The organism is Botryobacter ruber (assembly GCF_003347595.2).
Taxonomy (GTDB): Bacteria; Bacteroidota; Bacteroidia; order Cytophagales; family Hymenobacteraceae; genus Pontibacter; species Pontibacter ruber_A.
On the sequence record NZ_QCZK02000041.1, the window covers coordinates 115343 to 172626 of the forward strand.

Annotated in this window: 54 protein-coding genes (2 of these 54 running past the window's edge); 26 read left to right on the top strand and 28 right to left on the bottom strand. The window is 51.4% G+C overall.

All coding sequences use genetic code 11. The annotated features are described in order from the left end of the window. Nucleotides 1–759, bottom strand: partial view of a metallophosphoesterase gene (locus DCW36_RS13310; RefSeq protein WP_114779029.1) — the 5' portion only. Its footprint begins 498 nt before the window's first position; only the first 759 of its 1257 coding nucleotides appear in the window; its start codon is at nt 757–759; its stop codon lies off the left edge, out of view. A 467-nt stretch (nt 760–1226) separates the two neighbouring features. Between DCW36_RS13310 and DCW36_RS13315 the strand changes: the two genes are divergently transcribed. Continuing rightward, a complete protein-coding gene (locus tag DCW36_RS13315) occupies nt 1227–1649 on the top strand; it encodes a hypothetical protein (protein ID WP_240676174.1) in 423 nt (140 codons plus the stop codon). Between the two features lie 291 nt (nt 1650–1940). After that, the gene (locus DCW36_RS13320) at nt 1941–2249 is read left to right on the top strand and encodes a hypothetical protein (protein WP_114779033.1); all 309 of its coding nucleotides are present in this window, start codon (nt 1941–1943) and stop codon (nt 2247–2249) included. A 63-nt stretch (nt 2250–2312) separates the two neighbouring features. On the opposite strand, the gene DCW36_RS13325 is transcribed toward DCW36_RS13320, so the two are convergent. Both DCW36_RS13325 and DCW36_RS13330 read right to left on the bottom strand, forming a co-directional pair. Further along, on the bottom strand, nt 2313–3131 hold the full coding sequence (locus tag DCW36_RS13325; RefSeq protein WP_114779035.1) for a LuxR C-terminal-related transcriptional regulator: 819 nt from the start codon (nt 3129–3131) through the stop codon (nt 2313–2315). Nucleotides 3132–3141: 10 nt separating this feature from the next. Beyond that, nucleotides 3142–3324 (bottom strand): hypothetical protein, encoded by a 183-nt coding sequence (locus tag DCW36_RS13330; RefSeq protein WP_128396975.1) that lies wholly within the window; start codon nt 3322–3324, stop codon nt 3142–3144. A 702-nt stretch (nt 3325–4026) separates the two neighbouring features. Between DCW36_RS13330 and DCW36_RS13335 the strand changes: the two genes are divergently transcribed. Together DCW36_RS13335 and DCW36_RS13340 are read left to right on the top strand one after the other, a co-directional pair. Next, entirely contained in the window at nt 4027–4272 is a 246-nt protein-coding gene (locus DCW36_RS13335; RefSeq protein ID WP_114779039.1) for a DUF3820 family protein, read from the top strand. 451 nt (nt 4273–4723) lie between these two features. After that, nucleotides 4724–6151 carry a PhoH family protein gene (locus DCW36_RS13340; protein ID WP_114779041.1) on the top strand — a complete coding sequence of 476 codons (1428 nt, stop codon included), beginning with the start codon at nt 4724–4726 and terminating at the stop codon, nt 6149–6151. A 53-nt stretch (nt 6152–6204) separates the two neighbouring features. Here the strand turns inward: DCW36_RS13340 and DCW36_RS13345 are convergent, their stop codons facing one another. Further along, nucleotides 6205–6759 (bottom strand): SRPBCC family protein, encoded by a 555-nt coding sequence (locus DCW36_RS13345; protein WP_114779043.1) that lies wholly within the window; start codon nt 6757–6759, stop codon nt 6205–6207. Between the two features lie 195 nt (nt 6760–6954). On the opposite strand from DCW36_RS13345, the gene DCW36_RS13350 reads away from it, so the two are divergent. Continuing rightward, nucleotides 6955–7404, top strand: coding sequence for a YkvA family protein (locus DCW36_RS13350; protein WP_114779045.1), 450 nt, complete (start codon nt 6955–6957; stop codon nt 7402–7404). Between the two features lie 337 nt (nt 7405–7741). Further along, entirely contained in the window at nt 7742–10030 is a 2289-nt protein-coding gene (locus DCW36_RS13355) for a S46 family peptidase (RefSeq protein ID WP_114779047.1), read from the top strand. 71 nt (nt 10031–10101) lie between these two features. On the opposite strand, the gene DCW36_RS13360 is transcribed toward DCW36_RS13355, so the two are convergent. Beyond that, nucleotides 10102–11472, bottom strand: coding sequence for a glycoside hydrolase family 28 protein (locus DCW36_RS13360; protein ID WP_114779048.1), 1371 nt, complete (start codon nt 11470–11472; stop codon nt 10102–10104). A 33-nt stretch (nt 11473–11505) separates the two neighbouring features. On the opposite strand from DCW36_RS13360, the gene DCW36_RS13365 reads away from it, so the two are divergent. Then, nucleotides 11506–11694 carry a hypothetical protein gene (locus DCW36_RS13365; RefSeq protein ID WP_128396976.1) on the top strand — a complete coding sequence of 63 codons (189 nt, stop codon included), beginning with the start codon at nt 11506–11508 and terminating at the stop codon, nt 11692–11694. Between the two features lie 208 nt (nt 11695–11902). After that, entirely contained in the window at nt 11903–12778 is an 876-nt protein-coding gene (locus DCW36_RS13370) for an OmpA/MotB family protein (protein ID WP_114779050.1), read from the top strand. A gap of 176 nt (nt 12779–12954) precedes the next feature. On the opposite strand, the gene DCW36_RS13375 is transcribed toward DCW36_RS13370, so the two are convergent. Continuing rightward, nucleotides 12955–13467 carry a DUF2062 domain-containing protein gene (locus DCW36_RS13375; protein ID WP_114779052.1) on the bottom strand — a complete coding sequence of 171 codons (513 nt, stop codon included), beginning with the start codon at nt 13465–13467 and terminating at the stop codon, nt 12955–12957. 442 nt (nt 13468–13909) lie between these two features. Between DCW36_RS13375 and DCW36_RS13380 the strand changes: the two genes are divergently transcribed. From DCW36_RS13380 to DCW36_RS13390, 3 genes are all read left to right on the top strand, one after another. Next, the gene (locus DCW36_RS13380) at nt 13910–16858 is read left to right on the top strand and encodes an outer membrane beta-barrel protein (RefSeq protein ID WP_114779054.1); all 2949 of its coding nucleotides are present in this window, start codon (nt 13910–13912) and stop codon (nt 16856–16858) included. A gap of 130 nt (nt 16859–16988) precedes the next feature. Continuing rightward, nucleotides 16989–17816: a thermonuclease family protein gene (locus DCW36_RS13385; protein ID WP_114779056.1), complete on the top strand. Its 828-nt coding sequence runs from the start codon at nt 16989–16991 to the stop codon at nt 17814–17816. A gap of 116 nt (nt 17817–17932) precedes the next feature. Then, a complete protein-coding gene (locus DCW36_RS13390; RefSeq protein WP_125185179.1) occupies nt 17933–18334 on the top strand; it encodes a hypothetical protein in 402 nt (133 codons plus the stop codon). A 28-nt stretch (nt 18335–18362) separates the two neighbouring features. Here the strand turns inward: DCW36_RS13390 and DCW36_RS13395 are convergent, their stop codons facing one another. The 5 genes from DCW36_RS13395 to DCW36_RS22885 all read right to left on the bottom strand — a co-directional run bounded on the left by DCW36_RS13395 (nt 18363) and on the right by DCW36_RS22885 (nt 21843). Next, on the bottom strand, nt 18363–19217 hold the full coding sequence (locus tag DCW36_RS13395) for a universal stress protein (RefSeq protein WP_114779060.1): 855 nt from the start codon (nt 19215–19217) through the stop codon (nt 18363–18365). A gap of 163 nt (nt 19218–19380) precedes the next feature. After that, nucleotides 19381–20442 carry a DUF6687 family protein gene (locus DCW36_RS13400; protein WP_114779062.1) on the bottom strand — a complete coding sequence of 354 codons (1062 nt, stop codon included), beginning with the start codon at nt 20440–20442 and terminating at the stop codon, nt 19381–19383. Between the two features lie 18 nt (nt 20443–20460). Next, nucleotides 20461–20841, bottom strand: coding sequence for a DUF1801 domain-containing protein (locus DCW36_RS13405; RefSeq protein ID WP_114779064.1), 381 nt, complete (start codon nt 20839–20841; stop codon nt 20461–20463). A gap of 171 nt (nt 20842–21012) precedes the next feature. Next, the gene (locus tag DCW36_RS13410; protein WP_114779066.1) at nt 21013–21417 is read right to left on the bottom strand and encodes a type II toxin-antitoxin system VapC family toxin; all 405 of its coding nucleotides are present in this window, start codon (nt 21415–21417) and stop codon (nt 21013–21015) included. A 3-nt stretch (nt 21418–21420) separates the two neighbouring features. After that, the gene (locus tag DCW36_RS22885; protein ID WP_240676175.1) at nt 21421–21843 is read right to left on the bottom strand and encodes a hypothetical protein; all 423 of its coding nucleotides are present in this window, start codon (nt 21841–21843) and stop codon (nt 21421–21423) included. A 220-nt stretch (nt 21844–22063) separates the two neighbouring features. Between DCW36_RS22885 and DCW36_RS13420 the strand changes: the two genes are divergently transcribed. Then, a complete protein-coding gene (locus DCW36_RS13420) occupies nt 22064–23551 on the top strand; it encodes a nicotinate phosphoribosyltransferase (protein ID WP_114779068.1) in 1488 nt (495 codons plus the stop codon). Nucleotides 23552–23630: 79 nt separating this feature from the next. Further along, nucleotides 23631–24356 (top strand): energy transducer TonB, encoded by a 726-nt coding sequence (locus DCW36_RS13425; RefSeq protein ID WP_114779070.1) that lies wholly within the window; start codon nt 23631–23633, stop codon nt 24354–24356. A 38-nt stretch (nt 24357–24394) separates the two neighbouring features. Here the strand turns inward: DCW36_RS13425 and DCW36_RS13430 are convergent, their stop codons facing one another. Together DCW36_RS13430 and DCW36_RS13435 are read right to left on the bottom strand one after the other, a co-directional pair. After that, nucleotides 24395–25303 (bottom strand): pseudouridine-5'-phosphate glycosidase, encoded by a 909-nt coding sequence (locus DCW36_RS13430; RefSeq protein WP_114779072.1) that lies wholly within the window; start codon nt 25301–25303, stop codon nt 24395–24397. Between the two features lie 79 nt (nt 25304–25382). Then, nucleotides 25383–25679 (bottom strand): HNH endonuclease, encoded by a 297-nt coding sequence (locus tag DCW36_RS13435; protein WP_114779074.1) that lies wholly within the window; start codon nt 25677–25679, stop codon nt 25383–25385. A 229-nt stretch (nt 25680–25908) separates the two neighbouring features. On the opposite strand from DCW36_RS13435, the gene DCW36_RS13440 reads away from it, so the two are divergent. Then, entirely contained in the window at nt 25909–27159 is a 1251-nt protein-coding gene (locus DCW36_RS13440; protein ID WP_114779076.1) for an MFS transporter, read from the top strand. 108 nt (nt 27160–27267) lie between these two features. Here DCW36_RS13440 and DCW36_RS13445 read toward each other — a convergent pair whose 3' ends face one another. The 4 genes from DCW36_RS13445 to DCW36_RS13460 are packed head-to-tail and all read right to left on the bottom strand — an operon-like array spanning nt 27268 to nt 29473. Next, the gene (locus tag DCW36_RS13445) at nt 27268–27669 is read right to left on the bottom strand and encodes a response regulator (protein ID WP_114779078.1); all 402 of its coding nucleotides are present in this window, start codon (nt 27667–27669) and stop codon (nt 27268–27270) included. A 28-nt stretch (nt 27670–27697) separates the two neighbouring features. Next, nucleotides 27698–28486, bottom strand: coding sequence for a sensor histidine kinase (locus DCW36_RS13450; protein WP_114779080.1), 789 nt, complete (start codon nt 28484–28486; stop codon nt 27698–27700). Next, entirely contained in the window at nt 28483–29130 is a 648-nt protein-coding gene (locus tag DCW36_RS13455) for a hypothetical protein (protein WP_114779082.1), read from the bottom strand. Before DCW36_RS13455 ends, DCW36_RS13450 begins: the two co-directional genes overlap by 4 nt. A 7-nt stretch (nt 29131–29137) precedes the next feature. Beyond that, complete coding sequence (locus DCW36_RS13460) at nt 29138–29473, bottom strand: hypothetical protein (protein WP_114779084.1); 336 nt, start codon at nt 29471–29473, stop codon at nt 29138–29140. 204 nt (nt 29474–29677) lie between these two features. Between DCW36_RS13460 and trxA the strand changes: the two genes are divergently transcribed. Further along, complete coding sequence (gene trxA, locus DCW36_RS13465; protein ID WP_114779086.1) at nt 29678–29986, top strand: thioredoxin; 309 nt, start codon at nt 29678–29680, stop codon at nt 29984–29986. Between the two features lie 7 nt (nt 29987–29993). Here the strand turns inward: trxA and DCW36_RS13470 are convergent, their stop codons facing one another. Continuing rightward, entirely contained in the window at nt 29994–30608 is a 615-nt protein-coding gene (locus tag DCW36_RS13470) for a membrane-associated protein (RefSeq protein WP_240676176.1), read from the bottom strand. Nucleotides 30609–30865: 257 nt separating this feature from the next. Here DCW36_RS13470 and DCW36_RS13475 point away from each other — a divergent pair, with 257 nt between their 5' ends. Continuing rightward, nucleotides 30866–31288, top strand: coding sequence for a T9SS type A sorting domain-containing protein (locus tag DCW36_RS13475; protein ID WP_114779088.1), 423 nt, complete (start codon nt 30866–30868; stop codon nt 31286–31288). A gap of 62 nt (nt 31289–31350) precedes the next feature. Here DCW36_RS13475 and DCW36_RS13480 read toward each other — a convergent pair whose 3' ends face one another. The 4 genes from DCW36_RS13480 to DCW36_RS13495 all read right to left on the bottom strand — a co-directional run bounded on the left by DCW36_RS13480 (nt 31351) and on the right by DCW36_RS13495 (nt 35788). Next, nucleotides 31351–32394 carry an NAD(P)-dependent alcohol dehydrogenase gene (locus DCW36_RS13480; RefSeq protein ID WP_114779090.1) on the bottom strand — a complete coding sequence of 348 codons (1044 nt, stop codon included), beginning with the start codon at nt 32392–32394 and terminating at the stop codon, nt 31351–31353. A 242-nt stretch (nt 32395–32636) separates the two neighbouring features. Continuing rightward, complete coding sequence (gene cysM, locus DCW36_RS13485) at nt 32637–33518, bottom strand: cysteine synthase CysM (RefSeq protein WP_114779092.1); 882 nt, start codon at nt 33516–33518, stop codon at nt 32637–32639. Between the two features lie 237 nt (nt 33519–33755). Further along, nucleotides 33756–35006, bottom strand: a complete 1251-nt coding sequence (locus tag DCW36_RS13490; RefSeq protein ID WP_114779094.1) for a pyridoxal phosphate-dependent aminotransferase — start codon at nt 35004–35006, stop codon at nt 33756–33758. 326 nt (nt 35007–35332) lie between these two features. After that, on the bottom strand, nt 35333–35788 hold the full coding sequence (locus DCW36_RS13495; RefSeq protein ID WP_114779096.1) for an AAA family ATPase: 456 nt from the start codon (nt 35786–35788) through the stop codon (nt 35333–35335). Nucleotides 35789–35979: 191 nt separating this feature from the next. Between DCW36_RS13495 and DCW36_RS13500 the strand changes: the two genes are divergently transcribed. Next, complete coding sequence (locus tag DCW36_RS13500; protein ID WP_114779098.1) at nt 35980–36867, top strand: DUF3822 family protein; 888 nt, start codon at nt 35980–35982, stop codon at nt 36865–36867. Between the two features lie 4 nt (nt 36868–36871). Then, on the top strand, nt 36872–37351 hold the full coding sequence (coaD, locus tag DCW36_RS13505) for a pantetheine-phosphate adenylyltransferase (protein WP_114779101.1): 480 nt from the start codon (nt 36872–36874) through the stop codon (nt 37349–37351). On the opposite strand, the gene DCW36_RS13510 is transcribed toward coaD, so the two are convergent. Beyond that, nucleotides 37305–37985 carry an NUDIX hydrolase gene (locus DCW36_RS13510; protein WP_114779103.1) on the bottom strand — a complete coding sequence of 227 codons (681 nt, stop codon included), beginning with the start codon at nt 37983–37985 and terminating at the stop codon, nt 37305–37307. The two genes, coaD and DCW36_RS13510, sit on opposite strands and share 47 nt — an antisense overlap. A gap of 104 nt (nt 37986–38089) precedes the next feature. Between DCW36_RS13510 and pyrE the strand changes: the two genes are divergently transcribed. Both pyrE and DCW36_RS13520 read left to right on the top strand, forming a co-directional pair. Continuing rightward, nucleotides 38090–38728: an orotate phosphoribosyltransferase gene (gene pyrE, locus DCW36_RS13515; protein ID WP_114779105.1), complete on the top strand. Its 639-nt coding sequence runs from the start codon at nt 38090–38092 to the stop codon at nt 38726–38728. 302 nt (nt 38729–39030) lie between these two features. Next, the gene (locus DCW36_RS13520) at nt 39031–39528 is read left to right on the top strand and encodes a metallophosphoesterase family protein (protein ID WP_114779107.1); all 498 of its coding nucleotides are present in this window, start codon (nt 39031–39033) and stop codon (nt 39526–39528) included. A gap of 105 nt (nt 39529–39633) precedes the next feature. Here DCW36_RS13520 and DCW36_RS13525 read toward each other — a convergent pair whose 3' ends face one another. Both DCW36_RS13525 and DCW36_RS13530 read right to left on the bottom strand, forming a co-directional pair. Continuing rightward, nucleotides 39634–39825, bottom strand: coding sequence for a hypothetical protein (locus tag DCW36_RS13525; protein WP_114779109.1), 192 nt, complete (start codon nt 39823–39825; stop codon nt 39634–39636). Between the two features lie 106 nt (nt 39826–39931). Then, nucleotides 39932–41527 carry a PQQ-dependent sugar dehydrogenase gene (locus tag DCW36_RS13530; protein WP_164891133.1) on the bottom strand — a complete coding sequence of 532 codons (1596 nt, stop codon included), beginning with the start codon at nt 41525–41527 and terminating at the stop codon, nt 39932–39934. A gap of 667 nt (nt 41528–42194) precedes the next feature. On the opposite strand from DCW36_RS13530, the gene DCW36_RS13535 reads away from it, so the two are divergent. Further along, entirely contained in the window at nt 42195–42491 is a 297-nt protein-coding gene (locus tag DCW36_RS13535; RefSeq protein ID WP_114779113.1) for a GNAT family N-acetyltransferase, read from the top strand. Nucleotides 42492–42690: 199 nt separating this feature from the next. Here DCW36_RS13535 and glgX read toward each other — a convergent pair whose 3' ends face one another. Then, nucleotides 42691–44823 carry a glycogen debranching protein GlgX gene (glgX, locus tag DCW36_RS13540; RefSeq protein ID WP_114779115.1) on the bottom strand — a complete coding sequence of 711 codons (2133 nt, stop codon included), beginning with the start codon at nt 44821–44823 and terminating at the stop codon, nt 42691–42693. Nucleotides 44824–45142: 319 nt separating this feature from the next. Between glgX and dinB the strand changes: the two genes are divergently transcribed. The 3 genes from dinB to DCW36_RS13555 all read left to right on the top strand — a co-directional run bounded on the left by dinB (nt 45143) and on the right by DCW36_RS13555 (nt 47615). Next, nucleotides 45143–46231 carry a DNA polymerase IV gene (gene dinB, locus DCW36_RS13545; protein WP_114779117.1) on the top strand — a complete coding sequence of 363 codons (1089 nt, stop codon included), beginning with the start codon at nt 45143–45145 and terminating at the stop codon, nt 46229–46231. A gap of 144 nt (nt 46232–46375) precedes the next feature. Beyond that, the gene (locus tag DCW36_RS13550; RefSeq protein WP_114779119.1) at nt 46376–46918 is read left to right on the top strand and encodes a CopD family protein; all 543 of its coding nucleotides are present in this window, start codon (nt 46376–46378) and stop codon (nt 46916–46918) included. A 52-nt stretch (nt 46919–46970) separates the two neighbouring features. Then, nucleotides 46971–47615 carry a hypothetical protein gene (locus DCW36_RS13555; RefSeq protein ID WP_114779121.1) on the top strand — a complete coding sequence of 215 codons (645 nt, stop codon included), beginning with the start codon at nt 46971–46973 and terminating at the stop codon, nt 47613–47615. A gap of 16 nt (nt 47616–47631) precedes the next feature. Here the strand turns inward: DCW36_RS13555 and DCW36_RS13560 are convergent, their stop codons facing one another. Further along, nucleotides 47632–48543, bottom strand: a complete 912-nt coding sequence (locus tag DCW36_RS13560; protein WP_114779123.1) for an AEC family transporter — start codon at nt 48541–48543, stop codon at nt 47632–47634. A gap of 216 nt (nt 48544–48759) precedes the next feature. Next, complete coding sequence (locus tag DCW36_RS13565) at nt 48760–49452, bottom strand: 2'-5' RNA ligase family protein (protein ID WP_114779125.1); 693 nt, start codon at nt 49450–49452, stop codon at nt 48760–48762. Between the two features lie 517 nt (nt 49453–49969). On the opposite strand from DCW36_RS13565, the gene DCW36_RS13570 reads away from it, so the two are divergent. Together DCW36_RS13570 and DCW36_RS13575 are read left to right on the top strand one after the other, a co-directional pair. Further along, a complete protein-coding gene (locus tag DCW36_RS13570; RefSeq protein WP_114779127.1) occupies nt 49970–56182 on the top strand; it encodes an Ig-like domain-containing protein in 6213 nt (2070 codons plus the stop codon). A 152-nt stretch (nt 56183–56334) separates the two neighbouring features. Continuing rightward, on the top strand, nt 56335–57284 hold the 5' portion of the coding sequence (locus tag DCW36_RS13575; RefSeq protein WP_114779129.1) for a PorP/SprF family type IX secretion system membrane protein. The gene runs 70 nt beyond the window's last position; 950 of the gene's 1020 nt are visible here — the first part of the coding sequence; the start codon lies at nt 56335–56337; its stop codon lies beyond the right edge, outside the window.

Here is a 57284-nt window from a genome sequence, read left to right on the forward strand (position 1 = left end):
CCACTCGTGGTACATGCCGTAGTCGTGGTTGCCCAAAATCGCGAACTGCCCGTAGGGCGCTTTCAATTGGCTGAAGCTTTCCATAAAGGGCTCGATCTCCGAGGCAAAGTTATTTACCAGGTCGCCGGTAAACACATACAGGTCCGACTGCTGCGCCTGTGCCAGCTCCACACCCCGCTGCACGGCTGCGGCATCGTCGAGGCTGCCGGCATGCACATCCGATACCTGCGTAATGGTAAAGCCATCAAATGCCTTGGGCAGGTCCTCGAAGTACAGCACCTGCCGCCGCACTTTAAACGCATATTTGCCTTTGGTAACACCATATACAAACGCGGAAAACGGAACGGCTGCCAATGCCAGCGCCAGTTGACTCACAACCTTCCGGCGGCCCGGCAGCAGGGGCTTCGGCTTCGGATCGTCTTTCCCTGCATGCCTGAAAAAGCGGAATGCCGCTACAAACATCCGGCTGATGTCTTCGGCCAACAACACCAGGACAAACACCAGCTTGGTGATCAAAAAAGTCAGGAAGGCATTGATAAACCACTGCACCACCGGCGTTGCCCGGTCGGTGGAGAAACGCACATAAATGGAAGCCCCAAATCCGACGATCAACCCGGTAAACAACACCCAGTAGCCCCAGCGTATGGCCAGCCGCAGCTGCCGCGATTCCAGGCCTGCTGTCAGTCTCTTAATGCCCTGGTACACGTACCAGTCCAGGATGAGGGTGATGATCACCAGGATCAGGATAAAGCGCTGCATGGTGCTGAGTTTTCTCGCCGGGTACAGGAGCCTTTCCTGCTTTGCCCGCTGCTGTTTTACAACAGTTGTCGTTACAAGAGTTTTAACGATGTTAAAGGAAATTGGATGTGTGCAGCAGTTATTTAGATATTTTCTACCTGAATGGGTTACCTCCTGGTCTCCAAAAAGCACTCCTATAGGCGTACTCCGGCTTGTTGCTGCGCAGGTGCTGAACTGCAACCTGATTTTCTTCTGCTGGAATAGCTAAGCGAGGAACAGCAGCCGGTTACCACTGTGTTTGCTCTTGCTCGCCCGGCAATTTAGTTTCAGTCTTATAGTTTCTGTTAGTACCTTGCGTCTTACGATAGATTTAAGAGCATATAGATCTAAGAGTATGTTTAAATTTCGTTATTGCAAGCGAAATCTAAACATACTCTAACATTTACCAAAAAAGAAGAAGACGAGACGGTATGATAAACCCGGAGCAAATGCCCCTGTTTAAAAAAGGCCAGGAAATTTTTGAGCTGGTAAAAAATATTGCCGGCCTGATTTCGGAAGAAGACCAGGTGCTGGATTCCTTAAAGTCGATGCTGCTGCAGGATGCCATGCTGCTCACCATAAAAGTGTCCGGCGCCGAGGCAGGCGACCTTTACGACATCCGGATGGAAAATGCCGTCATTATCCGGAAAGCAGCACGCGAAATCCTGACCCACTGCACCTCGCTGGAGATGTTCGGTTTCAGCGAAGTGCAGTACCTCTTCCTTATCCGGGAAGCCATTGAAGAATACCGCCAGCTGTTTGTGGAGTGGGTGAAAGGCTTCGACCCCTGGAACTACGTGACAGACCCCTGGGGACTCTTCAACCCGCCGGGCATCGATGCCGAGGGTCCGGCACCGGATGAAGAATTTTAATCAAACTCCCCTCCTTGAAGCTAATTTTGTAGGGAAACGGGTGCGCTGGTGCGAGCTTGTAGCTCGTACTTTCATTTTCCAAGTTAAAATGCTGCATATTTACTAACCATCATGCTTTTTATCGTGGTAAGTAAGTACGAGCTACAAGCTCACACCAGCAAATTAAACTTTGCTCCAGTACCTTTTCTTTTTCCCTACAAGATTAGCCTTGGACAAGGGGGGAGTTTTGTTCTACTTTTGAACCTGAAAGTATATCAATGGTTTTGGAGAAAGAGAGAGATTTAAGATAAAATGGAAAACATGCAACCGGAAAACTGGAACGAAGATCGCTATAAAGAACTGAACACTTACTTCAGGATAAAAATAGAGCAGCTGCTGCGCACCAACACCGCCCTGCAGGAAAAGATTGCAGAGGCGTGGAACGTGCAGCTAAGTGACCTGGTAGACCACATGGAAAACGAGGACCAGCAGCTCTGGGAGGAGTTCCTGGTGCTCGACAAGCAGAAACTGGAGATAGACATGTGGAACCACCTCCACGGCACCGGCACCCGTTACAGGCCGGGCTTTGGCTTTACCAGCGCCTCCGATACCGAATGGTGAGCGGCTGCCGGTAATTTAATGAGCAGCAGAGGCTGTGGTGGCAGGTGCAGCAAATAAAAACACTTAAATCAGCCCGTTGCAGATGGCAAACTGCACCAGTTCGGTGGTATTCCGGGTATGCGTTTTCTCTATTATTTTTTGCCGGTGGGTGTTCACCGTATGGAAACTGATGAACAACTTATCGGCGATGTATTTGCTGCTGTAGCCTTCCGCCATTAGTTTGACTATTTCCAGCTCGCGTTTGCTTAAAATTGCCCTGGGCGAGCAGTTGCCTTCCTCATCGGAGGATAAGAACAAACAGGAGTTATCCAGCGTCGAAATAACAGAAGCCAGCTGGTGGTCGTTGCGCTTCCAGTGGGAGATATCGGTGCAGACACCCAGCACATGCGTAATGTTGCCGTTTCTGTCCTGTTGCAGCACTGAGTTTTGCTCCAGTATGCGCGCCTGTTTGCCGTTGGCTTTTATGATGCGGTAATCGTAGTTAAACTTGTACTGTCCGCGATTTTCCGGCTCTACGCTGCTGATCAGGTCCCAGATGGTCTTGTTGAGTTTCCAGGTTCGGGCCAGGTCGTCGGGATGAATAATTTCATTGCAGAAATCCAGCCCTTCTTCTGTAAAGCGGCTGGTATCGTACCCCAGCAAAGAATTTGTATTACAGCTGATAAAATCGAAACGCTGTGTGCGCAGGTCCAGGATCCAGGTAACACAGGGAGACTGGTTCAGGACAGTGGCGAACGCGGCACTTGATTTTATCAACTGCTGGTAATCAGCCGGTACAGGTGCATAGTCTATATTTTTCCAGATTTGAACCAGTTCCATGTACGCTTTCGGCAGTTCTGCTTTCGCAGACACTGCTGGTTTTGTTATTGGTGTTTGTTTCATGGGCGTAGAATTAGAGAGCGGTATAGAAGAAGTCCGGGTGCGGCAGGTTGGTACAGGCGCTCCCCTTGCAGGCAAGCAGATCAGCCGTAAAACCTGTTACATACAGCGAAGCAGGAGGAGAAGACCGGTACAGGTTAGCCCCTGGTCGTTGGTTTCCCTCCACTACCCTATACCAGGTCCGTTCCCGGCTCAAGCGCAAGAAAATACGCTGTTGCTCCGGAAGACCTGTTGCGATACCACAAGAAATAATTTGCCTGATTTTTATAATCGTGTTGCTAAAGGTGCTACGAATCTGCCAGACAGGTACTGAGACGAGAAAATGTGCATGTAAAACGGAAAGAGCGGTTCAGCCCGGGAGACGGCAACATGTAGAACCGCGAACGGTAAGTTGGTAAAGTCTTCATAGGTAAAAAAGTAGTATGGAGTGAACAAATACATCAGTAAAGTATAATTAAATACAGCTATCGGAGTTTTTTACCTGGTATTCTAAAATCAGGCAGCCTCCTTCCGGGATAAAGCAACAGAATGAAAAACTGCAATAATAAGCTGAGATATTAATTAAAAAGCTTGAAAGAACACAAGCTGTACAAAATTATTTACTTCATATATAGGTTAAACCTAATAACTACAACTTTAAAAGTCAATACCAAACCTAAGTTTTTTGCACAAATTTTATTATTTAAATTCTTTCCAGAACACGATTTGTTTCTGTCGGCGGCCAGGTTATGGTTTGTGCAAAAATTCAGTTCACGTGAAGCAGAGTTATACTTCCCGTTCATGGCCTTTCCGGTAATTCAAAAACACCTGCCCTGCTTGCAGGAAAAGCAAAAAGACCTGTAATTTTATAGCGGCGAATTTTTAGAAGTTGCCAGACAAAAACCTTAACTGCTGATTCATGTTTTTAAATGCGGAACCAAACCCGGCGCTGCTGCTCGAACTGGTGAAAATGAAGATGCCCTTTGGCAAATATAAAGGTACGCTCCTGTGCGACCTGCCCGTGCACTACCTGGAATGGTTTCAGCGGGAGGGTTTTCCGGAGGGGAAACTGGGCATGCTGCTGGCTACAATTTATGAGATCAAACTGAACGGGTTGGGCCATTTGCTAACGCCACTCAAAAATAAACAAAATTATTCTCGTTGATTTTCAGCATGTTATAAATTTATTTTCCTTTTTTTGAGATGGTCGTAACCTTCACCCCGGTGGCTCCCGTATAAAAGAATGGCTAAAGTTGAAGATTTCGATCTTAATGATAAAAGGAAGGCTCCCGGAAACAGGAGTCTTTCTTCTTTTTATAGCCCCTCCAAAAGCTCTTCTCCCTTTCTTTTGCTTTCGCTGTCAACACATAAAAATTTGCGGATTCGAAAATATTAACGTTTCCTTTTCTCCTCACTAACAATTTCATTGTCAGCCAACTAAAATTTCCCTTTTACTTTTCGGCGGTAAAGCTGCACAAAACGTGGGCAAACCGGCATAGCTGTTACCATCCATAGTTTAAAATTTACGTAATTAGCTTTAGTGCTGCTCCTGCTTTTACTGTTGCTGCAGGCCTGGCATCCCTTTTAAGCTCCGTTCCACCCTTACCCCTATACGTATGCTAAAAGCGTCAAAAGCATCCACCCCGGCTAGTACAGAAACAACCGATCCGAAAACAGTTAAAAAGAAAAAAACGGCAAACAAAAACGCATCGCCGGCAGGCAATTCCAAATCAAAAAAAATATTTGTACTCGATACCTCCGTTATCCTGTACGACCACAGCGCCATCCAGAACTTCATGGAACACGACGTGGCCATCCCGATTACCGTACTCGAAGAGCTCGACAACTTTAAGAAAGGCAACGACATTAAAAACTTCGAGGCCCGGGAGTTTATCCGCTTTATTGATAAGCTGTCGGCGGAGCACATGCTGCAGGAGTGGCTCCCGCTGAACGGGAAAAACAAGGGCATGTTTAAAGTGCTCATGGACGATTCGTCGCACCTGGATGCCACCAAAATCTTTGGCGACAAAAACGACCACCGCATCCTGAACGCCGCCCTGGCGCTGCAGCTCGAACAACCCGATGCTAAAATTGTGCTTGTTACCAAAGACATTAACCTGCGCCTGAAAGCCAGGGCGCTCAACCTGGTATCCGAAGACTATGAAACCGGCAAGATACAGGATGTAGCCGAACTCTACACCGGCAACGACACCCTGGATGATATTCCGGCAGACCTGGTAAATGAGTTGTATGAGAAAGGCTCCTGCGATGTTTACAAACTCTTTACGGAACCGCCAGCCGACAATCACTTTTTCGTGCTGAAGAGTTTCCAGAACTCGGTGCTGTCTTTTTACAACCAGCAGGAAAAACAGCTGGAGCGGATTGATAAACTGACCGCTTTTGGCGTGAAACCCCGCAATGCGGAACAGGCTTTTGCCATGCATGCCCTGCACAACCCGAACATCAAACTGGTAACGATACAGGGAGTGGCCGGCACCGGGAAAACCCTGCTGGCGCTGGCGAGTGCGCTGGAGCAACGTCGCAACTACAAGCAGATTTACCTGGCCCGCCCGGTGGTACCCCTGAGCAACAAAGACATCGGCTACCTGCCCGGTGATATCAAATCGAAGCTGAACCCCTACATGGAGCCGCTCTGGGATAACCTGAAGTACATCCAGAACCAGTTCCCGGAAACAAGCAAGGAGTACCAGAAAATAAAGGAGCTGGTGGAGCTGGAAAAGCTGATGATCACGCCGCTGGCTTACATCCGCGGACGCAGCTTGTCGAATATCTTCTTTATTGTAGACGAGGCCCAGAACCTGACGCCGCACGAGGTAAAAACCATCATCACCCGTGCCGGCGAAAACACCAAGATCATTTTTACAGGCGATATTTACCAGATCGACACCCCCTACCTCGACTCCCAAAGTAACGGGCTGTCGTACCTGATCGATAGAGCCAAGAATCACCCGCTCTACGCGCACATCACCCTGCTGAAGGGAGAGCGGTCGGAGCTGGCCAACCTGGCAAACGAGTTGCTGTAAAGCTTTATTAAAACAACAGGGCCAGAGATGCTAGCGTCTCTGGCCCTGTTGTTTTACCTGGAAGCACTTTTCTTTTGCGTCTGCCCGAGCAGCGCCTGGAGCCCCGACAGCCCCTGTTCTACTTCTTTTCCTGTTTTGTATTTGCGCCAGGCGCGTTTAAGCCGCTGCAGTTTGTTATCATCAAAAGAAGTTGTCTGCCGCCACACCAGGCGAGTGCCTTCCGGCACTTTCTCCAGCAGAATCGTACCTGCCGTGGTATCAGTTTCGCCGGCAGCTGTCTGCTCAAAAGTAAGCACGAACGGCTGGTTGCTCTCGGTAAACACCCGCTGCCCGCTGCCGCACTTGTCGCTGATCCAGCTGTGGCGTGCACCGGCACCAGCCAGCGGGCCGCCATACATATGCACAATATCCGGGTCGTTTCGCTTGCTCCACACGCTCCAGTTTTCCCACTGGGTTGGGTTGTTCAGATAGGTAATAATACGTTCGGGGGAAGCCTGCAGCACCGTACTGTACTCCACAACACAGGTGGCAGGAAGGGTAAAAGAATACGCGCCCAATGCCACGGCTGCCACCAGCAGCAGGATCAGCAACTTAGCTAGCCATTTCATAAAATCAGGTATTAGAGTAAAGTCAGGAGCTTCGGTATTCTGCGGATTAAGTAAAGCAATTTATGCTATCTTTCCGATAGCTTTTACATTATCCGGCTAATTTTTTTTAGTTTCAGCAAGAAGCACCAGAAAATAACAGCCACTGTGTGTTATACCTCGTATTGTAGGTGATGCACACTAAAAATAACCGTAAATATGGTACACGATCTCGTTAATAAAGGACTGAAGCTAACCCAGCACCCCTTATTCAAATCTTTACTTGGCAAAGCAGGCGGAATACTGGCCAAACCGGCAAAAATCGGAATGCTGATTACCACAGCCTATGCAAAATTAGTTGACACGGAAAGTACCCAAAGTGGCTTTGAGCAACTGAAAGAGGTAATGTTCACTTTCATGCGCTTAGTGAAAGCCTATGCTACGGGCAGGTACCGCAACGTGGCCACCAAATCGATGCTGATTGGCGTGGGCGTGCTGCTCTACCTGGTAACGCCCCTGGACGTGATCCCGGACTTTATTCCCGTGATTGGCCTGCTGGACGACATCAGCCTGATGGCCTGGTTTATCGAGGCGTTCCATTCTGAAATCGAAAAGTTTAAAGAGTGGGAAGAAATTGCAGACATGGAGCCTGGGATCGGCACACTCTAACTTAGCAATAGTTAACATAATAAGAAAACTACTGAAACAGGTTACCGGCTTCCCCGAATAGTTAAGCCCGTGGCTTGTTTTGCAGCCGCCACCATTCCCGCCGCTGCTCCTCCGTACATTTGGCAGGAGCAGCGGGAATGGTGGCGGCTGCAGCAAAACTTTTCCGTACATGCAAACGCACCTTTCCTCTCGGGGTATGGCGGTAACACTGCTTGTAGGCCCTGGCAGGAAATTTGTTATGGGATGTAGCCAACTACGGCTCCCTTCTTATCATTGCAGCCTTAACCTGTATTGCGTAATTTTGAGCCATACATCTACATCACAAGCTAACGTACACATGATCCTGAAAAGAATCGTATTATTTTTTGCGGCCGCACTGCTGAGTTCGGGGCTGGCAAACGCCCTGCCCGACGAAGGCATGTGGCTCCCGATGCTCCTCAAACAGCTCAACGAAGCTGACATGCAGCAGAAAGGTCTGAAGCTCTCGGCCGAAGATATTTACAGCATTAACCAGTCCAGCCTGAAAGATGCCATTGTTTCGTTTGGCGGCTTCTGCACCGGCGAAATGATATCGCCCGAAGGCCTGCTGCTCACCAACCACCACTGCGGCTACGGACAGGTGCAGGCGCACAGCACCGTGGAGAACGACTACCTCACGAAGGGCTTCTGGGCCATGAACCGGGAACAGGAGCTGCCCAACCCGGGCCTGACCGCCACCTTTATCGTGCGCATGGAAGACGTAACCAAACAGGTGCTTTCCGGCATCCCGGCCACTGCAACGGAAGCAGCACGCGAAGCAGCCATCCAGAAGAATATCGCCAGAGTGCGTAGCGAAGCGATTGCCGGCACTGATTACAATGCGATCATCCGCCCGTTCTTCTATGGCAACGAGTATTACATGTATGTGACGGAAACTTTCCGCGACGTGCGCCTGGTAGGTGCTCCCCCTTCTGCTATCGGTAAATTTGGCGGCGACACCGACAACTGGATGTGGCCCCGCCACACAGGCGACTTCTCCATTTTCAGGATTTACGCCGGCCCCGGTAACAAACCCGCCGATTACTCCCCGAACAACAAACCTTACAAGCCGAAGCACCACCTGCCTATTTCGCTGAATGGTGTTACGGAAGGAGACTTCACGCTGGTCTTCGGTTTCCCGGGCCGCACCAGCGAGTACCTTACCTCGCATGCGGTGCAGGAGATTTACGAAGTTTCCAACCCCGCCAAAATCAACATCCGCGACACCAAACTGCGCATCCTGGACAAGGACATGAAAGCGTCGGATGCTGTCAGAATTCAATATGCGGCTAAATATGCCAGCATTGCTAATTACTGGAAAAAATGGATCGGCGAGAACCGTGGACTGCAAAAGGCCAACACCATAGCCCGGAAGCAGCAACTGGAGCAGCAGTTCCAGCAATGGGCGGCCACCAACGACAAACGGCAGCAGCAATACGGTAACCTGATGGCGGATTTTGAAAAGAACTACCGCAGCCTGGATGGCATCACGATCTCGCGCGACTATATAACCGAGGCAGCCCTTGGAATTGAACTAATCAAACAGGCGGCAGATTACATGAAGCTGCAGGAGCTGCTGGATAAAAAAGCGTCGGAGTCGCTGATTAACTCCACTGCCGATCAGTTGGCCGATGCTGCGGCTGGGTTCTATAAAAATTACAACGCACCTACCGATAAGAAAGTGTTTGCCGCCCTGATGGCCCTGTATTATAACGACATCGATCCGAAACTGCACCCGGAGGTGTTTAAAACCGTGCAACAGCAGTATAAGGGTGATTTCGAAAAATACGCGGATGCTGTCTATGGCAAGTCCTTCTTTACATCGGAGGCTGGCGTAAAAGAAGCGATGGCAGCCATTAAGGCAGGCAAAACGCAGGTGCTGAAAAACGATCCGGCTTTTCAGCTGGCCAGCGGCATTGTGTCGCACTACCGCGCAAACATTCTGCCCACCTACACCCAGGTAAACGACAACCTCAACCTGCTCTACCGCACCTACATGACCGGCCTGCGGGAAATGCAGCAGGATAAAAAGTTTTACCCGGATGCCAACTCCACACTGCGCGTTGCTTACGGCGAAGTAGAGCCATACGAGCCACTGGACGGCATCAAATATAAATACTACACCACCCTGGAAGGCGTGATGGAAAAAGCGGCCATGGAGGGCATTGAGGATTACGTGATTCCGGCCAGGCTGAAGGAGCTGTACGAGCAGAAAGACTATGGTCCTTACGGTGTAAACGGTGAAATGCCGGTTGCCTTTATCGCTTCCAACCACACCACCGGCGGTAATTCCGGCAGCCCGGTCATTAATGCGCACGGGCAGCTGATCGGCACTAACTTCGACCGTAACTGGGAAGGCACCATGAGCGACATTTCGTACAACCCGGACCAGGTGCGCAACATTGCCATCGATGCCCGCTACATGCTTTTCATTGTCGACAAATTTGCCGGAGCCGGTCACCTGGTGCAGGAAATGACACTGGTAACCGACGATACCTCCGGCCTGGCGCACGTAGACAGCAAACGAAAGTCATCGGAAAAAGAGGCTAAGAAAGAAAAGAAGAAGGAAAAGAAGCGTAAGCGTAAAGAAAAAGAGCCAGCCCTTTAAGGCTACTTCGCTTAAATAAAAAAAATCCCCGCCTGCACAGCACACGGGGACTTTTTTGTATAGGTAAAAGGTTAATTCCTGCTGGCAAAGTTGAGCAGGTTCTGGTGGATGTGGTTCTGGTCCTGAACGGTAGCCGCCGTTACATTATCCAGCACGATGTTTTCAACGGGTAGCTCCTGCTGCCCCAGCACCCTGGAGATAAATTTCACATTGGTTGCTTCCACATTCGTCAGGAAAACATCTTTGATCGGCGTCAGCTTCCGCTCATAGGTCGGCACCAGGTCTTTCCACTGGTACAGCACGTTTGTTTCGATGCCGAGGATGCCCTGGTCTATTTTGCCGGATTTGATGTTGGTTACATAGATATTTTTCACATAGCCGCCCCGGCGCTCGTTGGTCTTGATAAACACCAGGTGGTTGAGTTTGGCGCCGTCTACCACCGTGCAGTTGTCCATAAACAGGTTCTCGATGCCGCCCGAAAGTTCGCTGCCGATGGCCAGCAACTGGTGCCCGTTCTTCACGGTGCAGTTGCGGATCACGATGTTTTTGGAAGGTGTGTTCAGGCGCCAGGCATCCTGGTTGCGGCCCGATTTTACGGCAATGGCATCGTCGCCCTGGTCGAACGTGCAGTTTTCGATGAGCATGTTCTGGCTCATTTCCGGATCCACGCCATCATTGTTGTGGCCATGGGCATACACATTCACGTTCCGGATAACCACATTGATAGACAGGTAAGGGTGGATCACCCAGAAGGGGCTGTTCGAAATGGAAACGCCTTCGAGCAACACGTTTTCGCAGCGGTTAAACTGGATAAACTGGGGACGGAAGTTGTAGTCGTTCTGCACCATCTGGCGCTCCTCCACAGGCTTGTACTGGGCCGCCTGGTGATACAGTTTCTTCAAACCCTCCAGGTGCGCCTTCGGACGTGCATACCAGACTTTCCAGACATCCAGCTTCGCCTTCAGGGTGCCCTCTCCCGTGATGGCTACGTTTTTACACTTGAACGCATACACCAGCGGCGAGTAATTGTAGCACTCCATGCCTTCCCAGGTGGTAAAAACAGCCGGTAAATAATCTTCCGGTTTTTCAGAAAAGAGCAGAACGGCCCCTTTGTTCAGGTGCAGGTTCACGTTGCTTTTCAGGTGAATTTTGCCCGTCAGCCACTCCCCTTCCGGAATAACCACCACGCCGCCTCCGGCTTTGTTCGCTTTGTCGATGGCCTTTGCTATTGCTTTGCTCGTTTTATTTTTATCTCCCTGCACAGCACCAAAATCGGTAATAGGCATTTTTTTGCACTTGCTGAAATCCGGCACTTTAATGGCAGGCATCTCAAAAGGCGCCTCGACATTCAGTTCGTTTACGGATACTTTGCTTTTATCTTTCTTAAAAGAGAATAACAGCAAAGAAAACAGGAGCAGCGGGTACAAAAATGTGGTTTTCATAAATCAGATAAACAGAATATTATAAGTTCATAGATGAAACTATTCCTGCGAACCTCCCAAAGCGGGGGTATGGCCGGAAATTCAGGATCGAAGATAAAGCCTCCTGGCGAAGGAACTATCCTGCTCCAACAGGTTGTGCCGTTTTTTTCTCAGCCTGCCGGAGGAGCGGCTAAGGCAATGGTGGCTGGCGCAGAAGATCATGTTGGTTTGGTGGTTTTGTAATTTTTAATTCTCCCTATATAGCAGAATGGTATTATTCTTGCTTCATTCATTTCCGGTCTATTGGAAAAAATAGCTGCTGACCTGCAGCTTTACAACTGGTGGAAAGCAGGTATATTATTTTTGTCCTGAAAAGCCCCGGCACCTCTGCGTTACAAAAGAGAGAATGTTATATTTGTTGACCTAACGAAAAATATCTTACCTATCTTATATGAAGAAATATGTATTCCGTGCGTCCCTGTACCTGCTCGCAGGCACGCTTACCCTATCTTCTTGCGTAGTATCCAAGAAAAAGTACGAAGACCTGCTGGCGCGTAAAAATGCGCTCGAAGCTGAAAAGGCAACGCTGACCAAACAAAAAACAACGCTGGAACAGGACAAGTCATCGCTGGAGAAAGAGCGGGAGAACCTGCAGCAGGAAATCGCATCGCTGGCAGCGCAGAAAGCCGAATACGAGCGCAACCTGGCCAAGGCGCTGAAAGAAGGAAAAGCCCTGGGCGAAAACCTGAACATGTCCAAAACGCAGATCGACCGCCTGAACGCCGACCTGAAAGCCCGTGAACAGCGCCTGGCGGAACTGCAGCGCATTCTTGATGAAAAGGACCGTGCCGTAAACGCCCTGCGCAGCAAAGTGAGCAACGCCCTGTTAGGCTTCAACGACAAAGACCTCTCGATCAACGTCCGCAACGGGAAAGTGTATGTATCGCTGGCAGAGCAGCTGCTCTTTAAATCCGGCTCCACCAAAGTAGACCCGAAAGGCGTGGAAGCACTGGGTAAACTGGCCAGCGTACTCAAAGAACAGCAGGATGTAAATGTGCTGGTAGAAGGCCATACCGATGATGTGCCGTTGCGACCAATGACCAATATGCAGGACAACTGGGATCTGAGCGTACTGCGCGCCACCGAGATCACCCGCATCCTGACCAATGCCGGTGTCGATCCGAAGCGTGTAACGCCATCCGGGCGTTCTTTATACGTGCCGCTGGACGATTCCAAAACCAAGGAAGCACGCCAGATGAACCGCCGCACCGAAATCATCCTGACACCAAAACTCGACGAGCTGTTCCAGATCCTGGAGACTACCTGATCTGTAGTACACGGCCATTAAACCAAAACTGCCTGCTTCCGATAATGGAGGCAGGCAGTTTTGGTTTCTGATGTTACGCATATATACAATAGCAGGAAAAGTCCCGCTTAGAATCTAATCCTGTAGGGGAAAATTGTCTGCTCCTGCCACCACAGCCTCTGCTCCTTAATCTTTTATTACTCCGGCAGTTCTTCACTTCCCGCCGGCTTCGCTGCAGCTAAGGGCAATACTTTTCTGAGGATCGGCAGCATAAGGTAGTACAACAGCAAAGCAACCGGGACAGCTACCACAGCCCAGGCAGCCACAGCCACTAAATTAGCCAGCCAAAGTTTTTCCAGGGCCTCCAGCCAGTCGGCCCTGAACATCGCCATTATTTCGTCTAAGGTAAACCGGATCGTTTCCAGGCCAAACATAAATACACCTGCTTTGATGAAAGGAATAAAGAAGAGCAGCTGCAGGGGCTGCACCAGGTAGCTAACCAGCACGGTAGCCGCAATATTGAGCCTGAACCTGGCTGCCACGGCAGTTCCCAGCACCGTTGTGGTACCAAAAGCCGGAATAATGCCGATAACGGTGCCCAACGCCAGCGTAACCGACAGCTTCTGGGGTGTCATGCCCTGTTTGAGCAGGTTCAGGATCGGGTTAATGATTCTGCGTTTAAAAAAACCGGTAAGAATGGTCGCTGACAAAGCTTTCGAAATTGAAAAGTAAATTAATAAAACACCCGCTGCAGGTAGTAATAATAAGACACGTGTTTTGTGAAATTCGTTGCAGCAGCACCTAAACAATTTCAGGCAAAATCAGCCCCCGATTATTTCCTTTTGTTTATACCGGTTACGCCAAAAAGTAACCTGCTGCCGCGGCACTCCCGGCACCTTACTTTTCCCACAGCTACAGCACCCCCAACTGCCCGCATCCGCTGGACCGGCTGCAAACAATTTTACGCAGATAAACGAGACAAGGCCGATCTATTTTACCACAATCACCTTATTTTCAATCATATAACCTCCATAAAACCAATATCACACTTGCTCCCGGACGTGAAGAAAAATAAATATAAAATATTTATTACAGGCAGCTAAACCACGAACAGTATCGCCAGTCTAAAAGCCAAATTGCTAATCGCCAGTCATGAAAAAATTATTACTCCTCCTGTTCTTTTTTGCCGGCATCACATCTGTTGTGCAGGCGCAGGGCTATTCGGTAAGTGGCACGGTACACGGTGCCTCTACAAAAGAAACATTACCGGGAGCCAGCGTGCTGCTCATCCGGTTGCCCGATTCCGTTAAAACGGCTACCACCACCGACAAAGACGGAGGCTTTCGTTTCGCTCCTGTGAAGGCCGGGCAGTATTCGGTGCAGGTAAATTTTATCGGCCACAAACGCCTGGCGAAAGCAGTGCAGGTACAGAACGGGCCGGTACAGCTGGGCCAGCTGTTGCTGGAGGAGGCTTCTACCACCATGAAAGAAGTAGAAGTGGTGGGGCAGATACCGCTGGGGACGCAAAAAGGCGATACAACCGTGTTTAATGCGGCTGCTTTTAAAGTAGCCGACGATGCCAGTGCCGAAGACCTGGTTACCAAGCTTCCGGGTGTTACGGTAGTGGATGGCAAAATTCAGACGCAGGGCGAAGAGGTACGGCAGGTGCTGGTAGACGGCAAGCGCTTTTTCGGTGAAGATGCCAACACGGCCCTCCGAAACCTTCCGGCTGAGGTAATTGAGAACATCGAGATATTTGACAAGAAAAGCGACCAGGCCGAGTTCAGCGGCTTCGACGACGGCAACCGCGCCAAAACCATCAACGTGGTCACCAAAAAGAACCGCCGCAAAGGGCAGTTTGGTAAGGTTTCGGTGGGTGTGGGTCCGGATGAGAAGCAGCTTATTGGTTCCGATTCAAAATACATGGCCGGAGCGAGCGTGAACATTTTTAATGGCGACAGGCGCTTTACCGTTACCGGTATCAGTAACAACATCAACATGCAGGATTTCTCGGTAGGCGAAGCGCCGGGCGGCGGCATGCGCGGCCGCAGAGGCGGTGGCGGTGGCGGCAATGGCGGCGGCACCAACGGCATTTCCAATACAAAAAACTTCGGGCTGAATTACAACGATATCTGGGGTAAGAAGATAGAGGTTAACGGTAATTATAACTACAGCAATGTGTTTAATGAAAATGACAGGTCACAGTTCCGTGATTATTTCCGTTCAAAATGGAATAACCAGCAGACTTCCAGCAATAGTTTCAACAATAGCAGAAACGAAAGTCACCAGTTTAATTTCCGGCTTGAGTATAATATAAATGAAAAAAACAGATTACTCATTTCGCCCAGGTTGTCGGTACAAAACGGCAGGTCATTCTCTAACACAGAAGGATGGTCGATCTATGATGGAAACCCCGATGATGAAATTTACGAAGTAGTTGAGCTGAACAGGACGAATATTGACAGAAACACCTCCGACAGCTATAATTATAATTTTAGCAACAACATTAACTTTAGCCACCGCTTCGCAAAACCTGGACGTACCTTTTCTGCCGGTTTAAATACCAGTACGTCCGTAAGCGATGCCAGCACCTTACGGGTTACCAACATTGAAAACTTTATTGAACCTGACAAAAATGTTGATTTAAATCAGCTCATAAAAACCGATAGGGATAACTTTAGCTGGCGCGGCAATGTTGCCCTGGCAGAAAGAGTTGGCGAGAAAGCACGTTTGCAGGCAGAATACAGTATCAGCAACAGGTTCGATAATTCTGACCGGCTGGCCTACGACTGGACGGGAACAGGAGCAAACGAAGAACAGGTGTACGATAACCTGAATGTACGCTTAAGCAACTCTTCCGAAAGCGAATACCTGACGCAACAGGCCAAAACCAGCTACCAGTACAACTCAGAAAAACTACGCTTCCAACTGGAAACACAATACCAGATGGCAAATCTTCAGAACCAGCGTGAGTATCCGTCTGGTTACCAGACGGACCAAACCTTCCATAATGTGCTTCCCTTTGCACAGTTGGAATATAAGTTTTCACGTACTAAGAACCTGCAATTCGACTTCCGAACCAGCACCGATGCCCCATCTATCAACCAGTTACAGGAGGTAGTTGACAATACCAGTCCCCTCAGGTTCAGCACCGGAAATGCAGACCTGGTACAGGCATACCAGAACTCAGTTAACCTGCGCTACCGCTCGTTTAACACCGAAACAAACCGGGTTGTCACCTTCTTCGTGACAGCAAACAAAACAGACAACTACATCACCAATAGTACGACTGAGGAAAATCTGGAGCAAGAGCCTTTACTCGCTGGTATGGAAATTCTTCCCGGAGCCCGCTTAATCAAACCTGTTAACCTGAACGGTAACTGGAGCGCCCGGTCTTTCTTCAGCTACGGGCAGCCGCTGGGCTTTATTAAATCAAACGTTAACCTGACAGGCTCCGTTGGTTACAACAGAACACCTGGCCTGTTCAACAATGCCCAGTTCTTTACAAACACAACCAACTACAGACTAGGAGCCTCACTCAGCAGCAATATCAGCCAGAACGTAGATTTTAGCCTCTCGACCAGCTCGAGCTACAACGTTGTTACGAGCACCCGCCAGGAAACGCAGAACAACAACTTCTTTAACCAGTCAACACAGTTACGGGCCAGCCTTCGTTTCTGGAAAGGCCTGGTGTACCGCACTGAACTCAGCCATCAGTTGAACTCAGGTTTGTCGAGCGGCTTTAACACCAACTACACGCTCCTGAACATGAGCATGAGCAAGAAGGTACTTAAAAATCAGCGGGGCGAAGTAAGCTTTAGTGTAAATGACCTGCTGAAGCAGAATGTCAGTATCCAACGAACTATTTCTGATTCTTATGTACAGGATACCCGGTCCGAGGTACTGCAACGCTTCTTCATGCTGACCTTCTCCTACAACATCCGCAACTTCCCGGGCGGTGCTCCCGGCGGCAGAGGCAGTGGTGAGAGAGGCAGTGGCGAGAGAGGCTCCGGAGAAAGAGGCAACTACCGCCAGGGTGGTTACGAACGCCAGGGAGGCTTCGGCGGACAAGGCGGTGGTGGCCGCTACAGAGATCAGTAAAAAGAAACATGTGTTGTTTTTAGTAACAAGCGGGGCTGCCAACTGGTAGCCCTTCTTGTTTTAGTCCTAAGCTTCAACAATTGGCAAACAATCTGTACCTTTATCCTTACACAACCTGAAACAAGCCCCCATGAATAGGTATTTATACAAGCTACTCCTTCTTTTGCCCCTGCTCTGCAATCTGGCATGCCGGCAGGAAAACCGGGACCCTTTCCGGGAGCGGCACCAGCCCCAGGAACAGGAAATTCCAGCCGATACACCTGTTGCACAAGCCCCGGCAGCTCCCCCGGAAACGCCCCAGACAACTGAAGAAAGAAAACCCTCCACAACGGCAGGCGACAAAGTGGTAGCCGTGAAAGACGGCGATACCATGGAACTGCTGCGCAACGGGCAATCCGTTACGGTCAGGCTGTACGGCATCGACAGCCCGGAGAAAAACCAGGACTACGGCCAGCGGGCCAAGCAGTTTGCCTCCGACCTGGCTTTTGGCAAATACGTAAGACTCATCGTGCACAACACCGACCGCTTTGGCCGTACCGTTGGAACCATTATCCTGCCCGACGGGCGCAGCCTGAACGAAGAAATGGTGCGCAATGGCTTTGCCTGGCATTACAAGGCCTATTCCAAAGATAAGAACCTGGAGAACCTCGAAGCCGATGCGCGCCGTTTCAAACGCGGCCTCTGGAACGACCCCAACCCCACCCCACCCTGGGACTTCCGGAAAGAGAAGCGGAGCAGCAGCAGTTCCGAAAACGTTACTGCACCTGCCACCACAGCCTTACCTGCCGGCGCAACCAAACGCACTGTGTACATCTGCGACAGCAAAGGTTCTGCTGTGTACCATGTTACTTCCACCTGCTCGGTGCTCAAGCGTTGCAAAGCCGAAGTGCTGACCGTAACAGAGGAAAAAGCCATCCGGGAGTATGGCAGAAGACTCGACAAAACCTGCGATTCGTAAATTACAGGACACTTCTTTTCATTACGGCAGGAATACAGTAGGTGCCTGGTCAGATATTTGGTATTTTTGCTTTAATTGCAAAGACTTTAACCACAATCAAACCCTTTAATAATTTCGTGTACACATTCCTTCACCGATCTAAAATTGCGCTGCTGGCAACGCTGCTGCTAACCGGATTTGCTTCCTGCCAGAGCTATAACCAGACCGATAAAACGGATATTGCAGCAGCAAAACAGCCCGAAACACCAGCTGTAGATAGTGTGCGGCTGGCGGCACGCAGACCGGCGCCCGAATTTTATATCCTCACACCTGACATATACAAGAACCGGGTGTACGTCTGCGACGATATTTATTCAGATGTGTTCCATGTAAAATACGACTGCGAAGTACTGGCAAAGTGCGACGCCACCAAACGAAACGTTACCCTGGTAACGGCCATCCGCGATTTTGGCAGGTACAACTGCGAAGTCTGCAGCCCGGAACTGGCTCACGTGTTCGATGAGGAAAAAGTAAGATAGGCACAAAGCCGCTTTGTGTAATTTACTACTATTGCTTCCTGGCGTGCAGCACCAGCAGTGGAACAGAAGCCTGGTAAGTCATTTTTTCGGCCAGGCTGGTAGAGAAAAGTTCGCGGAAGAACCCCTTTTCCTTCCGCAGCACTGCGGCCATATCTGCCCCGGTGGCATCGTAATACGCCTTTATGCCTTCATCGGGATGTTTGTTTACTACTTCCTGGAACTGCAGGCCGGCTTCCGGAAAGGTTTGCTGCAGCTTTAGGCGGTATGCCTCTGCTTTGGCTGTGTTTTCGATGGTTGCTTCCTTTGTAACATGCACCACCTCCACGGTGGCGCCTACAATGCGGGCCAGGTGCGCAACCTGCTGCAGCGCCTCCAGGTCATTATCGGTGTAATCGGAGGCAAACAGAATTTTATGGATGTTGGGCCAGTTGGCTGTAGACGGAATAGTCAGTACCGGGCATTTCACATGTTCGATCACAGCCTCCGCGTTGCTGCCGATCAGCAGTTCTTCCAGCGTATTGCCCCCGCCAGTGGTTCCCATTACAACCAGATCATAAGCCTCGTCGGTGGTCAGGTGCTCGGCAATGTCGGTGAGCAGTGCTTCTTTCAGGATGTAGTCGCAGGTAAAGCTTTCGTTGCGGTTGGCGCCGTATTTTTCTTCCATGTGCCGCTTGAGGGCATTCAGCTTTTCGCCGGCATCGCGCATCTGTTCCCCGAGTAGTTCTCCTGCTATCAGGGCTGTTTCGGAGGTATCCACAATGGGCAGGTGCACCACATGCAGCAGCGACAGGTGCGCATGGGCACGCTGCGCAATAAAAGCGGCATATTCAACAGCTTTGGTGGCTGTCCGGGAGAAGTCGGTGGGGCAAAGTATCTTTCTCATGAGCAGTGCTAAAGTTGGTCGGACAGAAAAAGGTTATCCTGGTATGGCCATTTATACGCACGACAGCCCATGAGCGGGTAAATTCTTTACAAATTATCCGCCTGCAGCACCCGAAAGGTACATTTGTGGCTAAAGAAACAACCGGAACAGTATACTGCCGCTGCTACGATTCCCGGTTCAGCTCCTTCACTTCTTTCCAGGTCCAGTAGTACTTGGGCTGCATTCCGGCGTACGCCTGCGTATAGTATTCCACCACCGTCTGCTTCAGCTCCTCTACGGGAATAGACGAACTATAAATTTCGCGGGAGGTTGGGTTGTCGAAGGCCTCTTCGCGTGTCAGCTTATCGCCGTCCAGGCGCAGGAGAGGGCCGGTTTCTTTTACCGCATCGTAAGTCCAGGTGCGGCCCGATTTTTCAAGCGCATTCAGGCGTGCCGCCAGCGGAGCCATGGAAAGGCGAGGAAGCGTGGGTCTGGAACTGATGTCGACCCAGGTGGTGTATTTGTACTCCAGTTCGTAGCGGTTGTTTTCGTAACAGGCCAGCACGATATCAAACCCGACGGTGCGGCTGAAAAGGGCGTAGTAATGGATGGGGTGCGGCGTCTGGATAATCACCAGTCCGATGTCGGGATGGCGGGAAATTTTGGTATCGGGCTTGTACATGTCACGGTAGCCCAGCAATACCGAGGCTACTTCGTCTTCCCACACGCCCCGCTCCCAGTCCGGATCCTGCAGCACCCGCCCGAATTCCTTTAGAAAGTACGCGAACTTTTTCGGGCACAGCGTTACCTCCGGTTCCGGCAGCTGCTCCGCCCCGAAAGGCGGGTAAAACAGCTCCCGCTCCCGCGCATTGATCCAGCACACCAGCTTCAGGGCCTCCCCGGCCAGCGGGTGGTTCAGGTCCAGCTCCCGGAAATCGCCGATGATGGCCATCTGCCGCAGCAGCTCCTCGTTCTCCAGCGCCAGCTCCGGGTTCAGCAGGCTCCACACCCCCACAAAACCATCGATGTCGAAATGATTCGCGGTGACATATGCCAGTTCCAGCCCCGGCAGCCCTTCCCGCAGCGCATGCAGCACAATACCCGCGCTTGTATCGTCACGCACCTGTTCCGGCGTTGGCGCTCCACGCCAGTGCGACAGGATAAGCCCGTTGGGATGGGTGCTGTCTACTACAATGGCTTTGTGGTTTTTTACTTCGGAAAAGGAGATGAACTGGCGCTGTGTCATGCCGCAAAGGTACAGAATTTAGCGGTTGTTCCGCTGCTTTATATCTTTCACAGCAGCGGCAAGTACGGCTTTCAGGGCAGGGTTATGGATATCATTGACGCTTCTGATTTTATAGTGCCTGAACAGCTTCCCGGTTCCTTCCAGTATATTGTCAGGGTCAGGAAGTTCGGTGCCATAGTTAAAGCCCAGCACGATGTGTTTGATGTATATCCCGATCCAGCTGAAATGTTCCGACATTTTTTTCTCTCCAATGCCGTAGCCAATGGTCTTCTGTTTTACCCAGGGCACTTCCACATACTCCGGGTACACTTCTTCTAGCAGGTGCTTTGTTTCGACGATCAGCTTCCGGATGTCAGGCGTAGCGTCAGCAATGAGTTGGTTAAAACCTTCGGTTGTCATGGTTGGTTTTCCTTCCTGTGTTGGCAGCAGGTGTAACGGTCTCGTGCAGCTAAGAAAGGTGAGGCTTTTCGAAGCGATTATATGTCTACCTGAGACAAAGGTTGGTATCACGAACTAACCTTGGGGAAACATTATCTGCCCCATGTTTTTATAGGTGCTGTTACAGGTAGGTTAATTTCTTTCAACCCAGTTTTCAAGCTTAAGGTTTTTGAAATGCCTGAAGTGTTTCGTGTTATCGGTTACTAAAGTCATTTCGTTTGCAAGTGCAGTAACCCCTATTATTAAATCAAACTCATCGTGCAGCGGTGTTCCACTTTTTCGTAATTCGACTTTTCTTTTTGCATACTCATCCACTATCCCAAAAATAGGAACGACAGTCAACCCTTTAATGAATTTGTCAACGGCTTTATATGATTTTTTTGGATTATCGCTGTTTTCTGCTCCGAATTTGAGTTCAAAAACTGTTATTTCAGAAATAAAGAAATTTTGAAGTCCTTTTTCCCTGATAATCTCATCAAGATTCATCTTGCCGCGCAGAAAAAATATGCAGATATTCGTATCAAGCAAATATTGCATATATTAAAATTTCAAGTCTTTTGGGCTGAACTTCCTACTTTCCCTGATTTCTCTATTAATTTCTTCGGCAGACTTGTCTGATGAAAATGCACCGAATGAACTGAAAAAATCTTTCTCTTTAGACGTTCTACCTTTCCTAATGGATTTTGCGAGGCGTTCGAGCAATTCTAACTTGCTTACCGAACTCAAACTTTCAAAAAGCCCCGAATAAGTTTCCACAATATGTCGTTCTGCTTGTGTCATATCATAGCCATTGTTTATTGCCAATATACGAAAATTTCCATTTAATTGATTTGACTTCAAATTCGGTTTATTAAACTTCTCCGTAACGTTATTAACGGAATTATTCGGCTTATCTGCATTCTGTACAGAGGTTGTTGAGCCTGCTCCCAAAAGCGGGTCAAATACAAGTAAAGCGAAACTCATTTTTCTTCCTGGCTCATCATCTATACAGCAAGGTAAGGAAATAATTCAAAAAGCATTTTTCAAGCTGCACAATTCCTGTCAAGTACCTGAAACTGTCCCTAAAAACTGTACTGCTCCTGCCACCACAGCCGCTGCTGCTCGAAAAAAACACCCAAAACAGCGCCAACCACTCCCCTTTTGCTTACGTTTGCAGAAGCTGACAACACAAACCGAATAGCACATGAAACTTCAGGATATCTACGGCACTTCCCTGTCGCTGCTCACCGACTTTTACCAGCTCACGATGGCATATGGCTACTGGAAACAGGGTATGGCGGAGCAGGAATCGGTGTTTCACCTGTACTTCCGCAAGAACCCGTTTAAAGGTGGCTATACCGTGGCGGCAGGACTGGCCTATGCCATCGACTACCTGGAGCAGCTGCGGTTTCAGGAGGAGGACCTGGCGTACCTGGCGGAGCTGAAAGGAAGCCGGCAACAACCGCTGTTCGAAAAAGCGTTCCTGGACTACCTCCGCGACCTGCGCTTTACCTGCTCCGTGGATGCCGTACCCGAAGGAACAGTTGTCTTTCCGAACGAGCCGCTGGTACGGGTGCGCGGTCCGCTCCTGCAGGCCCAGCTCATCGAAACGCCGCTGCTTACCATCATCAACTTCCAGACCCTTGTCGCAACCAAAGCAGCCCGCATTGCCGATGCCGTAAAAGGCGACCAGTTAATTGAATTCGGGATGCGACGGGCGCAGGGCATCGACGGGGCGCTGGCAGCCACTCGGGCAGCCTACATTGGCGGTGTTGGCGCTACGTCCAACGTACTGGCCGGGAAGCTGTTTGATATACCGGTTCGCGGCACCCACGCCCACAGCTGGGTACAGGCTTTTGCCACCGAAGAGCAAGCCTTCCGTGCCTACGGCGAAACGTTCCCGCACGACTCTGTTTTCCTGGTCGATACCTTCAACACCCTGGAAGGGGTAAAGAAAGCCATTGCTACTGCCCGCGAGCTGCAACCGCTGGGCTTTAAGCTGAGCGGCATCCGCCTCGACTCCGGCGACCTGACCTACCTGAGCCAGCAAGCGCGAAAACTGCTCGACGAAGCGGGATTTTCGGACACCAACATCGTTGCCAGCAACGACCTGAACGAACACATCATTACCAGCCTGAAACAGGAAGGCGCTAAAGTAAATGTCTGGGGCGTAGGCACACAACTGGTTACGGCTTACGACCAGCCTGCGCTGGGCGGCGTGTACAAGCTCGCGGCCCTCAGGAGAAGCAATGGTGACTGGAGCTACAAAATAAAACTGTCGGAGCAACTGATCAAAACCTCCACACCGGGCCTCCTGCAGGTGCGCCGCTTCCACGATGCGCACGGCTACCTGGCCGATATGATTTACAACGAAGCAGAGCCCCTTCCCGAAAAGCTCGTCATCGTAGACCCAACCGACAGCACCCGCCGCAAACATATAGCCACAAACACACCCTTCACCGACCTACTGGTGCCGGTATTTGTGAAGGGAGCGCTGCAATACGACCGCCCGGATCTGAAAGCGATCAAAGCCCGGGTACAGGAAGAATTACGGCACCTGCACGAAAGTATCCGCCGCTACCTGAACCCGCATAGCTACCCGGCCGGCCTCGAAGAAAGCCTGCACCAGTACAAACTCGACCTCATTCTGAAGCTGAAGGCCGAGGGCAATAATGTGCAGCAGGCGGGCTGAGGAACAGGAAGTAACAAAGATGTTTCATTCGCTCCAGCAAATTTTCTATTTTTAGGTCCTTTTGTAAGTTATCCTTAAAATGAGAGAAGTATTCTTTGGCTTATTATGCAGCATTCTATCCCTTTTTACGCTCGTTAGCTGCCAGCCAGGCACGCAAGTGATCAGTTCCTATCCTATACTGGATACTTCTATGAGTAGCGAGGAAGTAGAAGTTATTTATCAGCAGGAAGAAAGACCGGAAAATGCTGAAATAATGGGTACAGTGAAAGTAAATAGCAGTGATTACCTGATGTACTGTGGTATAACAGAGGCACTCGCCTATGCCAAAGCACGCGCTGCAGAACGCGGAGGAAATGCTATTTACGTTACAACTCTGAGACCGCCAGGCAGTGCCCCCTGCTACAGGATCGAAGCCGAAATTTACAAACTCCAGGAGCCGTATGTTTCTAAACGAATAGCAGGTTTAGCAGCGGATTATTTTACCAGTTCTTTCGAAGGAGGTCCTACAACTGAAACACTCCCCCTATTTCCGGGGGGTGAAAAGGAAATGTTTGACTTCATTTCACGAAATCTGATTTATCCTGCTACGGCGGCAAGAGATAAAATTAAGGGTAAAGTAAAAGTATCCTTTGTGGTAAGTGCAACCGGTAAAGTAAAAGACATACACCTCCTGGAAGGGATCCGTTACGACATAGACCAGGAGGTTGAACGTGTGATCTCTAAAATGCCTGAATTTGTACCAGGATACCAGAATGGCAGAGCTGTTCCCGTTCGTTACACGATACCTTTTACTGTTAGTTATTAATACACATAAAAAAGCTGTTCCTAAACCACAGAAACCTATTACTCCGCATAAGCCTTCGCTATTTCCGCTCCCAGCTTCGCATTGTTCTTGATCAGGGCAATGTTGGCTTCCAGGCTTTCGCCTTTGGTGTGCTCGGCAATGTATTTCAGAATAAAAGGCGTTACTTGTTTGCCCCGGATGTGCTGTTGTTCGGCAGCCAGCAATGCCTGTTGAATGTATTCTTCCATAGCTTCGGCGGGCACCTCCTGCTCCGCCGGCACCGGGTAGGCAATCAGAACGGAACCTTTCAAACCGAGCATCCATTTGGTCCGCAGCAGGTCTGCTATTTCCTGTGCGCTATCTAACCTTAAAGGTGAGTTAAATTTACTTTGGCAGGAGTAAAAGCAGGGGAACGCATCCTGCCCGAAAGTGACAACCGGAACGCCATGCGTTTCCAGGTACTCCAGCGTCAACCCGATATCCAGGATTGACTTTACACCTGCCGACACCACTGCCACTGATGTTTGCGCCATTTCGGAGAGGTCAGCTGAGATATCCATGGTGGTTTCTGCGCCGCGGTGCACGCCCCCGGTGCCGCCGGTCACGAAAACCTTTATGCCGGCCATAGCGGCAATGCGCATGGTAGTGGCCACCGTAGTTGCTCCGTCCAGTTTTTTGCTGATGACATAAGGCATATCCACCAGGCTTACTTTCCACACGTTTTCAGCTTTGCCCAGGTAGGCGATCTGCTCCTGCGTTAGCCCTACATAGCATTTGCCATGTAAAATGGCGATGGTGGCAGGTATAGCGCCCGTTTCCCTGATCACGGCTTCTACCTCCAGGGCTGTCTGTACGTTCTGGGGGTAGGGCATGCCATGCGCAATAATCGTGGACTCCAGGGCAACGACCGGTTGACCAGTTGCTATGGCCTGCTGTACTTCGGGATGTATCTCTAAAAAGTAGTTCATATTTGCTGGAGCGGTTTTTAACTGTTGGGAGTACTTTTTTAATTGCCGTATGCTGTGGTAAAGTTAACGCTTTCCATCCTTACCTGCGCCTGTTCCGGCCACGGCGGTTGGCAATGCGCTCGATGCGTTTGTCTTTCACCCATTTCAGATACTTCTGCAGCGACTCAGCTTGTTGGAGCGCTTCTATGTTATTGTACAACGTTGCCAGTTCGCGGTTGCTGAAGGTAAGGTGAAGGGTGCTGTGGCAGGGCTGGCAGAGTTCTGCCGTGGCGCCGTAACGGCCTCCCTCCTCGCGCGGTACCAGGTGGTGGCGCGAAAGGCTTTGCACCTCCCGTCCGCAAAGCTCACATCTCAGTTCCTCCTGCTGTTTTGCCATTGGTTCAGGTTTGCTTTGAAAAATGATGCCTGTGCCCGCTACAGTGCAGGCCAGACTATTGCTTCCTGTTTACGTAAGTCGGGCTTTGGGAGTAACAGGCGTTGTAACTGGAAAAACCGGCAGAAAAAAGACGATTAACCAACGTGTAAACAACGATTCAAACCAGCAGCAACATTCCTTCCTGAAATTTCAGTACATTTGCCCTCTTTTCAAAAGTAAAATTTTATGTATGCAACCCGATTCTGAAACAAACCATGACACGCAGCTACGGGAACAGGAACAAGTTCCGAAACCCGTAATCCGTGAAGGGCTGCTGGTGTTTACGCTGGCGGCCATCCAGTTCACGCACATGATGGACTTTGTGATCATGATGCCGCTGGGGCCGCAGCTCATGCGTGTTTTTAATATTTCGCCCGGCGAATTTGGGCTGCTGGTGTCGGCTTATACGTTCAGTGCTGCGGTGGCCGGTTTTTTGAGTGCCCTCTTCATCGACCGCTTCGACCGGAAACATGCGATCCTGGGGCTGTACCTGGGCTTTACCGTTGGCACTCTTACCTGCGCCCTCGCTCCTACCTATGGGTTGTTGCTGGCAGCACGGGTGGTGGCAGGCGCCTTTGGCGGCGTGCTGGGGGCGCTGGTGCTGGCGGTGATTGGCGATGCCATCCCGGAGCAGCGTCGTGGGGCGGCAACGGGTAAGGTGATGGCCTCTTTCTCGGTAGCTTCTATTGCCGGTATCCCGGTGGGCTTGTACCTGGCCAGCCAGACGAGCTGGCACGCGCCATTCTACCTGCTGGCCGGACTCAGCTTTCTGATCCTGCTGGCTTCGTTTAAGTTTCTGCCGCCCATGCGCGGGCACCTGAGCAGCGTGGGCAAAAGCAATCCGTTCCTGGTGCTGCGCGATATTGTTGTAAAGCGAAACCTGCAGTGGGCCATGCTGCTGACTATTACCTTAACCATGGCAGGCTTCCTGGTAGTGCCTTTTATCAGCCCTTACATGGTGGCCAACGTGGGCTTTACGGAGGCAGAACTAAGCTACATCTACCTTTTCGGCGGACTGGCTACTGTGTTTACCTCGCAATGGGCCGGGCGACTGGCAGACAGGCTGGGCAAACACAAGGTGTTTGTGGCGGCGGCCCTGCTCTCGATGGTGCCGATTATCCTGCTCACGAACCTGCCGCGCGTACCGCTTTACAGTGCACTTGTTGTTACCACGATCTTCTTTATTTTCTTCGGCGCGCGCTTTGTACCGGCCATGTCGCTGATTACATCCAGCGTAGAGCCGAAGCTCCGCGGGAGTTTTATGAGCATCAACTCGTCGGTGCAGCAGCTGAGCGCCGGTATGGCCGCTTTTTTATCCGGACTTATCGTAAAGGAAACAGCCAGCGGGAGCCTGATGCACTTCAGCTGGGTTGGCTGGCTGGCGTGTGGCATGACGCTGGTAGCGGTGGCTGTTATCCGGAATCTGAAGGCGGTTGGGTGATAAAGTAAGTTTCCTGATTTAGAAAGAGGTGCAGCGGGTATGGTGGCTGGAGCAGCAAAGAAAAAAATAACGGTGAAGTTTTGAATCTTCGAATGAAAGCCCGGAAAATCAGTTTTCCAGGATATCCACCCTGCCATGGACTTTCAGCGACTGCAGTGTTGCTCTCAGTTCTTCGGGGTCGGCACTTTTAAGCAGGTAGCCGTGGGCGCCTTCGCTTAGCAGCATCTCTACGAGCTGCTCTTCGCCGTGCATCGAAACGATCAGGATATTGACGGTGGGGTATTTGCTTAAGAGGTAACGAGCCGTAGCCAGTCCGTCCATTTCAGGCATTTCCAGGTCGAGCATCACAATGTCGGGCAGGTCGTGCTCAATTTTCTCGAGCAGTTCCACCCCATTGGATGCTTCGCAAACAAGCGTTATTTCTTCGTATGCTTTTAATATCTCGATCAGGCCCTTTCTGAAGAGGGTGTGATCGTCTGCAATGGCCAGGGTGAGTGGAGTCCGGTTCATAGCTGAAAAATGAATTTATTTCTCAAAGTTAAGGAATTGGCAGAACAATAGCTGCACGAAAACCAGTTCCTTCACCCGATAAATATTGAAAAGTGCCGTTCAGGAGCTCTACCCGGCTCTGGAGGTTGGTCAGGCCCAGGCCTGGCTGCGAAGGCTGCGCATCGTTTGGCAGGCTGCCCGCAAAGCCTTTGCCATTATCGGAGTAAGTTACCGTCAGCTGCTCCGGTGCATAAAGTATATCTACCTGCACCTGGCTGGCACCGGCATGTTTGAGGGTGTTATTCAGCAGTTCCTGCACAACCCGGTATACCGTCAGCTCCAGTTTGGCAGAGAGTTTCTGGTTTTCCTGGTTGTTGGTTAGTTCAAAGGTAAATCCTGAAGCTGGCGGAATGGCTTTTTTCAATGATTTCAGAGCAGGAACCAAGCCCACTTTTTCGAGCACGACAGGCATCAGGTCGTGTGATATCCGGCGCACGCTGCCCATTACATCATCCAGCTGCTGCTTTACGGTCTGGCAGGTAGTTATGGCTGCCGTTCCCGAAACAGCGGAACTGCACAACTGGCTGACCTGTAGTTTTACCAGGGCCAGCATGGTTCCGGCCTCGTCGTGCAGGTCGCGGGCAATGCGCCTGCGCTCCGCCTCCTGTGCCTCCAGGGCAGCCTCCAGCACCTGCCGCTGCCGGACATCCTGCAGCTCCCGCAGGTGTTGCTGGTGCGCAATCAGGCGCTTCTGGTAACGCAGCACAACCATCACAATACCCAGCGACAGCAACAGCAGGATGGGTGTAACGATAAGAACAGGCAGAAAGGGAGTCATTGGCGGGGCGCCCTCCACAGCACCGTTGCCAGTAGCATATTAAACCCGAAGTTTAACACATAGATTATACTTAACAAAAGACGGGTCTGCTCCTGCGACTGCGCCATCATCTTGTTGACCAGCCCATAGAAGGTTACACTCCCGGCAAAGTAAATAATGATGCCGGCACTGAGCAGGAACACAGGGTCGCGCTCCAGGTACAGTTTATCCAGGTCTTGAAACACTTTATTGAAGTACATTAAGGCCAGGGCAATCAGTAAAGCGCTCTCAACGGTGCGTGGATAAGAATTAAATGTAAGCATGCTCTCGATGTAAAACACATCATAAACGCAGAACAAGGCAAACAGCACGACCGAAACGCTCAGTACCCACCGGACAGTTTTGTTGTCGAAGACGAAATAGTAAATCAGGCTGAGCAACGCATATTCTATCGGGATGTATACATGCGACAGCCAGAGGTTATTTATCTTTCTGGCTCCCAGGTAATACCCTAATCCTTCTACTACCACCAAAAAGCAAACATATAAAAGTACCAGCTTAGCTACCAGCTTGCCGCCCTTGTGCCATTGGTAAAGGCCAACGGCCAACGGCACCAGAACACTGAAAACAGCAATATTAACAAGTACTTTTATAAAGGGCATCATATTTTAATCAGGAGCCACCGCTTAAAACCCCGGTCACGATGCATTCCGGCGGACACACAGTTGACCGGTCGGCCACTAAGTCTTCCAGGTCATTTCCATTTTCATCTACGCCCACCAGGATCAGCTGCTTTTTAGCACCCTCGCCGGCAGGGAGTTCTAACCCGTAATACATCCGGATGCCTACGCATTTCTCCTGCGCCAGCAGCCGCTCCAGAATTTCTCTGCCAAAAAAGTGCGAACGGGCTTCGCCTGAATCCGTTAACTGATTCCGGTAGTTTTCCGTCCATTCAGCAGCCAGCTCCAACGCTATTTCGCCGCCTATGGTACCATCGTATGTTGCCATAAAAATTTCAGGTTGGTTGAAAAAGTAAATATAGTAAAAGGTTCATATAGATTTCATCATCAGCCCCTTAATTTCTGCATAAGCAGCTGCAAAGGGAGTGGTGGCAGCTGCAGAACAGCATTGCAGCACAGCCCCTGCAACAATACCTGCTACAGTTCGCGTATTATCGCTTGAGGTATGGGTTTGTTTTTTTAAAATGTAATTATGGCAAAGAAATCTTTTAATGAACTGATCAGCAGCCCCGGTATGCCGGTGCTGGTTGATTTTTATGCAGACTGGTGCGGTCCCTGCAAAACGATGAACCCGGTGGTGGAGCAGCTGGCGAAAGAGTTTTCGGGAAAGCTGAAAGTGCTGAAGGTAAATATCGACAACAACCAGGCTGCCGCCAGCCAGTACAGGGTGCAGGGGGTGCCCACCTTTATCCTCTTCCGCAACGGGCAGATTGTCTGGAAACAGGCGGGCGCTGTGCCGGGCCACCAGCTGGCCCAGGTTATCAGGCAACACATAGGCTAGCAGCTTATTAAAACAGCCACCGCAACAGCAGGTAAGATGGTATATACAGGCCAAACGTAAAGGCTGCCACGATCAGCAGGAAATAGCTGGCCGGATTCATTTTTGTTTGCGGTTTTTCGCCGGGGCCGAACACCCAGTTTATGTTTTCGGAAGGATTGGTAAACAGGAATGTTACCAGCAGCACAACCCACCCCAGTGCCAGCTGGTAAAAAAGTGCGTTTTCATGAAAGCCAAACCGGACCAGCATCCAGATGACCAGGGCAGGCAGAATGACGTGAAACAGGGAAAGCGCCCGGAGGTACAAAGGTTTGGAGCTGTCGAACATGTAGTTGGTGAGGCTCAGGATATTTTTCCCGGTCAGCAGCCTTGTAAAGTAGGCAATGTTCCAGGCTATTTCGGGCGCCAGTACGCCTACGGCCATCATACTGGCCAGCAACCTGCTTTCCAGCCACACCGCCGCCAGCATCACAAACAGCGCAATATCGGAGAACCAGAGAAAATTGGCCAGCCCCCACTTTTTCCAGTAGACGGGCACAAGTATCAGCACAAAAACAGTATAAGCCGTTTTTATCCAGAGTGGAATCGTGGTGCCGGCATCCATGTCTGCTATTAACTCCTCCATAGGCTTTGCTTGCTAAAAGGTGGTTACCTGCTCCTGTATTGTTCGTTCTTCCCTACCGATTTTATACGAAAAAACTGCTTGCGTAAGTTTATACCAGCTACAGGTTTATGCAGAACTTTGTCCGGAAAACAGCTGTTGTAAGCGAAATGAGCAGTACAAGAAGGTTAATTTCTTTCCTACAGAAACGCGGCAGCGAAAAATTGGTCCGGATTGTGCTATGTAAAGCGCAGATACTGATTCTTTAAAAACAGAAAACTATGATGATGAAACTGAAATATACCCTTGCCCTGGCCTCGGGGCTTTCTTTTGCCACCTTTGCTATACCTGCTTTAGCGCAAATGCAGCCGCAGCCCGAATCTGTGTCACTACCTGATACCACCCGCAAAATGGAAACGCTTTCGGGCATTCACCTGGAGCCAACCAAAAAAGGCACGTATCAGCTGGACTTTAAGCAGGTTTTAAAGGAAGATGCTATCCTGGAGATAACGAATAACGCCGGTAAACTGGTGTATCAGCAGCCCATCAGTATTGCCGACAGTACCTATCGCTGGCAATTTGACCTGGGACCTTTAAGAACAGACAGTTACCAGGTTACGGTAAAAACCTCCGACACGACTTACTGGTCTAAGTTTAAAGTCCGGAATAAAACCCAGGTACAGCACAAAAAGAAACGAAGATAAAAGAGCGAAAGGCGCTACCGGACCAGGTAAGCGCCTTTCGCTTTTTTAGTAGATACTGCTTGTTAGAGCGAAGCCATATCGATCACAAACCTGTATTTGACATCGCTTTTCAGCACGCGCTCGTAGGCCTCGTTGATATAATCCATCGGGATCACTTCCACATCGGCCATGATGTTGTGTGCGGCACAGAAATCGAGCATTTCCTGCGTTTCCCGGATACCGCCTATCATGGAACCGACGAGGCGTTTGCGGCGTGCAATCAGGCTGAAACCGGCTACGGGCGTAGGTTCCGGCGGAGCGCCAACCAGGATCATGGTGCCGTCGCGCTTGAGCAGGTTCAGGTACATGTTGTAATCGTGCGGGGCCGATACCGTATCGAGTATAAAATCGAAGGAGCTGCGGAGATTTTTCAGAGCCGCAGGGTCGCGGGTAACGGCAAAATTATGGGCGCCCAGGCTGCGGGCATCCTCTTCTTTTCCCGGTGAGGTGCTTAGTACAGTTACGTCGGCTCCCAGGGCAGCTCCTATTTTTACGGCCATATGCCCCAGTCCGCCCAAGCCAACTACTGCCAGGCGGTGCCCTTTGCCCACTTTCCAGTGCATGAGCGGCGAATAGGTGGTGATGCCGGCACAAAGCAGCGGCGCCACACGGGCCAGTTCCAGGTTTTCGGGTACTTTAAGCGTATATTTTTCGTCGACAATAATCTGGCTGGAATAGCCGCCGTAGGTGGGGGTTTTGCCATCCAGCTCCACGCTGTTGTAGGTGCCCACGTTGTGCACCTCGCAGTACTGCTCCAGCCCCTCCAGGCAGCTCGGGCAGGTGCGGCAGGAGTCGACGAAGCAACCAATGCCCGCCAGGTCGCCTACCCTGAACTTTGTTACCTGTCCTCCGGTTCGTACTACCCTACCGACAATTTCATGGCCCGGCACCATCGGGTATTTAGAGGCGCCCCACTCGTTGCGCACCTGGTGAATATCGGTGTGGCAGACGCCGCAGTATAAAGTTTCGATCTGCACATCGTAATCCCTTACCTCCCGCCGCTCAAATTCAAAAGGCCCCAGCGGATTGGCCTCGTCGAAAGCGGCATAAGCGCGTGTTGTTCTCATCGTTCTTCGTTTGGTTTAAAGCTGAGTTATGTAGAACGGGATTTTTAAGTGAGAGGTTGAGCGGTGTGGCTGTGGTGACAGGTGCTGATTATCTGAACAGTGATATATGATTCCTCCTGAGCGCAAAGCCAGTTTGAAAATTGGTAAAATAAAAAGTGACCTGTCGGGGGACAGGTCACGGAGAGGTTCTGATACAGAAGTTCATGTGCAGCGGCTGTGGTGACAGGTGCTGACAGCTTTTATTACCCGAATAAATCGGAAGAGAGGTAGCGGTCGCCGCGGTCGCAGATGATGCAGACAACCACACCCTCATCCAGCGTTTCCATCAGGCGGGTGGCGGCCAGCACAGCCCCGCCGCTGCTCATACCGGCAAACACGCCTTCTTCGCGCGCCAGCCTCCGGGTCATGTTTACGGCATCGGTGGCGGATACGTCGATCACTTTGTCTACACGTTCTTTTTCAAATATCTTAGGCAGGTACGCTTCGGGCCAGCGGCGGATGCCGGGAATGTTAGAGCCATCTACCGGCTGCACCCCTACAATCTGCACCGCCTCGTTCTGCTCTTTCAGGTAGCGCGATACGCCCATAATGGTGCCCGTTGTTCCCATAGAAGACACGAAGTGCGTAATCGTACCCTGTGTTTCGTTCCAGATCTCGGGGCCGGTGGTGCGGTAGTGGGCCAGGTAGTTATCGGGGTTGGCGAACTGGTTAAGCACCAGGTATCCTCCTTCGGCTTCGCGTGCGTGCACATAATCGATGGCCGCTTCCATAGAGCCTTCGGCAGGCGTCAGGATCACTTTGGCGCCGTAGGCCTCCATGGTTAGTACCCGTTCGCGGGTGGCGTTGGCCGGCATCACCAGCTCTATCTCCACGTTAAACAAACGGGCAATCATGGCCAGGGCAATGCCGGTGTTGCCGCTTGTTGCTTCTATCAGCTTAATGCCCGGTTTCAGTTCGCCACGGTCCAGGGCGCCTTTAATCATGCTGTAGGCAGCACGGTCTTTCACACTGCCGGCAGGGTTGTTTCCTTCCAGCTTCGCCATTAGCTTCACCCGGGGGTTTGGCGAAATATTCGTTAACTCGATAAGCGGCGTGTTGCCGATAAAGTCTATTAATGAAGGCATGTCAGATGTTTTAGCGTTTTTGTTTTACCCGATAGCGCAGCAACTAAGGCTGCCAGCGGAGTAAGACCTTAATGATAAGCATACTTTCTACGAAACGCAAATATATAGCTGCCGGTAAAGTAAATTGCTCCCATGCCAGAAAATTTGCATAAAAGAACTGAGAATAGAGCAGGAGACGGGGGAGATAAAACAGGAAAGGCTCCCTTCCGGGAGCCTTTCCTGTTCTGGATCAAATTTTCAGACCTCTACTTCAATGGTAGGAAGCATGGCCACGGTAGGCTTCCCCTGCTGGTAATTTGCCAGGAAAGTGCTTAGCCTGTCCATGGTAACGCTGATTTCTTCTACGGTAGGCAGATATACGACACGGAAGTGATTGGGTTCGTGCCAGTTAAAGCCGGTACCCTGCACCAGCAGCACATGCTGTTCCCGCAGGAAGTCCATGACAAACTGCAGGTCGTTTTTGATGTTGAACTTAGCTGTGTCGATCTTGGGGAACATGTAAAAAGCCCCCATCGGTTTTACACAGGTTATACCCGGAATAGCAGTTAACCTGTCGTAGCACAGGTCGCGCTGCTGCCCCAGCCTGCCGCTCGGCAGCACGAGGTCTTTCATATCCTGGTGCCCCTCCAGTGCAACTTTAATGGCATACTGGGCCGGCACATTGCTGCACACGCGCAGGCTGGCCAGGGTGTTTAGTCCATCTATATAAGAAGCTGCTTTTGCTTTATTACCGCTCACCACCATCCAGCCGGCACGGAACCCGGCGGCCAGGTAGTTTTTGGAAATACCGCACAGCGTAATAATCAGCGCTTTATCCGAGTAAAGAGCTGTGGGGTAGTGCACGGTACCGTCGTAGAGAATCTTATCGTAGATCTCATCGGAGAACACCACCAGGTTATGCTCTTCTGCCAGTTTTACCAGTTCCTGCAGCATGGCAGGCGGATAAACAGCCCCGGTAGGGTTGTTCGGGTTGATGATGACGATCGCTTTGGTGCGGCTGGTGATCTTACGTTTGATATCGGCCAGATTAGGATACCAGTCCGATGCTTCGTCGCAGATGTAGTGCACGGTTTTGCCGCCCGAAAAATTCACGGCTGCCGTCCAGAGCGGGTAGTCAGGCGAAGGCACGAGTACTTCGTCGCCGTTGTTGAGCAGCGCCAGCACCGTGTGCATCACCAGTTCGCTTACCCCGTTTCCGATTGATACATCGTCGGCGGTTACGTTGATGCCTTTTTTTACATAGTAATCCCGAACGGCCTCACGGGCAGACAGAAGGCCTTTGTGGTCTTCGTACCCCTGCGCATTGCGGATGTTGGCAACCACATGTTCAACAACCGCATCCGGGGCGTTAAAACCAAACGGTGCAGGGTTTCCGATATTTAATTTGATGATCTTGTGTCCCTGCTGTTCAAGCTCTTTCGCTTTCTCAAAAATTGGCCCTCGTATTTCGTAAAACACGTTATCCAGCCGTGTACTCCGTTGTATCATAAACTAAAATTTCCCAATAATCAGGATGTGGTGCTTGCTACTAGCTGTAGCTAAAATACAAAGCTATAACTTTCTATTTTCTCAACGAACCATTCCGTTCATTATTTATTTAACAATTTTAAAAACGGAAATTCCGTGAAGCTTGTTGTTGCCCTCTGAGCAGCACTGGCCGGAACAGCGTTACCATTTCCTGCGGAATAACACAGCTGACATTTCACAGCCCTTATAGTTGCACGGCCTTTCTGCCGGAAGCTGAACATGGAGCAGTGGGTGTGGTGACTGCTGCAGCAGATAATTTTTGCTTTTTCCAGATGCCGTAGCACCGGTTACAGCTGGCTATCAGGCACATCCGGATAAACATGGTAGCTACCATCCGGCAAAATCCGCACCCGGAAGAGCTGGTCGAAGCCCTCCGCCAGCGTGGGTACCTGCAACTTGTGCCAGGTGCCGTAGATGCCTTTTTCAGGCACAAAAAGCTTTCCGGTCCGGTGGCTGTTGCGGGCGAGGGCGTCCTTTACGCCGGTTTCGAAAAAGTAACCTGTTACCTCGTAGCGCGCCTCCCGGGCTAACAGGATGTACCGCTGCCGCTCCACGATGGTAGGGTTGGTGTTATCGACCACAAAGCGCTGCTGCGTCCGGAAACAGCACTGGAGAAAATGGCGCTCGCGGTTACGGGTGCGCAGCAGGTCCAGGCTGATGCGGACGTGGGTATGAAAGAAGTGTTCCTGATAGTAGGTGGATTTCCCGCTGCCTTGTATGCCACAAAAGATGATTGCCTGCATTTGTTCCCGTATTTACCTGCTTTAATTTACGCAGCCCAACGTTTTTTTAGCTTAGAAACTGCTCATTTTCTGCTGCACCGTGCGGTTCCGGCACAGGTTAAAGCCGCACATTTGGCAGATTTTTTTTATACTTGCAGGGCACAAGACGGCAGAACTGCTTTTTGTGCGCACAACTTCCATAACAACTAAACTTGAACCACATCAGCACACAATTCAGGCTCGCCCACAGGATCAATGATGAGGCTTTTCAGCTGTCGCAGGCAATGAGCTGTAACCTGTACATCGCCATCGGCCATAAATTTATCCGGCTGGGCGTGGCAGACCTGGAACGTAACAAGTTTGTGGTGCTGGAAGATTATGAGCTGATAACGGTTTTTACGCCGGAACAGGTGGCCGAACAGCTGCAGCTGATTGCCAAATGCACCAGGCTGCTGCAGGAGCGGCACTGGCAGGAGATCAGGGTGTCGGTGAGCAACACGCATTTTACGCTGGTGCCCGAAACGCTTTTCGTGCCCGAACACCAGACGGATTACCTGCGCCTGCACAGCGACCTGGACTCGCAGCAGGATGTGGTATTATCGTATAAGCAAACCGGGCTGGAGGCGGTTAACATCTTTTCGGTGCACCGGGCCATTTACGACACGTTTCAGCAGCTGTTCCCGGAGCGGCCTGTCCGTTTCCTGCACCAGACCAGCGCCCTTATCCGGAGTGAGCTGCACCTGGCAAGGCGCCTGACGGAGCAGCGGATGTACCTGTTCGTGGAACAGAATTACGTAACGGTGCTGGTGATCGGCAGGCGCGGACTCGAGTTCTGCAACATCTTCCATTACCTGAGTCCCGAGGATTTTATTTATTACATTGTATTTGTGATGCAGGAGCAGCGGATGAACCCGGAGCAGGAAACCATTACGGTGTGGGGCGATATTACCCACGACTCTGCCTTGTTCTCTATCCTGCAGAAATATATCCGGCAGGTGCGGCTCGGCAAAAAGCCTGCGGATGTTGGCTACAGTTACCGGTTTAACGACCTGTTCGAGCACCGCTATTTCGAGCTTTACAGCCTCCACCTTTGCGAATAAACATATGAAAAGAATTGCGCTTTTTCCCGGCTCTTTCGACCCGTTTACCAACGGCCACTACGATGTGGTGATCAGGGGCTCCAGGCTTTTTGACGAGATTATTGTAGCGATCGGGAACAACACGAGCAAAAACCGCTATATCCCCGTGGAGCGGATGGTGGAGATCGTGCAGGGTGTTTTTAAGAACCAGCCCAACATCAAAGTACAACCTTATAAAGGACTGACGGCAGAATTTGCCCGCGAAGTGGGCGCTACGTTCCTGCTGCGGGGCCTCCGCAACACCACCGACTTTGAATACGAAAACACGATTGCCCAGGCCAACCGTCACGTAAACAAAGACCTGGAAACCGTGTTCCTGATTACCTCCCCCCGCCTGGCCGCCATCAGTTCCTCCATCATCCGGGAGATACACCATTTCGGCGGCAACGTGGATGAGTTTATACCTTTCCGGATTTCAGAGATTGAAGGTAGTGGCGGGCAATAAAGGCGATGGAAGTGTAGGCTTTCGGTAATACCTCCAGCACTTCTTCCGGTGTCATCCAGCGCACTTCCTCAATAAACTCCTCTGCCTGCGGCTTCATCAGGCTGTCGTCGGTGCAGTTCATCAGGAACCAGGAGGTTTTCTTCAGAATCTTGTTGCCTTTGTAGGCATAGGAGTGCCATGTTTTGGGCAGCGCATCCATTACTTCCACCTTAATGTTGCACTCCTCCTCTACCTCGCGCACGGCACCTTCCCGTATCTTCTCCTTTTTGTTCAGCTTGCCTTTCGGGAAATCCCAGGTGCCGAGCCGGTAGATCATGAGAAGTTTGTCCTCTTTCAGCACCAGGCCGCCGGCTGCTTTTACAATCTTGAACTGATCTTTGAGGTGCAGGATAAGTTTTTTCTTTTTATCGGCTACCAACGTCAGCGAATTCAGCTTCTTGAGCTTCTTCACTTCCATTAAGCGAACCAGCCTGTCGACAATGGCTGGATCTGCATTTTTGATCAGGACATCGCCCACCAGGTCCTTCGATGAGAAATGGTCGTCGGCATTCATTACCAGGTCGTAATGGTGCTTGTATACTTTCTCACTCGATTTTTTCAGAATCAGGGGTATATCGTTAATAAAAACGTTCATGACGGGCACATCTGTTAGATGATAAAATTACCACAAATAGATAAATAAATCTGCGTAAACAAAATCCGGAGCCATAAAAAGATAATATTTAACTAAATTCGCTCATGGATTCTACTACAACAGCACATCAGGTCGCCTCGTATCTGCTCGAAACAGAGGCCGTAAAACTTCGTCCGGAGCAACCATTTAAATGGAGCTCGGGCTGGAACTCACCCATTTACTGCGACAACCGTGTCACGCTTTCGTTTCCGTTTATCCGCAGCTATATCAAAAACGAACTGGCCTGCCTCATCCGCGACAATTTCCCGGATGCCGAGGCTATTGCCGGTGTAGCCACCGCGGGCATTGCCCAGGGCGCCCTGGTGGCCGACCAGCTCGAGATGCCTTTCTTATACGTAAGACCTCAGCCTAAAAGCCACGGCATGGGCAACCAAATTGAAGGCCGCCTGCTGGCCGGGCAGAAAGTGGTGCTCGTGGAGGACCTTATCTCGACGGGCGGCAGTTCCCTGAAAGCTGCTGAAGCAGTACGTGCTGCCGGCGGAGAAGTTATCGGCATGGCCGCGATTTTTACCTACGGCTTTTCAGTCGCCGACGAAAATTTCCGGAAAGCAGGCATTCCGCTGCTCTGCCTCAGCAACTACAACGCCCTCACCGAAGCCGCTTTGGCCAATGGGGTTATTCCTGCATCGGCTATGGCTACCCTGAGCGAATGGCGTAAGTCGCCGGAAACGTGGAGAAGGTAGGGAAGTTAGAAAGTTTAGGAGTTAGAAAGTTAGAAAGTTAGAGAGTTTGGAAGGTAGAGAGGTAGAGAGGTAGAAATTGTAGGGGTTGAAAATTTTCAACCCTAAAACTCTTTTCTGCTCCTTCCACCATAGCCTCTGCTGGTTGTCTGAACCGGGATATATGTGATTTAAATGATGCGTGTGATTTTATGTCTGCACCTGCCTCCATTCTCTCTGCTCCTTTGTCTGAACACGATTAAATGATTGAAGGATCAGCAGGATTCAAAATTCTTACCTTTCTACCTTTTTAACTTCTAAACTCTATGAAAATCGGCCTCCTCTCCGACACCCACGGCTACCTCGACGACCAGATACTGCGGCTGCTGGGCGACCGGGATGAGATCTGGCATGCGGGCGATTTCGGAACGATAGCAATTTCGGAGCGGCTGCAACAGGTGGCGCCGGTACGGGGCGTGTATGGCAACATCGACGGGCCGGACGTGCGGGCGGTACACCCGAAGGTGCTGCGGTTCGATGCGGCGGGGCTGGATGTGCTCATGACGCACATTGGCGGCTACCCCGGCAAATACCACCCCGACATCCGGCAGGAAATTAAAACGAATCCGCCGCAGCTGTTTATTTCGGGGCACTCGCACATCCTCAAAATTATGCCCGACAAAAGCCTGCCCAACCTGCTCCACATAAACCCCGGGGCTGCGGGGAAACATGGCTTTCATAAGGTAAGGACGATGGTGCGCTTTACGATTGAGGCGGGTCAGGTGCGCGACCTGCAGGTACTGGAGCTTGGCAAAAGGGCATAAAAAAAGTGTGTCTGCGGGGCAAACACACTTCAAATCTTTTCTCGTAAGCCGCCGCCATTTGCTGGAATAACAGCGGCAGCAGATGGACTTACTAACCCGTAAAAATTACTGAGCAGCTTCAGCTGGAGCTTCTTCTGCTTTTTTGTTTTTTGGAGCCTCACCAAACTGAGCACGCAGCTCGTCCATATCTACATTTTTGATAACTGGTGTGAGCAACAGCTGCTTAATTCTAGCTACTTTGTTGTTTGCTCTGGCTTTATTCTTACGGTCTTTTCTTTTTAGTCTTGTAACTCCCATCGTTGCAATATTTTATTTGAACGGCAAAAGTAAGAGATTATTTCCATAAAGTAAAGTAATTGCACCATCAAATTCTGATTCCTGTTTATTTGCCGTAAAAAAACTGCTACTGCTTCAGAAACAAATGATGGTGGATGCGGTCTTTGTCCTGCACCAGCAGGATATAAGTGCCGCCCGGAAGTTTCGAGATATCCAGCGTCTGCTCTGCCGCCGCTACCTGCTGCACCAGCAGTTGCTTTCCGCTCATGTCCATTACCAGCGCCTGCCCCTGCCCTTTGGAGTGAATGGTTAAGCGGCTGGTAGCAGGATTAGGCCCAAACCAGAAGCCGTCGTTGTTTTTCTCGCGGAGCGACGTGACGTTGCTGCCATCGTGGATGGTGTAGATGCGGCCATCGGCTTTGGTGAAAAGCAGTAGCTCGCCGTTGCGCTTTGTCGCAAAACGCAGATCGACGCGTGGAGCGGTAATCCAGTCACGAAAAACGGTTTCGGAGCCGTTGGGGATGATGATTTTGGCTTTCTGCAGCGGGTAGGGCGTACCTTGCGTAAGCGCCTCGAAAGGAGCATGGAATATATGCCCGTGCAGAATATCGCCCAGGAAGAACTGCCCGTGGAAGGCAGGGGAATGTTCGGCTTTCCAGACAGCACCCAGGCTGATGGCATTTCCTTCGCCGTGGTCGTACTGCGCTACCGGGTAAACATATTCTTCGGCATCGGTGGTGGGTAGATTATATACTTTCCGGTCGGTGCGTTTGTACTCGAAGGTGCCTTCGCGCCTGTCCCAGCCGTGGTGTCCCCCTTTCTTCACCAGGTTTACTTCTTCTATATTATGCTGGCCAATGTCGCCCACAAAAAGCAGCGTCTCCTCCCCCTTCTTTTCAAACGCCAGCCGGTGCGGGTTCCGGAAGCCATAGGCCCAGGTTTCCTGCACACTGCCTGCCTCGCCCACAAACGGGTTATCGGACGGAATACCATACTTCCCGTTCCTGCTGTTGTTTCCTTCCGGATCTATCCGCCAGATAGTACCCATAAAGCTGGCTTTGCTGGCCACGTTCAGGTATTTGCCATTTTCTGATGCGCCACCTTCGCCCTGGCACACGTACAGCATGCCGTAATCCGCATCGCCTTTTTGTGCATAGGGGTTGAAAGCGATATCCTGCGTGCCGTGAATCTGGGTGGTAAACTCCATGCGCACCAGTTCTTTTTTAGAACCGGAAAAGGTAGTGGCATTTTTATCGGAGCACACCCAGCGCGTAAGCACCCATTGTAACGTAATTTTGCTGTCGTCGAGGGGTCTGAAATCGGCAGTGGCGGCACCGTTGGCCTCGGCATGCGTGGTGTAGAAAATGCCATTATCAGCAAACTCCGGGTGGAATGCAAAAGCACCGGAACCTGTCCCCTTGCCCGGGCTGTCGATAAACTTCGGAAAATGATCGCGGAAATTCAGGTAGAGGTTGTGCTGCCCCTGCCCGTCCAGCATGTACAGGTACCCGTTCAGATCGATCACAGCCATACGCCCCGAAGCATCCGGCACCTCCCGCACCATATTAATGCGTGGAATATTCTCGGAATTTCCTTTCGGCCCAACCGGTATCTGCGCAAACTGCCGCAGATGTACTTTTAGATCTGAAAAAGGAATAGTTGCCGGAATCGGGTTCGAAAGCTGTCCAAATACAGATGGAGCAGCCAGCAGTGAAATGCCCAACAAGAAAGCTTTAAGAGTAGAGGTTTGAACCATACAGGAATTTTTGCCACAATGTACAGATTAATTTTCAGTATTTACACCACCAACACTCATAAAACATTATAAATAACTATTTTAGCACACATTCTACTAACTATCGTTTACTATGCCTGATAATGCAGAATGCATTAGTGATGGAAGGGAAAACTTATTAATCAAGCAAGTAAAAACAATAACTGGATGGGAAGACGATAAGAATTTCAATCTTAGGAAATTGAGCTACAATCAATTCCTTTCAGCAGTCAGTCTAAAGAAATAAAACCCATTATCGAGGCGCACCCCGCAGCGCCAACTGACGGGGAGTGCCTCTCACACCACCCCAAAAGCATTCGGGAAGTTCATTAAATCATCAGTAACATAAGTGTCTGCTTTGAAGCTGCCTTGTTTTTGCCCGCTTGAAGCAAGGTGAGCACGCGGGTTGGGCGAACACCTCATGGGTGGGGCGAACACGTGGGTTCGCCCCTACCCGCATGTGTTCATCCCGGTCTCCTCAGAAGTTGAAATTTTTAAAAACTACACCCTCTACTCCTACAATCGATTTTAAAGAAAGTTATAGCACTGTTTATACTAAAATGTAACGGCAGCGCGACGTTTTACGAATAACGGCTTTCACAGCTACGTTTGAACAATGGAACTAAACATCATACATGACGCCGACGAGCAACGATTTTACGCTGACCTGGAGGGGGAAGAGGCGGAGCTAAGCTATAATTACCTCGAAGACGACCTGCTGGATTTTGATTATACCTTCGTCCCGAAAAAATTCCGCAACAAAGGGGTTACTGACGCACTGGTGCAGGCAGGCCTGGAATTTGCCAAGTCCAGAAACTACAGGTTTGTTCCTTCGTGCAATGCCGTAGAAATTTACCTGAAACGCCACCCGGAGTACAACCACCTTGCAAAGGAGGAGGAAGAGGAGCAGTAGTGCCTTCGATACTCTTTCTCCCTTCAACCTGAAAACCGGAGGAGCAGTGGCTGTGGTGGCAGCTGCAGTAACATAAAAGTTGCCAGCTAACGTCGTTTTCCCATCAACTGAAGTGCTGAGGGAGTGGTGGCAGGTGCAGAAATAAAAAAAAGCGGCTGACCGAAAAACCGGTACAGCCGCTTTTGCTTTTAACAATACATCACTTCAGCGGATGGTGCAGCAGCACAACCGACATGCCTTCCACCTTGATGGTTTTGCGCGAACCGTAACTTTTACGCGCATCTTCCTCCACCCTGTCCTCGCTCGTGTCCAGGATCTTGGTCCACCTGTCCCCGTACTTGTAGAAGGGGAGTTTAAACTGGATGGGGCTGTGGTGGGCATTAAAAATTACATAAAAGCTGTCGTCGGTGATCTGCTCGCCCCGGTAGCCAACCCAGTGCAGGCCGTGCCCGTTCAGGTAAACTGCCAGCGATTTGGCGTGCCCGTTCGTCCAGTCTTCCTCGTTCATCTCGCGGCCGTCGGCATGAAACCAGGCAATATCCTCGAGCCCTACGCCCCGGACCGGCTGCCCCTGGAACCAGCGGCGGCGGCAGAAGACCGGGTGCTCCAGCCGGAGCTTTATCAGCTTGCGCGTAAAGGCGAGCAGCTCCTTATCGGCCTTCGACCAGTCCAGCCACGATATTTCGTTGTCCTGGCAGTAGGCGTTGTTGTTGCCTTTCTGCGTACGCCCCAGTTCATCGCCGGCCACCAGCATGGGCACCCCCTGCGATAAAAAGAGCGTGGTCAGGAAATTCCTTTTCTGTTTGGAGCGTACCGCATTAATGACCGCATCGTCTGTTTCGCCTTCTGCACCGTAGTTACAGGAGCGGTTGTGGCTATCGCCGTCGTTGTTGCCCTCTCCGTTGGCTTCGTTGTGCTTTTCGTTATAGCTCACCAGGTCGTGAAGCGTGAAGCCATCGTGCGCGGTAATAAAATTTACACTGGCTGTAGGTTTGCGGTAGTCGTCTTCATACAAATCGGGGCTGCCCGTGAAGCGGTAAGCAAATTCACCCAGCATGCCCCCTTCACCGCGCCAGTAGTCGCGCACGCAGTCGCGGTACTTGCCGTTCCACTCGGCCCAGCCCGGCGGGAATTTACCTACCTGGTAGCCCCCCTCCCCTATGTCCCAGGGCTCAGCGATCAGCTTGACCTGCGAGATAACCGGGTCCTGGTGAATGATGTCGAAGAAAGAGCCCAGCCGGTCCACTTCGTGCAGCTCCCGGGCCAGCGTAGAAGCCAGGTCGAACCGGAAGCCGTCCACCTGCATTTCCAGGATCCAGTAGCGGAGGCTGTCCATGATCAGGCGCAGCACGTTGGGCATCATGGCATTCAGGGTGTTGCCCGTGCCGGTATAGTCCATGTAGTAGCGTTTATTATCCTCTACCAGCCGGTAATAGGCCGCATTGTCTATTCCCTTGAACGAGAGCGTGGGGCCCAGCTGGTTGCCTTCCGCCGTGTGGTTGTACACCACATCCAGGATAACTTCGATTCCGGCCTTGTGCAGCTCCCGCACCATGGTTTTGAACTCCGTTACCTGTTCGCCCATAATGCCCGAACTGGAGTAGCGCACATCGGGGGCAAAATAGCCGATGGTGTTGTAGCCCCAGTAGTTGGTGAGCCCCTTGTCTATCAGGTGTTTGTCTGACACGAAATGGTGCACCGGCATCAGTTCCACCGCCGTCACCCCCAGTTCCTGCAGGTACTTTATCGTAACCGGATGCCCCAGGGCAGCATAAGTTCCCCGGATTTTTTCCGGGATTTCGGGGTGCAGCTGCGTAAAGCCTTTCACATGGGTTTCGTAGATCACGGACCTGTGATAAGGAATTTTGGGCGGTTTCACGCCTTTCCAGTCAAAATTCTGGTCTATTACCACGGAGCACGGAATAAAAGGTGCGCTGTCGGATGTACTCATGCTCAGGTCGGCATCGGCATGTCCCATCTGGTAGCCAAAGAGCGCATCGTCCCAGTTGATCGTGCCTGCAACCGCCTTGGCATAAGGGTCGATGAGGAGCTTGTTCGGATTGAACCGGTGCCCGTTCTGCGGTTCGTAGGGGCCATGCACGCGGTACCCGTAGAGCTGCCCCGGTCCCACCCCCGGCAGGTAAGCATGCCATACGTGGTGGGTGCGCTCGGTCAGTTTTATCTGAACGTGTTCGGTCGGGTCTTCGATCGTCTGGAAAAGACAAAGTTCCACGCCTGTCGCGTTCTCGGCATAAAGTGCAAAATTTACGCCCTCTCCGTCCCAGGTGGCTCCCAATGGATAGGGGCTGCCAGGATAAACATTTATTATCATAGAGTTTAGCTGTAGCGAATAGTATTTGTTTAGCTGGTGAAGATTATGTTGATTTAACTGGTGTTATGCTTAATTGGATGCATGTACGGATTATCCGCAGAAAAAGGTAAGTCCATCGAACGCAATTTTAGCTTTCTGTTTCGCTTGCAGGAAAAGAAAACAGGAACAGCATGAACAAGAGCAGGTTATGCCTGCTGTTATGCACCGGATTTATTTGCTGCAGCAGCCACCACAGCCGCTGCTCCCCAATAACCCTTTGCCTGACAGGTTTCCACCGGCAGACAGCAGGTTTCGTGCTGAATTTCTTATTTTTGCTGTCATGGCTACAGCAGCGGCACTTATCCGGAAGATCATCCATATTGATATGGACGCTTTTTTTGCGTCGGTGGAGCAGCGCGATAACCCGGAGCTGCGCGGCAGGCCGGTGGCGGTAGGTGGTTCCAGGGCCAGGGGCGTGGTGGCAGCTGCCAGCTACGAAGCCCGGAAGTTTGGCGTCCACTCGGCCATGGCCTCTGCCATTGCTTTGCAGAAATGCCCGCACCTGGTGTTTGTGAAACCCCGCTTCGAAGTCTACAGCGCCATCTCCCGCCAGATCCGCGACATCTTCTATTCCTACACCGACCTGGTAGAGCCCCTGTCGCTGGACGAGGCATACCTGGATGTAACGGAGAACAAAATCGGCATGCCTTCGGCCAGCATCATTGCCCGGGAAATAAAGGCGCGCATACAGGAGGAAACCAACCTTACCGCCTCGGCAGGTGTTTCTTACAACAAGTTCCTGGCAAAGATTGCCTCCGATATGAACAAGCCCGACGGGTTTACCCTGATCACGCCCGACAAAGCAGAGCAGCTGGTGGCCGGACTGAGCATCGGCAAGTTTCATGGGATCGGCAGGGTGACAGCTGCTAAAATGGAGGCCATGGGCATAACAACAGGTGCAGACCTGCGTGCGCGTTCGGAGCAGGAACTGGTGCAGCGGTTCGGGAAAACCGGGCGCTATTACTTTAAAATTGCCCGCGCCCAGGACGACCGCGAGGTGCAGCCCCACCGCATCCGGAAATCGGTTGGCTCGGAACGTACGTTTGAGGTTGATCTGACGGAGGAAGAAGACCTGCTCGAGCGCCTGCACTACCTGGCCCGGGAAGTGGCGCAGGACCTGGCACGGCTCCAGACATCAGCCCGCACCGTCACGCTCAAGCTGAAGTACTTCGACTTTACCCTCCAGACCCGCAGCAGGACCCTTGCCAGTTACATCGCCGGCTCCGATGCCCTTTTCACCGTTGCCCGCGAGCTGCTGCGCACCCCCAGCCTGCCCCTTCACCCGGTCAGGCTGCTCGGCATTTCCGTTTCCAATCTCCTCCACCAGCAGGACCTGCACACTAATTACCAGCTTTCGTTTGACTTTTAGCCCGCGCAGCAATGCTGCTGCAGCAGGTACTGAAACAGCAAAGGCTTGCAGACCAGGTTTCAGGTGAATAGGGATTTTACAGCATAACCTTTATCTTTGCCGGTAACGGTACATCCTTCCACGCATTCATCCCTGACTTGGTACATGAGCTTCTACTATTTAAAAGCACTGCACATCATTTTTGTAGTAACCTGGTTTGCCGGCCTGTTTTACATTGTGCGCCTGTTTATTTATTACGCAGAAGCAGCTGAAAAACCCGAACCGGAGCGAAGCATCCTGCAGAAGCAGTATGCGCTGATGCAAAAGCGCCTGTGGTACGGCATTACCTGGCCCTCTGCCCTCCTTACCCTGGTGCTGGGCCTGTCGTTGCTGTATACCTGGAACTGGGCGATACCGTCGTGGCTGGTCTGGAAGCTGTGTTTTGTTGCCGGGCTGTACCTGTACCATTACCTGTGCCACCGCATTTATAAACAGCAACAGGCCGGCCAAGTGAAGTACTCCTCCACCCAACTCCGCATCTGGAACGAAGTGGCGACCGTTTTCCTGTTCAGCATCGTGTTCCTGGTGGTGCTCAAAAATTCCCTGAGCATGCTGTGGGGCATTATCGGGCTGCTGCTTTTCTCGGCTATCCTGATGCTGGCCATCCGGGTGTACAAGCGTATCCGCACCGGGGAGCACAGGCCTTGATTTCCACAACAACTATTATTTAAGATTTACACTTCTAAAAATAAACCATTTCATGAAACAACCTGACCTGAAAGCAAACGAAAGAGAACTGGTAAAACTGATCCGTTTTTTCAGCAAGCGAGCGCAGAAGCTGATGGACCAGGGTGCCTTAAGTCCGGAGCATACGCAGCTCACCACCGCCTGCCAAAACCTGGAAACCCAGTTAATCTCCCACGCCACCAACCGCTCCGCCATTTTGGACAAGCGGGAGCGCCTGCAACAGATTATCGAAGACAATGCCCAGTGCCCCAAGTGCGGGAAAGCCGACATGTTGAAGCGCACTGGCAGCACCAGGAACGAGCGGGGCTGGAACTGCAACACCTACAAGTGCCGCCGCTGCAACATCACCTTCACCTGGAACCGCCCGAACAACCCCTGGGATATGGTGCATTTCCTGGAAGCTTACATTGCAGAACTGGAGCAAAGCGTACTGACCGAGCAGAACGAAGAACTGAAAGCGCATACCGAAGCCGCCATTGTGCAGCTCAACGACAGCTTAGCGCGGCTTCGCCCGGTACTTGGCACATCCGATGAGGAACTGACGGCATTAAACCAGAAAGAAAAGGAAATGGACCGCCTCATTCACCAGTTTAAAACCTACCTCCAGATCGAAAAGATAAAACTCGATGCCTACCAGGAGCCGGAGGAGGAGGTTTAGCTTTAGGGAGCCGCCGCTAAATCCCCCTGATCACCCAGTACCAGAAGGCCACCGTCAGAATGGATAAAGGGATGCCGATTCCGATAAACATGGAGGCCAGGCGGGGTTTCAGGCCGTATTTGGCGGCGACAATAGAAGGGGTAATCATGGGAGCCATAGCGGCCTGCAGGATACTGATCTGCACCACTTCTCCCCTTGCCCCTGCACCCCACACATACAGCGCAAAAATGATGGCCGGCGACAGGAGCAGCTGGTAAAAAAGGTTCATCCAGACAAAGTTCCAGTGTTTGCTGCGGCGTTCGAGCCGCAGTTGCATGCCCACCGATACCAGGGCGAGCGGCGTGAGGGTGCTGCCCAGGCGCTGGAAAACTTCTTTCATCTCTGCCGGAAAGTGGACACCGAGCACATTCATGCACAGGGCCAGCAGAAACACCAGGAAGGGCGGGAAAGTAAAAATCTTATGCACAATGGCCCGTGCACTGGCCTGCCCCTGCGAGAAAGAGGCCGCTACCGCAATGCCCAGCGTAGAAAGCACCACAAACGAACCGGGCTGATCTACCAGGATAGCTGTTTTGAGCCCCTCCGGCCCATACAGCGCCTCCACCACCGGGAATCCGATAAAGGACGTATTACCAAGCCCACCCATCAGCATCATGCAGCCGGTCAGTTTGCGCGACCAGCCATACATTTTACCCAGGCTCCAGAAAATTAGCGCAGAAAACGAAAAACTGATCCAGGCAACGCCTACCGGCAGCAACAGTGTGCTATCGAGATGGATTTCCGGGATAAAATTTAAAGCCAGGGCAGGCAGGGCGACATAGATGAGGTACTGGTTTAACACGAGCGGCGTATTGGCCGGAAAATCCTGCACCTTCCGAAGCAGTACACCCAATACCAGGCAAAGAAACAGCAAAATAAAGCTACTCATGCAGCAATCGTATGATTCCAGAATTCAGTGCAACATTACGTAATGTTCGCTACAGTATCACGTTTTTTCCGGAAAAGCTTCGGGTAAGTTTAGCCTGTACCTGCCGTTTTTCCCATTCATCCTCATAAAAGAAGGCTTTGGGCTTAAATCAGGACAAAAAAAGTCTGCTGCTCCAGCCACCACTCCCGCTGCTCCTGCTTTAACTCTCTTTTGCTGTTATTTCGACTTCTGCAGCTCAAATATGCCTAACTGCTGCACATGCCTTTTCCGCTGATACCAGTCATTGCAGACCAGCTCCACCTGGTGTATAGCAGAAGTTCCGAAGTTAAAGGACCTGTAGCGCTCCAACACCTTAAGAAAAGCAGCCGGGTTTGCCAGGGCTGTTTTAAACCGCACCACCGTGCTGTGCGCTGTCTGGATGGCATACCGGGTATCGATGCTTTGCTGTAAGCAGGAACTTTTAAACTGCTGCCGGAGCTGCTCCCGCAACTGCGTCAGCCCCTCCTCCGCCGGAAACCCCTGCACCATCACACACGACGGCGAAGCGGTTATGCCTTCAAACCGGATGTCGAAGCGTGGAATCGTTCGAGTTACTTCCTTCACAAGCTGCATATAGGCCCCGGGTTGAATGGCGTCTAAGGTAAAGCCCTGGTAGCAGGAAATAACGGACAGTACCGTAACATGCAGATCGGAAGCCGGATAATAGTACTGCTCCGGCTCCAGCTGCCTGAGCTCCTGCAGCATGTGGGTGATGGCTTCCTGTACGTTGCGGTCGGGTCGAATCAGGACGGTGATCCCAAAGCGTCTGTCTTCAGGAGAATCAAGCAACGGATCGGTTTCAAAATGCCCTTTGCTAAACCCGGTTACTGAATTTTCCCAAAGTCTGTTATAATGTGCCTGCAGGTTCATGTGCTGTATTTTTTTACTTATAGCAGAGCCGAAGTAACGGCAGTAGTATTCCTGGTGTGGCAAAAATACTGTTTCTGAACAAAATTCAGACAAGCTACTAAAAAACCAGTCCAGATCCGCCCATGTATTTCATCTAAAAATCACAAACTTAAATTGAACTATTTTGCTCATTTTTTCTTTTAAGTTCTAACATTAAGATAAGTTTCAGGAGCTGATAATAAATTCCAGGATGCCAAAACCTGACAAAAACAGCCACTGACACAGAAAAAGGTATAAATTCCAGGATTAAACAAATATAATAATGGACAAAATTATTTACCACTTGATATTGTACTTAAGTAGTAGCCATTTAAATTTATCCCCATCTAAGATTATAAAAAACAATTTGTAATCTGATTGCAACATGAAGAACAGCTGAACCCTGCTTCATACCAGCACCACCCACCAGGTTAGTAAAATAACCAGCATATTCCCCAGCCACAAGCACGATACCATATCACTTTTTTGAAACCTAACTATGAACATAACCTTTAAAGGTACTTTTTTATTCCTGTTCCTGGTGCTCTTGCTCATGGGGACCAATAACAGGGCATTTGCACAACAGGACTGCCAGCAATTACCGGATGCCAGCCTGGCCAACCCAAAATATAACTTTACCTTCTGTAGCTTTAACACCAGCACCGCTACGTTTAACATGGTGGTGGAGAATAAATCGACCACCAAAGCAACCAATGCCAGCTACCACATTGCCTGGGGCGACGGCACCAGCAGCACACTAGGGAAAGATTTTACCACTACCACCCATACTTACCGCTCCACCGGTTTGTTCAACCTGGTACTCACGGTAACAGGCGAAGACGGTTGCACCAGCACCAGAACCCAGGAGGTGTTTGTGGGCAGTAACCCGGGAATCGGTATCTCACGCGAGGGGAACAGCAGCGACTGTGCCCCTATTTCGTATACCTTCCGGTTCAACAGTTTCGAAAACAACTCTCCTTATACTACCTACAGAATAAAGGTAGACGATGGCAGCCCCGTTATTACCCGTACACACCAGGAAATGCTGGCCAACCCTTATTTTGATCACACCTTTAACGAATCGTCGCAGGATCTGCCCGAAGGCTTTACCCTGGAAGTACTCGCCATCAACCCCTGCTTTACCACCCGTAACGCCTGGACCGGTATCCGTATTTCCAAAGGACCAATTGCTAAAATAGGTGCAGCATCTACCATTGGTTGCGTAAACCAGCCTTTCAAGTTAAAAGACAATTCTACCAGCGGCTACGATGCCTTCTCTAACACCTCCACGCACAAACGTGTATGGGAAATTACGCCTGCCACCGGCTGGACCATTACAGAAGGGAATGCTACCTATCCAACACCTACCATCGTGTTCACACAGCCAGGTGATTATAAAATCAAGCTTACCGTTAGTCCCGAAGATGAAAACTCGAACTGTTTAAGCAGCTCAGCAGAAGAAGAAATCCACATCACCACACCTCCTACTGCCGGTTTCTCGCTTAACCAGTCGCCAGTAAATGGCTGCGGCCCTAACACCGTCACCGTTCGCAATACTTCCGAAGGCGAAAATATCAACTTTAACTGGACTGTAACAAAAACGGACGGTTCTGCAGCCACCGGCTGGAGCTTTGTGAACGGTACAGCGGGTTCTAAAGAGCCCCAGTTCCGGTTCGAGACACCCGGCTCCTATATCATTGGCTTAACTGCCAGCAACGGCTGTGCTCCCAACAGCACCGTAAGCGATACGGTTACCATTATCGGCACGCCTACTGTGTCGCTTCCGGCAGCGCCTGCACCTTACTGCGGACCTACCACTGTTGCTTTTACAGCAGAAAACGCGGCGCACAAGCCGGTTTACAATGCCAACTTTGGTACCATTACGGGCTACAAGTGGGAAGTGAAAAAGATCTCCGGGCAAGGCGAATACAGCTTCGAAACAGGCAACAGCAGCGCTGCCAATCCAGGCATCCGCTTTACGACAGCCGGTAATACCGAATCGGTTTTCGAAGTGGCCGTAACAGCCACTAACGAATGCGGGGAGACTTCTCCTGCCGCAACACAACGTATTACCATACTGCCAATACCGGTCGTTTCCATTACGGCACCAAAGCCTGCCATCTGTATCGGCGAATCAATTACACTTACTGCCTCCGGCGCAACTGCCTTTACCTGGGCAGCTGCAGATGGCCTGAGTGCTACCACGGGCAATAAAGTAACCGTTAAACCGACTAAAACCACGACGTATACTGTAACCGGCAAAAACAACGAGACAGGCTGCAGCACTACCGCCCAGTTCACGGTAGTCGTGAATCCACTGCCGACTGTTGCTATCAGCACTTCTGCTCCTGAAATTTGTGTGGGCCAGGGATCAGCCACGCTTACTGCCTCCGGCGCCACCACTTATACCTGGGCACCGGCCACCGGTCTGAGTGCTACCACTGGTACATCGGTAACGGCATCGCCTGCTACCACTACCACTTATACCGTTACCGGTTTTGATGCTGAAACAGGCTGCAGCAATACCGCTACTGTTACGGTTAAGGTGAACCCGCTGCCACAGGTAAATGCCGGCGAAGACATGCTCGTGTGCGACAACCCGACGCCCATCAAACTAAACGGCTCGCCGGCAGGCGGCACCTGGTCAGGCCCGCATGTATCGGCTGACGGCTACTTTACCCCTGCAGGCAAAGGCAGCTTTGTAGTACGCTATACCTACACCAACGCCGCCGGTTGCTTTAATGTGGATGACCTGACGGTAAACGTATCAGAGGCTCTGGTGGCTGATGCAGGAGCAGATAAGGAAGTCTGCCTGAACAGCGGCTCCTTTGCGCTGGCCGGAAACCCGGTGGGCGGCACCTGGAGCGGCTCGCAGCATGTGACCAAAGACGGAACATTTTCGCCAACCGTTGCGGGTACGTATAACCTTACCTACACCTACTACACCGGCACCTGCTCTACAACTGACCAGGTACAGGTAACCGTGAAGCCTCTTCCGGCAATACCGGTCGTAAGAGCGACCACCATCTGCTACGGCGCTACCGCCACCCTCACAGCCGAAAATCCGGCAGGCACTGTGGTGTGGTTTGATAAGGATGGGAAAGAGCTGCACCGGGGAACTTCGTTTCCGACAGCAGCACTCATGGCTACTACTAAATTCTACGCCGAAACGTTGGGCGAAAACGGCTGTTCCAGCCCGCGTACGGAAGTACAGGTAGTGGTGCGCCCGCAAACACCGGCCCCGATGGTAGATGCAGTAACGCTTTGTGGTCCTGGCGTGGCTACGCTTAACGCTCAGGGTACTGCCGAAACCTACAACTGGTACAATGCCGGCGGACAACTGCAGTTTACCGGAAAAACCTTTAAACCGGAGGTAGCTAACAACACTACCTTTTATGCAGAGGGCGTGATAGCCGGTTGTGCCGGTCCGCGAACTCCTGTGCAGGTAACCGTGCTGCCGGTATTGGCCAACAACACGATCAAGGAAATTCAGACAATCTGCTTCGGCCAGAAACCGGCTACCTTAACGGGCACGCAGCCTGAAGGCGGGAACGGCACTTATTCCTACCGCTGGGAAAGCAGCCTGACCGAAGGCACCGGCTTTACGACTATTGATGGTGCTACAGAAGCCACTTACGCACCGCAGGCTTTGGAAAGAACGACCTGGTTCCGCCGCGTGGTGACTTCGGGTACCTGTACCGATGTATCGCCAGCCATCAAAGTAACCGTTACGCCGCTTGTTACTAAAAACACGATCGGCAGCAACCGCACCATCTGCGTGAACAGCCCTGCCGGTGAGTTGACCGGCAGCGAGCCGGAAGGCGGAAACGGCACCTATACTTATGTGTGGGAAAGCAGCACCAGCGGCACTGTAGAAAGCTTTACAGCGGCTGACGGTGACAATACAAAACAAAACTTCAACCCCGGCACCCTCGGCCAGACTACCTGGTTCCGCCGTGTGGTAAAATCAGGCACCTGCGATGTCAGCATCAGCGAAGTGGTGAAAGTGACGGTAGTGACGCCGGTGGCAAACAATACCCTCACCAACAACCCGATTGTTTGTGGTGGCAACACGCCTGTAACCCTGGCAGGCACCCAGCCAACAGGCGGCGACGGCGACTATAAATTCCGCTGGGAAGTGAGTACCGATGGCGTTACCTATGCTGTTGCTCCGGGCGTGAATAATGCCGCTACCTACACCCCTTCTGAATACAACCAGATCCTGTGGTACAGAAGAGTGGTAACGGCCGGTCCGTGCGAGGCCAGTGTGAGCAATGCCGTTCAGGTGCTGCCGGATGTGAGCAACAACATCATCAGCAACGAAAAAACCATCTGCTTCGGCGATGGATTTGAAACACTTACCGGTACAGCCCCTAAAGGCGGCGACGGCAAGTACACTTACCTGTGGCTGAGCAGCAAAAGCGCGGAAGGCAACTTTACACCTGCCGCAGGCGACAACACGCAGCCCGACTACACCGCACCTGCCCCACTGACCGAAACCACCTGGTTCCGACGCGTGGTAACCTCCGGTCCGTGTGGCGAGAGCCGAAGCAACAGCATCAAAATAACCGTGCAGCCTGCTATCGCCAGCAATACCCTTTCCGCGGAAGAGCTTACGGTTTGTGCCGGAAGCGCGCCTGCCAGCCTGAAAGGTGCACAGCCAACAGGCGGCAACAACACCTATACCTACGTGTGGGAAAGCAGCACCGACGGCGTGAACTTCGCGCAGGCAGAAGGAACAGCCACAGGCATAAACTACCAGCCGGCCAAGCTGGATAAAACCACCTGGTTCCGCCGAAACGTTTATTCCGGCCAGTGTGCTTCTGTGTCAGAGGTCATCAAAATAACAGTGAATCCAGTTATCACCAGCAACGTGGTTGCCGGTGACCAGGAAATCTGTACCGGTACGGTTCCGGCTAAACTGACAGGCACGCAGCCTGCCGGCAGCGTGGGTAACTTTACTTACCAGTGGCAGTCTTCTGCATCAGGTAAAAACGGTCCGTTCACCAACATCGCCAATGCCACCCAGGCCGATTACGCTCCGGCTGGTTTAACCACCACCACCTGGTACCGCCGCGTAGTGACTTCAGGCGCCTGCGTTGATTTTTCGAATGTGGTAGCGGTAACCGTGTCACCGGTGATAGCCCGGAACACGATTGCCCTGGCACAGGAAATTTACAAAGGGCAGACACCTGCGGCCCTGACAGGCTCCAGCCCGATTGGCGGCAACAATACCTACGCCTACCTGTGGGAAAGCAGTACAGAAGGCGCTGACAAAGGCTTCGCACCGGCAGCAGGTGTGAATAACGAACAGCATTACGCGCCAGGCGCCCTGCAGCAGAACACCTGGTACAGACGCCGCGTGATTTCGGGCGGCTGCGAAAACACCTCAGCAGCCATTGCCATTACAGTTATTCCGGATATCGTGAACAACACGATACAGGCGGGCCAGAGCATCTGCTACGGCAACAAACCGGCTCCGCTTACCGGCACACAACCGGCAGGAGGCGAAGGCAAGTATGTGTACCTGTGGCAGTCCAGCACCAAAGGAGCAGCAGAGGGTTTCATGACTGCAGCAGGACAGAATAACGGGCAAAATTACAGCCCCGCTGCCCTTACGCAAAGTACCTGGTTCCGTCGGGTTGTGGTTTCCGGTCCGTTTAAAGATACCAGCGAGGTAGTACTGATTAAAGTGAACCCGGCGATGGCCAATAACACGGTCTCTACGAACCAGACGATCTGCTTCGGAACAGCCGCGGCCCAACTTACCGGTTCCAAACCGACAGGCGGAAGCGGTGCCTACACTTACCTGTGGGAAAGCAGCACCACCGGTCCTGACAAAGGCTTTACGTCTGCAGCAGGTACCAACTCGCTTTCAGATTACACGCCGGTTAACTTAACCCAGACCACCTGGTACCGCCGCGTGGTAACGTCAGAGTCCTGCGACAGGCTGGTGAGCAATGTGGTGGCCGTCACCGTAAATCCGCTGCCTGCAGCGCCTGTGGTTGCTGATGTAACTATCTGCTACGGCAACAGGACGATCCTGAAAGCAACCGGAAGCGGCGGTAAGCTCCTGTGGTATACCAGCGCTACCGGAGGTACCCCTGTAACCGGAAGCGAATTTACAACGCCGGTGCTGACGCAGACTACTACCTTCTATGTGGAAGAAGTAGCCGCCTCCTGCCCTGGTCCGCGCAAAGCCGTAACCGTAACGGTGTCGCCGCAGTCAGCTTACGCAGGTGAGGATGTAACCATCATCAAAGGCAGAAGCACGACCCTGACCGCCACCGGCGGCGTGAGCTACTCCTGGTCACCGGCAGCCGGACTGTACAACGCTGAAAGCGACAAGATCCTGGTAAAACCGGAAGTTACAACCACCTACACCGTCACTGTGACCACCGCCGCTGGCTGTGTGTCAACCGACGAAGTTACCGTTACTGTGCTGCCGCTGGTGGATGTGCCGAATACCTTTACGCCAAACCGCGACGGCATCAACGATACCTGGGTGATCAAAAACCTGGACCTGTATCCGCAGTGCAAAGTGCAGGTGTTTAACCAGTGGGGCAACATGGTGTACAGCTCGCTTGGCTACAAAGCCCCGTGGGATGGCCGCCAGAACGGACAGGAATTGCCAATCGCTACTTACTACTATGTGATTCACCTGGGCAACAGTGAAAAGCCACTTTCAGGAAGTGTAACCATCGTGAAATAAGTAAGATTGATATTCAGAGCGCTTGTATGGATTTTACAAAGTCGAAAAGTCCATACAAGCCCTGAAACCACATAAAAATTTTCATTCCACGGAATTAATTATCAGAAAAAGTCATTATCAGGTAGTTCAACTATCTCCACAAAGTACAATCTATGAATAAACTTTTAGCTGTAGTCATAATGGTGGTAGCCGTGGCAGGCCAGGCACTTGCCCAACAGAAGCCACAGTTCACCCAATACACCTTAAACAATTACCTGCTGAACCCGGCACTTTCCGGCATCGAAGATTATGCCGATGTGAAGATTGGCGGACGCCACCAGTGGTCAGGCCTGGAAGGCGCCCCTGAAACGTACTACACCAGCATTCATATGCCGCTGGGCAAGGATATGTCGAATGTGTACAGAAGACGTAAAACCGCCCGTGCCAAGGAATCGACCACTAAAAGAACCAATGTGTACCGTCGTATCCGTCCGCACCATGGTATAGGCGCCATCGCCATGACAACGCAGACTGGTATGCTAAAGCGCAGCAGCCTGGGTTTCAGCTACGCCTACCACCAGCCCCTCACCCGCACCCTACGCGTATCGGCAGGTGTATCCCCTGGCCTGATCCAGTACAACCTCGACCCAAGCGCTATCCGGGCTGCCGACATGAACGATCCGGCTTTGTATGATGGCCGGATAAACGAAACGAAATTCGACCTGACCATGGGCCTCTGGCTCTACTCGCAGGATTTTTATATTGGCGTGGCAGGCGCGCAGCTGGTGCCGAGCAAACGCGAATTCATCACGTCAGTTACCTCGCCCGAAGATATCAGCGGCAAACTGCAGAAGCACTATTTTACCACAGCAGGTTACCGCGTGGTGGTAGCTCCCGGTTTAGCAGTTATTCCTTCGGTGATGGTAAAGATGGCGCAACCCAGCCCGGTGTCGGTTGATACAAACGTAAAGGTTGTTTATGCCGACCGGGTGTGGGGCGGAGCCTCGTACCGGCACAAAGATTCTTTTTCAGCGATGGCAGGCGTCAGCATAAGCCCGTTGCTGGATGTGTCCTATGCCTACGACCTCAGCACTTCGCCGCTGGGCATCGCCAACTCAGGCAG

Bases quoted from the DNA above. Each gene is read 5' to 3' on its own strand.
- DCW36_RS13340 (WP_114779041.1), top strand. From the start codon at position 4,724: ATGCTAAAAGCGTCAAAAGCATCCACCCCGGCTAGTACAGAAACAACC.
- DCW36_RS13425 (WP_114779070.1), top strand. From the start codon at position 23,631: ATGAGAGAAGTATTCTTTGGCTTATTATGCAGCATTCTATCCCTTTTT.
- DCW36_RS13410 (WP_114779066.1), bottom strand. From the start codon at position 21,417: ATGCAATATTTGCTTGATACGAATATCTGCATATTTTTTCTGCGCGGC.
- DCW36_RS13495 (WP_114779096.1), bottom strand. From the start codon at position 35,788: ATGCAGGCAATCATCTTTTGTGGCATACAAGGCAGCGGGAAATCCACC.
- DCW36_RS13335 (WP_114779039.1), top strand. From the start codon at position 4,027: ATGTTTTTAAATGCGGAACCAAACCCGGCGCTGCTGCTCGAACTGGTG.
- DCW36_RS13365 (WP_128396976.1), top strand. From the start codon at position 11,506: ATGAAACTATTCCTGCGAACCTCCCAAAGCGGGGGTATGGCCGGAAAT.
- DCW36_RS13350 (WP_114779045.1), top strand. From the start codon at position 6,955: ATGGTACACGATCTCGTTAATAAAGGACTGAAGCTAACCCAGCACCCC.
- DCW36_RS13315 (WP_240676174.1), top strand. From the start codon at position 1,227: ATGCCCCTGTTTAAAAAAGGCCAGGAAATTTTTGAGCTGGTAAAAAAT.
- DCW36_RS13565 (WP_114779125.1), bottom strand. From the start codon at position 49,452: ATGAACCTGCAGGCACATTATAACAGACTTTGGGAAAATTCAGTAACC.
- DCW36_RS13535 (WP_114779113.1), top strand. From the start codon at position 42,195: ATGGAACTAAACATCATACATGACGCCGACGAGCAACGATTTTACGCT.
- glgX (WP_114779115.1), bottom strand. From the start codon at position 44,823: ATGATAATAAATGTTTATCCTGGCAGCCCCTATCCATTGGGAGCCACC.
- DCW36_RS22885 (WP_240676175.1), bottom strand. From the start codon at position 21,843: ATGAGTTTCGCTTTACTTGTATTTGACCCGCTTTTGGGAGCAGGCTCA.
- DCW36_RS13450 (WP_114779080.1), bottom strand. From the start codon at position 28,486: ATGACTCCCTTTCTGCCTGTTCTTATCGTTACACCCATCCTGCTGTTG.
- DCW36_RS13355 (WP_114779047.1), top strand. From the start codon at position 7,742: ATGATCCTGAAAAGAATCGTATTATTTTTTGCGGCCGCACTGCTGAGT.
- DCW36_RS13560 (WP_114779123.1), bottom strand. From the start codon at position 48,543: ATGAGTAGCTTTATTTTGCTGTTTCTTTGCCTGGTATTGGGTGTACTG.
- trxA (WP_114779086.1), top strand. From the start codon at position 29,678: ATGGCAAAGAAATCTTTTAATGAACTGATCAGCAGCCCCGGTATGCCG.
- DCW36_RS13570 (WP_114779127.1), top strand. From the start codon at position 49,970: ATGAACATAACCTTTAAAGGTACTTTTTTATTCCTGTTCCTGGTGCTC.
- DCW36_RS13385 (WP_114779056.1), top strand. From the start codon at position 16,989: ATGAATAGGTATTTATACAAGCTACTCCTTCTTTTGCCCCTGCTCTGC.
- DCW36_RS13405 (WP_114779064.1), bottom strand. From the start codon at position 20,841: ATGACAACCGAAGGTTTTAACCAACTCATTGCTGACGCTACGCCTGAC.
- DCW36_RS13445 (WP_114779078.1), bottom strand. From the start codon at position 27,669: ATGAACCGGACTCCACTCACCCTGGCCATTGCAGACGATCACACCCTC.
- cysM (WP_114779092.1), bottom strand. From the start codon at position 33,518: ATGCCTTCATTAATAGACTTTATCGGCAACACGCCGCTTATCGAGTTA.
- DCW36_RS13470 (WP_240676176.1), bottom strand. From the start codon at position 30,608: ATGGAGGAGTTAATAGCAGACATGGATGCCGGCACCACGATTCCACTC.
- DCW36_RS13370 (WP_114779050.1), top strand. From the start codon at position 11,903: ATGAAGAAATATGTATTCCGTGCGTCCCTGTACCTGCTCGCAGGCACG.
- dinB (WP_114779117.1), top strand. From the start codon at position 45,143: ATGGCTACAGCAGCGGCACTTATCCGGAAGATCATCCATATTGATATG.
- DCW36_RS13460 (WP_114779084.1), bottom strand. From the start codon at position 29,473: ATGGCAACATACGATGGTACCATAGGCGGCGAAATAGCGTTGGAGCTG.
- DCW36_RS13550 (WP_114779119.1), top strand. From the start codon at position 46,376: ATGAGCTTCTACTATTTAAAAGCACTGCACATCATTTTTGTAGTAACC.
- DCW36_RS13400 (WP_114779062.1), bottom strand. From the start codon at position 20,442: ATGACACAGCGCCAGTTCATCTCCTTTTCCGAAGTAAAAAACCACAAA.
- DCW36_RS13325 (WP_114779035.1), bottom strand. From the start codon at position 3,131: ATGAAACAAACACCAATAACAAAACCAGCAGTGTCTGCGAAAGCAGAA.
- DCW36_RS13555 (WP_114779121.1), top strand. From the start codon at position 46,971: ATGAAACAACCTGACCTGAAAGCAAACGAAAGAGAACTGGTAAAACTG.
- DCW36_RS13455 (WP_114779082.1), bottom strand. From the start codon at position 29,130: ATGATGCCCTTTATAAAAGTACTTGTTAATATTGCTGTTTTCAGTGTT.
- pyrE (WP_114779105.1), top strand. From the start codon at position 38,090: ATGGATTCTACTACAACAGCACATCAGGTCGCCTCGTATCTGCTCGAA.
- DCW36_RS13435 (WP_114779074.1), bottom strand. From the start codon at position 25,679: ATGGCAAAACAGCAGGAGGAACTGAGATGTGAGCTTTGCGGACGGGAG.
- DCW36_RS13320 (WP_114779033.1), top strand. From the start codon at position 1,941: ATGGAAAACATGCAACCGGAAAACTGGAACGAAGATCGCTATAAAGAA.
- DCW36_RS13525 (WP_114779109.1), bottom strand. From the start codon at position 39,825: ATGGGAGTTACAAGACTAAAAAGAAAAGACCGTAAGAATAAAGCCAGA.
- DCW36_RS13475 (WP_114779088.1), top strand. From the start codon at position 30,866: ATGATGATGAAACTGAAATATACCCTTGCCCTGGCCTCGGGGCTTTCT.
- DCW36_RS13395 (WP_114779060.1), bottom strand. From the start codon at position 19,217: ATGAGAAAGATACTTTGCCCCACCGACTTCTCCCGGACAGCCACCAAA.
- DCW36_RS13360 (WP_114779048.1), bottom strand. From the start codon at position 11,472: ATGAAAACCACATTTTTGTACCCGCTGCTCCTGTTTTCTTTGCTGTTA.
- DCW36_RS13380 (WP_114779054.1), top strand. From the start codon at position 13,910: ATGAAAAAATTATTACTCCTCCTGTTCTTTTTTGCCGGCATCACATCT.
- DCW36_RS13440 (WP_114779076.1), top strand. From the start codon at position 25,909: ATGCAACCCGATTCTGAAACAAACCATGACACGCAGCTACGGGAACAG.
- DCW36_RS13480 (WP_114779090.1), bottom strand. From the start codon at position 32,394: ATGAGAACAACACGCGCTTATGCCGCTTTCGACGAGGCCAATCCGCTG.
- DCW36_RS13420 (WP_114779068.1), top strand. From the start codon at position 22,064: ATGAAACTTCAGGATATCTACGGCACTTCCCTGTCGCTGCTCACCGAC.
- DCW36_RS13345 (WP_114779043.1), bottom strand. From the start codon at position 6,759: ATGAAATGGCTAGCTAAGTTGCTGATCCTGCTGCTGGTGGCAGCCGTG.
- DCW36_RS13430 (WP_114779072.1), bottom strand. From the start codon at position 25,303: ATGAACTACTTTTTAGAGATACATCCCGAAGTACAGCAGGCCATAGCA.
- coaD (WP_114779101.1), top strand. From the start codon at position 36,872: ATGAAAAGAATTGCGCTTTTTCCCGGCTCTTTCGACCCGTTTACCAAC.
- DCW36_RS13490 (WP_114779094.1), bottom strand. From the start codon at position 35,006: ATGATACAACGGAGTACACGGCTGGATAACGTGTTTTACGAAATACGA.
- DCW36_RS13510 (WP_114779103.1), bottom strand. From the start codon at position 37,985: ATGAACGTTTTTATTAACGATATACCCCTGATTCTGAAAAAATCGAGT.
- DCW36_RS13520 (WP_114779107.1), top strand. From the start codon at position 39,031: ATGAAAATCGGCCTCCTCTCCGACACCCACGGCTACCTCGACGACCAG.